Here is a 56,072-nt window from a genome sequence, read left to right on the forward strand (position 1 = left end):
GGCGTGTGGTCGCGGCACCTGGTGGACATCTACAAGGCGGTGGCCGACGGCCTGCCGCGCAACGTCGACGAGATGCGCCTGGCGCTCAACGACGAAGACTCATGGAAGCAGGAGTTCGAGCTGGGCTGGCTCGACGAGGCCAGCGCCTGGATCTCCTACGACCTCATCGATGGCGTGGAGCACGACCAGGCCGGCCGGCCCGAGGGCTACACCGGCGGGCCGTGCTTCGTGGGCGTGGACATCGCCACCCGCAACGACCTGTTCGTGATCTGGGTGGTCGAGATGGTGGGCGACGTGGCCTGGACGCGGGAGATCATCGCCAGGAAGCGGATCAGCTTTGCCGAGCAGGATGCGCTGCTTGACGACGTGTTCCAGCGCTACCTGGTGCTGCGCTGCTGCATGGACCAGACCGGCATGGGCGAAAAGCCCGTGGAGGACGCCAAGCGCCGCTACGGGCAGTTGCGCGTCGAGGGCGTGCTGTTCACCTCGGTGAATAAGCTGACCCTGGCCACCCAGGGCAAGGAGGCGTTCGAGGATCGCAAGCTGCGTATCCCCCTGGGCGACCGGGAGCTGCGCAGCGATCTGCACAAGCTGCAAAAGGTGTCGAGCCCGACCGGGGCCCCGCGCTTCGTGGCTGAGTCGGACAGCACCGGCCACGCCGACCGCGCCTGGGCCTGCTTCCTGGCTCTCAACGCATCGAGCGGCGGCGCGGCCCCTTCCGCCGGCGCCACCGTCGAATCCCCCAAGGACACCTACGACCCCCAATCCTTCGCCGACCGTCAGCGCCGGGGGCTTTTGCAGAATCGGGCCTACAGGCCGTTTTTCCGGCGCGGGTAGCTGCCAGCGGTGCCGGGCGTTCCGTTGCCCGGTTTATAAACCCCTATAAACCGGTTTCTGCCGACATTCAGAGCCAAGACTCGGAGCCAAGATGAAGTTGCCAAACTGGATTACCCGGATGTTGCCGGGGCTCGGCGCCACGGACCCCGCACCCGAGACGATGCGCGAGGCCGCCGGCGCCAACGTCGATCCCGACGACGAGAACTGGCGAAAGCTCACCGGCGACGCCGACCGCGACCTCTCGCCGATGACCCAGGCGCGCATGCAGCAGATGGCGGCCTACCTGTGGGAATCGAACCTGATGGCCAACCGCCTGGTGGAGCTGGGCGTGGCCTACCTGCTGGCCGAGGGCGTCAAGCTGACCTGCAAGGACGCCGAGGCGCAGAAGGTGCTCAAGCGCTTCTGGCGCGACCCCATCAACAACATGCCCCTCAAGCTCGCCGAGAAGGTGCGCGAGCTGGCGCTGTTTGGCGAGCAGTGCTACCCGGTGTTCGTGAACGAGCTCTCCGGCCACGTGCGCCTGGGCTACCTCGACCCGAGCCTGATCGGCCGCGTGGTGATGGACCCGGACAACGGCAGCCAGCCCATCGGCGTGATCACCCGGCGCGACGCGGCGGGCAACTGCCTGCGCTACAAGGTGATCATCAACGGGCCGGAAGAGGTTTTCACGGCGCGGACGCGCAAGATCCGCGAGAGCTACGCCGACGGCGAGTGCTTCTACGTCCGGGTGAACAACATGGCCGCCGGCGGCCGCGGGCGCTCCGACCTGCTCGCCCAGGCCGACTGGCTGGATGCCTACGACGAGTTCCTGTTCGGCGAGCTGGACCGGGCCAAGTTTCTGAGGGCCTTCTTCTGGGACGTGACCATCACCGGCGGCACGCCCGAGGACGTGAAGCGCCGCGCCGCCGAGATCTCCGCCCCGGCACCTGGAGCCGTGCGCGTGCACAACGACGCCGAGCAGTGGAAGACCGAGACGCCCGACCTCAAGGCCGCCGACAGCAGCGAGCATGCCCGCCTGTTCCGCAACCACGTGCTGGGCGGCGCCACGATCCCGGAGCACTGGTTCGGGGGCGGCGGCGACGTGAACCGCTCCACCGCCGGAGAGATGGGCGAGCCGACCTTCAAGGTGTTCTCCATGCGCCAGGGCCTGTGGAAGATCGTCCTCGAGGACATGGGCCGCTACGCGCTGCGCCGCGCCTCCCTGGCCACCACCGGCGCCGAGCCCGACTTCGAGGACGAAGCCTACGAGGTGGAGGCCGTCTTCCCCGAACTCACCGCCCGCGACACCACCAAGTGGGCGGCCGCGCTGCAGCAGGTGGCCACCGCCATGCTGGTGATGGTGAACGCCAAGCTCATCAGCCGCGCCACCGCCGTGAAGATGCTCGCCACCGTGGCCGGCCGCCTGGGCGTGGAGATCGACGCCGAGGACGAGCTGGCCAACGCCGAGCAGGACGCCGCCACCAAGGCGGCTAACGACGCCTTCAACGGGCTCACGCCCGCCAAGGACGCGGCCGCGGCATGACCGCGGTCCAGGGCCAGAGGGGGATGAAATGCCTTGCTACGTGATGTACGACGAGCAGCGCAAGCCAGTCGGCCACATCTGCGGTGATCTCGGCCCGCACTGCACCGACTGTGGCGATGCCGGCGCTAACCTTTGTGACTACCCCGTCGGGTCCGGAAAGACGTGTGATCGCTCGATCTGTGAATACCATTCGCACGAGGTCGCCCCGAACATGCATTACTGCGGTCAGCACCATGCCGAGTGGCGAGCGTTCCGCGAGTCGGGCGGGGTGAAAGCGGAGCTTGAGAAAGTGGTGCCTTACCGTGGGGCGTGACATCACATGACCGACCTCGCCAAGGCCATCGAGGCCGAGCTGAAGGCGGTGCTCGAGGAGCGTGACCGCTTCCTGGCCACGAGCGGCGAGACCATCGCCAGGCTGCTCAAGATCGCCGAGGCGCGGCTGGTGGCGCTGCTGGCCGACCAACCGAGTGACGCGGCCCAGTGGAGCCTCTCCCAGGTGCAGGCCCAGGTGCGCCAGGCGCTGGCCGAGTTTGGCGACCGGGCCGCGGCCGAGCTGGCCAGCCAGGCCGGCACGGCGTGGGAGGCCGGCCAGGCGTCCGTCGACGCGCCCCTGGCCGCCGGCCGCCTGGTGGTGATGGGGGCGGCGCCGGTGCTCGACACGCGCCTGCTCACGGCGATGCGGGCCTTCATGACCGACCGCATCAAGGACGTGGGCAGCGAGGCGATCAGCAAGATCAACACCCAGCTGGGCCTCACGGTGCTGGGCGCCCAGCCGCCGGCCGAGACGGTCTCGGCGATCAAGGACATCCTGGGCGAGAGCTCCCGCCGGCGGGCGCTCACCATCGTGCGCACCGAGAACTCGCGGGTGTATTCCACCGCCGCCTATGAAAGGCTCTTGCAGCAGGCGCAAATGGTGGAAGGCCTGCAGAAGCAGTGGCGGGCCAGCGGCAAGCCCCACCCGCGCATCAACCACCTGGCGGCCGACGGCCAGGTGCAGGACGTGACGAAACCCTTCAAGCTCGGCGGCGCCGAGCTGATGTACCCCCACGACCCGGCGGCGCCGGCTTCCGAAACCATCCTGTGCGGCTGTACGATGGTGCCCTGGCACGCCGACTGGGCCGGCGCCATGAAGAACCCCGCCCGCAAGTACGCCCAGGACGAAGCCGGCCAGCCCGTGCGCGAGCTGCTCGCCCGCTAGTTTCCCCTCCCGCAGTACCCTCCAGTCCGAAGCCTTTCGCCTCCCGGAAGTCGCGCGCGCGCCGGCAGGATGGCAGCGCAATCCGCAGCCATCCAACCGGGAGACCTCCATGGCCGAACTCGACGCCGTTGCCGCGGCGAAATACTTCAAGGACGCGAAGATCCTTGTCCAGATGCCCAAGCTGGACAAGGACGGCAACCCCGTTCGCAACCCCGAGACCAAGCGCATCGTCACCGTCGATGAAGACCTGGAGCCCCGCCACATCGTGGGCGTGCGCGACCTGGGCAGCACGGTGTCGATCACCGTGGCCGACGGCCGCAAGTACGCGGCCACCAAGTCGGGCGCCGGCAAGTAACCATGCCCACGCCTACGACCAAGCCTATTCCCCCCACGGGCATCGTTGGCGAGGCCGCCCTGCGTGAGGCCGCTGCCAGCGAGTTCGGGCAGATCGCGGCGCTGGTACGCCGGGCGCTGGAGCTGGCCATCGCGGGCCCCAACGGCAACACCTACGTGAGCGTCGAGGCACTGTTCGCCGACCGCGTGGTGGTGGCCCAGGACGGCCGCTACTGGGCCTACCCCTACACCCTCGGCGAGGACAACCAGGTGCAGCTCGGCCCGCGCGCCGAGGTGATCGAGAGCTACGTGCCCGTCACCACGCCCCTGCGCGAGGCGGCCGACACGCCCGAAGGCCACTTCGTGGAAGCCCGCGACGACGGCAAGGGCCTGGTGTGGGACGCGGTGCTGATCCGCGCCGGCGCCTCCGCCAACGGCCGTTACTACCCAGACGCCGTGCTGCGCGAGGCCGCCAGCCGTTTCGACGGCCGCCCGGTGTTTGCCAAGGGCGACCAGGAGCACCTGCGCGGCGAGGGCAAGGACGTGCGCAACATCGTCGGCTACGTGTCGGGCACCCACTTCGTCGAGGGCGCCGCGCCCGACACCGGCCACCTGGCCGCCACCGTCACCTTTCTGTCGGCCGCCTCGACCCTGCCCGAGACCATCCGCGAGGCCTGGGACCGGGGCAAGAAAGACCTGGTCGGGCTCTCCATCGACGCCACCGGCACTGCGCGCAACCAGCGCGTGGCGGGCAAGAACATCAAGGTGGCCGCATCCATCACGCGCGTGGATTCGGTCGATCTCATCGTGGATCCGGGCGCCGGCGGCGGTCTGGTCCGGATGCGCGAAGCCGCCGACCCCACTCACCAACAGGAGGACTCCGCTATGGGTCTGAAGGAACGCATGCTCGAGGCCATCCGGGCCAAGAACCCGGACAAGGCCGCCACCATCGACCTGGCCACCGTCACCGACGAAGCGCTGGAAACCGCCTACCGCGAGGCCGTGGCCACGCCCCCGGCTGCCGCAGCCGCGGCGCCTGGCGCCGGTGCTGGCTTCGTCACCCTGGAAGACCTGCGCATGGTCGAAGCCCGGGCCAACGCCCGCGTCACCATCGCCGCCAGCACGCTGCCCCAGCCGGCCAAGGACAAGCTGCTGGCCGACTTTGCCGCCCGCGAGCGCTTCACCGAGGCCGACGTGAGCGGCGCCATCGCCAACGAGCGCACCTACCTGGCGCGCTTTGCCGAATCCGGCCAGGTGCGCATGCCGGCCTTCGACGTGGCGATCACCGAGCCGCGCCACGTGAAGGTGGCCCAGATGCTCGACGCCTTCTTCGACCCGGGCCACAGGGATCACGGCGCCGTGCAGAGCTTCCGCGAGGCCTACGGCGACATCACCGGCGACCGCCGCGTGACCGGCCGCCTCGATAACTGCGACCCGGTACGCCTGCGCGAGGCGATGGGCGATACGGTATTCCGCGAGTCGCTGGATTCCACCAGCTTCGCCAGCGTGCTGGGCAACGCCATCACCCGCCGCATGGTGGCCGACTACCGCGACATGGGGCAGTACGACGTGTGGCGCAACCTGGCCGACGTGGTGCCGCTCTCCGACTTCCGCACCAACGAGCGCACCCGCTACGGCGGCTACGGCGACCTGCCGGTGGTGCCCGAGGGCGACCCCTACCAGGCGATGGGCAGCCCGACGGACGAGAAGGCCACCTACAAGCCCGAGAAGCGCGGCGGCACCGAGGACGTGACCCTCGAGATGATCCGCAACGACGACGCCGGTGCGATCCGCCGCATCCCGACCAAGCTCAGCCGGTCGGCCAAGCGCACGCTGGCCAAGTTCGTGCTGGACTTCATCCGCGCCAACCCGACCATCTACGACGGCCTGGCGCTGTTCCATGCCACCCACGGCAACCTGGGCGCGGTGGCCCTCGACGCCGCCGGCGTGTCGGCCGGCCGGCTGGCCATGCTCAAGCAGACCGAGCTCAACACCGCCGACCGCATCGGCATCGGCCCGGCCCACATCTGGGTGCCGGCCGACCTGCAGGAGACCGCCACCAACCTGTTCAGCCGCAGCACCAACAACGACAAGACCTTCCTGCAGAACCTCAACCTGCAGGTGAACCCGGTCTGGTACTGGACCGACACCAACGACTGGGCGCTCTCGGCCGACAAGATGGACGTGGCCAGCGTGGAGATCGGCTTCCTCGACGGCAACCAGGAGCCCGAGCTGTTCATCCAGGACAACCCCACCGTCGGCTCGATGTTCAGCCACGACAAGCTGACCTACAAGATCCGGCACGTCTATGGCGGCAACGTCCTGGACTTCCGCGGCCTCTGGAAGTCGGTGCTGTAAGGCATTCCTCCCCCCGAGCGGTCTTCCCCAGCCGGACAAGCGGTATCCGGCCGGGTGGGCCCCAAACCGAAAGGACTTTTCATGTTCAACAAACCCTTTGCCTTCACCCGCAGCCTGCTGCTCGCCCTGGCGGTGGCCTTCGCGTCCTTCTTTGCGCCGGCGGTGCTGGCCGACACCCCGAACTTCCCCATCAGCACCCAGGTGCAGATGGTGCCCCTGGTCATCAGCGGCCAATACACGGCCACCACCACCGGCGTGGTGCAGGTCAAGCTGCCCTTCAAGGCCAAGCTGGTGGGTGTGTCGGCCTCGGCCCGCGCCTCGGGCGGCACCAGCCCCACGCTCACGGTGAACGTCAAGCAAGGCGCCAGCTCGGTGCTGTCGGCGCCGATCAGCGTCACCGCCGGCAGCGTGGCCGAGGGCAGCATCGCCAGCGCCCAGCTGGCCGACGAAAGCACGCTGACAGTGGATCTCGCCATCGGCGGCACGTCGCCCACCTGGAACGACATCACCGTGCTGCTCACCCTGGCACGGAACTGAGCCATGTTGTCGGACTACCAGGGGCTGGTGGATCGGCTGGTCCGCGACGACGCGGGCAAGCTGACAGCCGCCGACCGCGACGAAGCCATCGGCCTGGCGCTGATCCGCTACGGCCAGGCCCGGCCGCGCCAGGGCGTGGCCGACGTGGTGCCCACCGGCGACACGTTGCCGCTGCCGGCGGGCTGGGTGGTGGGCAGCTCGACCCTGGCCGGGCTCGAGTACCCCATCGGCCAGCTGCCGCCGGCGTCGATCCCCGGCGAACTCTACCTGGGGCCCGACGGCCTGGTGGTGATGCTGGCCACCCGGCCCGCCGGCCCGGTGCGGGTGCGCTACACGCTGCAGCACGCGCTGAGCGCCACCGAGGACACCATCCCCGTGGCCGACCGCGAGGCGGTGGCCAAGTACGCCGCCGCGCTGCTGTGCGAGCAGCTCGCCAGCTTCTACGCGTCCGACACCGACTCGACCATCAGCGCCGACCGCAGCTTCGGCCAGACCCGCAGCCAGGCCTTTGCCGCCCGGGCGCGGGAATACCGCAAGCAGTTTCTGGCGGCGCTGGGCATCGACGAGAAGACCGCCGCGCCGGCCGGCGCCGTGGTGCAGTTGAGCACAACAGACAGCCGCGGCCGCAGCCGCATGTTTCACGGGAGATCCTGATGACGGGAGTGATTGCAGGGCTGGACCGGAGCGATCCGACCAAGCCCAGGGCGCGGGAGCTGGCTGTCGATAGCCAGGGCCGGCTGGTGGTGGTGATGTCGGGCGAAGGCGCCGCCGGCGCCGGTGCACCGGTGGATGGCTCCGGCACCATCGCGGTGGGCGGCACCGCCCAGGTACTTTTTGGCGGCGTGGTGCCGGATGCCGGCTACGCCATCTACAACGCCGACCCCGACAACGACCTGTGGATCAACGACACCGGCGCCGCGGCCGCACCAAACGCCGCCGGCACGATCCGCCTGGCGGCCGGAGGCGGCGGCTACGAAACGCCCCGGGGCGTAGGCGCCGCCGCGGCCGTGTCGATCTACGGCGCCGTCACCGGCATGGCCTTCACCGCCCGCCGCTGGACCCGCGACACCCCGGCCCTTACACCCATCGACGGCTCCGGCACGATCGCCGTGGGCGGCACGGCACAACCGCTTTTCAACGGCGCGATCCCGGCCACGGGCTTCGCGATCTACAACCCCGATCCCGACAACGATCTGTGGATCAACGACGGCGGCGGCAACGCCGCCATCGCCGGCGCGGGCTCCATCCGCATTCCGGCGGGCGGCGGCGGCTACGAGACCCCCGCCGACATGGTGCCCTGGGCGAGCGTGTCCATCGTTGGGGCAGTGACGGGGCAAAAATTTACGGCCAGGAGGTGGTGAGATGCCGGTTTATTTTCCGAGTGCAAGTGGGAACCGGCATCACATCCGGCCGAATGGCTTTGCGTGGCCTGAAAGCGCACCCAAGATCACAGCACGTAGCTATGGGGGGCGCGTTGAATGCTCCCATGCCCCTGAAGATCTGATCGACTTGAGCATCTTTGTTCAAACTTATTACGTTGATGCGGCAGGGGGCAACGATGCGAACTCCGGGTTGAGTTGGGCGCTGCGTAAAAAGACCATTGGCAACGCAAGGCGTGCAGCAATCGCCTCCGGTCTGCCGAGTCGTATCCTGGTCTACGCCAAGGGGGGCGAAACGTGGTACCCCCGCAATCGGTCTTTTGCCGACGATAACGCGCACGTGGTTTCCACCGTGCCGATGTTGATCGAGGCAATTGAAGGACGGGTCAGAACCGGCCCATACGATGATCTCGTGTGGTCGAAGACTGCGGGCTACACCAATGTTTATCAGGCGAACCGAACCGCTACCGTCCGGGTTATGAACCCATCCGTTGCAGATGCTGCGCACGGTGGCCATGAACTGGAATACACCTGGATCACCGGTGCTGACCTTGCGGCCAAGCTGGCAACCTTGGATGCCACTGAAGGCGCTTGGGCTACGGATGGTGGTGTCGTTTATACCCACTGCCATGGCCATGAACCTGCCACGAACCGCAACGTGCGGGTGGTCATCCAGTCGCTGTCGTTGAGCTGGAACTGCAACCAGGATCTGTTTGTCAGGGGGTTCGACTTTTATGGTGGCACCCAGGGCAACATCTATATCCGAGGCGGCTCGACAAACCGAGTGGTTTTCGATGACTGCCTTTTCCGATTTGCTGGAAACACCAACACCTATGAATCGGGCACCGTCGGGCCAGATGCCGCCCAGGTTCTCGGGTGCGGCCTGTTTGCCGCTTACAACAGCCGTTTTGACCTTGCAGCCAAGGATGGGGCGAACTTTCACGCCGAAGGGGCTGTGATCCCGGCCGCACTGCTGGTGGGCTGCAAGGGCTATCGCAACGGCCTGGCGCCGTCGGTTTCCAACAACGGCTTCACCGCACACGATGGAGTTAAGGCAATATCAATCGGCTGCGATTGGACGGGGTCTCGCGGTACCAACAGCGTGCATGTTGGCGCGGGCACTCAGGTATGGAGTGTTGCGGATCAAGCCGGCTCATCGGCCGGTGATCTACCAACAGGAGGAACGAATACGAACGCAGGATTTGCCGCGCATGACGGCGCTGAGATCTGGCTGGATTCGTGTTGCGACGTGGGTGCGCAGATGGGAGTTTTTGCCAACAATGGCGGCAAAGCCTACCTGCGCAACCACCGTGGGTCGGGGCAGATTGGAGGCGACGTCCTTAGGTACTGAGCAGGATAGAGGCGCGCATGGAGTGTGCCGTTCAACCTAAAAAGAAACCGAATCCGCCGACTTTTGACAGCTCTGGGTGGTGCGCTGGGTTCACCAAGGCCCAGCCTCCGTGCGAGTTGCTAACTGCTTTAGATCCCATTGAAAACGAGCGCTCTTTGGACTCCATCACACCCACTAAAACTTCCCCAATGACGACAAATCCATCCAGAGTCGAATTCGGCGTTGGCAACAAGAAGCAACCTTGATGTACGTGCAAGAAGCGGTTACTGAGATCAATGTCTATGAGGATCTCACGTAACTTTCGGCGTACCTGCAACCGTGTCCCCTCATAGCTGTAGTCCCAAACGGAGCTGGATAAGGTCACTTCGCCGCGAATGACCTGCAACAGAACTCTCCCCGACTCGTCAGTGACGGCGAACGAAACAGAGATCCAGCCGTCCTCGCAGTGCAGGGTCAGCATGTCGTAACCATTAACCCACAACACTCGATAGACACTGCTCCCGGGGCTAAAGGACGCTTCTGCTGTATTGCTGCCAACCATGAGATCGAAAGTTCTATTGGGCTCCAGCCTGTAAGCGCTAGTAGTGAGACGGGTAGCGTTGAACGGGTTCATTCGTGCCTCGATGACTCGCTCCACCGACATTTTTCCAGTCGTTTTTGCTCGATGATGTTGTTCGCACAGAAGCGCTAGATTACTGGCTGTGTGCTCCTTCACCTTCGAGAATTCAACAATGTGATCGTACTCAAAAACGGGGCAGCCACAGATCACGCAACCGAAGTAGCACTCCTGTCTTACTTGTCTTTTAATGGGCTCAGGGATGTCGCGGGAGACGTCGTTCATGATGGCTGTTTTCCTTAGTGGCTATGCGAGGAGCTCTACTTCAGTGCAGAGGAGGCGGCTTTCACCAGGTCGACCGCCTTACCCGCCGAAAGGGTGTTCGAGTCTGCCGAGTCCAGATAGCCGCTCGCGGTCAGGGAGAAGATGGAACGCGAGGCTTCGGTCAGGACGCCATCCCGAACGGCAGGGTCATCTGTTGCGTTCACAAAGGTCTGGAAGGATCGCAGCGCGTTGGCCCGGTGCCAGTTGATAGCAGCTTGATGTTTGGTGGCCTTGAAGATCCGGCCGCACCAGAGGGTGGCAGAGACCAGCAAGGCAAGAACAAGGGCCTTGGTGGTGAGTACGTTGATCACCTCGGGCAGCCCCGGTTGGGCGCTGAGTGGCAGCAAACAATAAAACGCGAGGGCCGCGAGGATGGATGAGCAGGCGAGCGTTACCGTGGCGATCAGCCACCACTTGGCCTCTTTCTCGAGCAGTCTCGCTTGAATCTTGAATCTTGCAGCGAAGTGCCCAATACCGATTGTCGCGCTGGCAGCTTGAGCCGCTGAGACTATACGAGTGATTTTCTGATAAAGCCGTTCGCTATCACCGACTCGTTTCTCAAGCTGTTCAACCGCTTTGGAAGCCTGGCCCGTTTTGGAGTGGCTATACCCATAGTAGGCGATCCAAGGCGCGGCGAGGTTGAAGAGAGACTCGAAAGCCCCTTGGATTTCCGAACATGCATTCTCAGCCTTCACCATGAAATCCTCCAGGCTGTCACCTTCGTGCTGCTCTGGAAGAGGAAGGGCAATCCGAACTTTGCGCAATGCAGAGACGATCATTTCTGCCGCACTGCTCGGAATGATTGTCAGATCTCCGTTCTCATATGTCTCGCAAAGATCGATCGCACATTCGATTTCCGAATCGGCCGGCAAGTTTTGGAAATATCGATTTCTCTCCCATTGTTTGTGATTGAGCTTGAACTTTATGAGGTCTGATAACGCGATTTTGACATCCGAAGCAAGTCCGCTGATTTCACTTCTCTCAACAATCGTACTCATAGCGATAGATACAAAGTAACCTTGATGCTGCATATTGTACGACTTTGGCATCGAACGGTTCCTCTCTGTAGCGCTTAACTCCATGAACCTCGAGCTCACCCCCACCCCCCGCCCGGACCTGGCCTCCGCCCCCCCGGCCATCCTCCAGGCCGAACTCCACCGCGCCCTCCTGGAGGCCACCGCGCTCCTCGAGCGCGAGGTCAAGGACGCCACGCCCACCGCTACCGGCCTGACCCGGGCCAGCATCGGCAGCTTCATCACCGAGATCCCCGACGGCCTCCTGGGCGTGGTGGGCAGCGCCCAGCCGCACGTGGAGTACGTCGAGCTGGGCACGCTGCCGCACTTTCCGCCGCTGGAGCCGATCCAGGACTGGGTGCGGGTGAAGTTCGGGATCTCGGAGCAGTCCGAGATAGAGGCGGCGGCGCTGGCCATCGCCCGCAAGATCGCCGCCCGGGGCACCCTCGGGGTCGGCATGTTCCACCGCACCTGGGCGCGCCTCGAGCCCCAGGTGCAGGCCATCTTCTCCCGCGCCGCGGATCGCATCGTGGCGCGCATGGCGGGCGGGTCGGCGTAGTTCCGGCCTGGCTGCACCTCTCTTTCCTCCTCTCTCCGCTGCAGTTCCCTCCGCCGTCGTTCCGTCCGAAACCCTTCGCCTCCTGGCGGCTTCGCGCGCGCGCGTAGTCTGCCGGGCATGACGCACGTTGCCCTTGTCCGTTCCGCTCTCTTCGATTTGATCGCCTCCGTGCCCGAGGTGGGCCGGGTGCATGCGTACCAGCGCTTTGCCTCTCGCGAGGCGGAGATGAAGGCGCTGTACGTGGCCAACATCGGCGGTGCCGACCAGCTGCGCGGGTGGTTCATCACCCGCACGGCCACCCGGGAACGGGCCTTCACCCTCGGCACCACGGTGCAGCGGGCGAGCTGGGCCATCGTCGGTTACATGGCGCTCTCCGACGCCGACGCCTCCGAGCTGGCCTTCGACGGGCTGGTGGAGGCGATCCGCGCTGCCTGGCGGGCCAACCCGACCCTGGGCGGCCTGGTGGCGCCGGTGGCGAACGACGACGAGGCCGGCATCCAGGTGGATGAGCTGGCGACGGTGCTGTTCTGCGGCGTGCTGTGCCACCAGGCGCGCCTTTCCCTCAAGACCGAGTTCGAGATCTAGGAGCCCTCCATGGCCAAGACACCAACCCCCGCGCCGGAGCAGCCGGCCGAGCCCATCGATCAGGATCCGCCCGCCGGCGGCCGCTGGGTCCGCCAGCCCGACGGCAGCCTCACGCCGCACCCCGATGACCTTCCGCCGGCCGAGCTGGCGCACCAGGAGTAAGCCATGTCCCGCTATTCCCGCAACGCCCTGATCCTGGCCAAGGTGGAGACTACCGCCGGCGTCGATGCCGCGCCCACCGGCGCCGCCAACGCGGTGCTGGTGGCCAACCTGACGATCAACCCGCTCAAGGCCAACAACGTGAGCCGCGACCTGGTGCGGCCGTTCTTCGGCGGTTCGGAGCAGCTGGTGGGCACGGCCACCGTGGAGGTGTCCTTCGACGTGGAGCTGGCCGCCAGCGGCACCGCCGGCACGGCGCCGGCCTGGGGCCCGCTGCTGCTGGGCTGCGCGTTTGCCGAGGCCACCTCCGCCGGCAGCCGGGTGGATTACACCCCGGTCACCACCGGCCTCAAGACGCTCACGCTCTATTACTACGACGACGGTGTGCTGCATAAGGTGCTGGGTGCCATGGGTGACGTGGAGATCAAGGCTGGCATCGGCGAGCGGCCGCTGCTGGGCTTCAAGTTCGAGGGCATCGACGGCGGCGTGAGCGCGGCCACCGCCACCGGCACCTACACGCCCTGGAAGAAGCCGCTGGTGGTGACCGACCCCAACACCGGCGACATCCTGATCGGCTGCACCTACAGCGCCGGCGCGCTGTCGGGCGGCACCAGCTACCCCAGCCGGGGCTTCAACGCCAAGATGGGCAACAGCGTGGTCTACACGCCGCTGCTCGGCGGAGACTCCATCGACATCACCAACCGCGACGTGACGGGCAGCATCCAGCTCGACCTGACGCCCGCGCAAGAGGTGGCCATGTTCGCCTCGGTGAAGGCCAACACCACCCAGGGCGTGGGCTTTACCCACGGCATCACGGCCGGCAGCCAGGTGATGGTGTTCGCCCCCAACGTGCAGCTCATCAACCCCAGCAAGCAGGACGTGAGCGGCCGCCGGCTGATCGGCTTCGACCTGCGCATGACGCCCAGCGCCGGCAACGACGATGTGCGCATCGTGTGCCTGTAAGCGAAAAGGACTTCCGCCCCATGAAAACTCCCATCCCCTTCGTGATCGACCCGGAACCCAAGGTGTGGTGGCCGGTGCGGGTGAGCGTTCCCGTCGATGCCGGCTTTGCCGAGTTTGCCTTCGAGGCCCAGCTGCGCGTGTACTCCGAAGAGGACTACGCCCGCCTGCTGCCCGAGGCGGCGCCCGATGCCGACCTGCGCGATCTGCGCACGGTGCTGGCCGACAACGCCCGGCTGATGCCTGCCTTCGTGACCGACTGGCGCGGCGTGACCGACCCGGCCGGCCAGCCGATGCCGATCTCGGCGCTGCCTGCGGCGCTGACCGGCCCCTACGGCAAGGCCTTCTCGGTGGGCTTCAACCGGGCGATCGCCGAGCTGCGCTATGGCGTGGCCCCCGATGGGGAGTCGGCCAGCCGGGGAAACTCCGCGCCGCCGCCCGCCGCTGGATCAACTGCGGGCGAGGTGGCGGTGGAGGAACCGACGATCTAGCCGCCCAGTTTGCGGCCTTCGGTCTGGCGCCCGCCGAGGGGAGCCTGCCGGAGGCCGACCGGCCGCTGCAGATCTACCCCTGGCATGCCGAAACCGTGCGCACCTGGTGCGTGACCTGGCGGCAGTGGCGCTGGCTGGTGGGTATCAACGGTGCGGTGCGCCAGGGGCTGGACTGGCAGCAGGTGGAGTCGGCCCTGCGGCTGATGGGCATCAAGCGCAAGCGCTGGCCCGACATCTTTGCCGGGCTGCGGGTGATGCAGGACGAGGCGCTGGACGCGCTGCAACAGATCAACGACGGAGCACACTGAAACATGGCTGACCGGGGCGTCGAATACGGGATTCGGATCACCGCCGACGGTAAGGTGGCGATCGCCGAGTCCGCGAAGGTCGAGAAGGCCCTGGACGGCGTGGCCCAGGCGCTGGACCACGTGGAGGCCAGCGCCACCCAGGCCCAGCCGGCCATTGGCGCGACGATGAAGCAGTTTGCGCCGCAGCCCGCCGTGGATACGGCCAAGGCGCTGGGCAACGCCGCCGGCAAGTTCGACCAGGTGCAGATGTCGGCAGCGCAGACCTCGGCGGCGCTGCGGCAGCTGCCGATGCAATTCACCGACATCTTCACCTCGCTCGCCGCAGGCATGCCGCCGATGCAGGTGGCCCTGCAGCAGGGTGGCCAGCTGAAGGACGCCTTCGGTGGTATCGGCCCGGCCGCCAAGGCGATGGGCGGCTATCTGCTGGGGCTGGTGAACCCGCTCACCGTTGCGGCCGCAGGCGCCGGCGTGCTGGCAATGGCCTTTCTGAAAGGCCGTGACGAAGGCGAGGAATACCGCAAGACCTTGGTCCTGACCGGCAACGTCGCCGGCGTGACGGCCGACCAGCTGGCACAGATGGCGGCCCGCCTTGATGTGGTGTCGGGCACCCAGGCCAGCAACGCCAACATCCTGACCCGGCTTGCTTCCACCGGCCAGGTGGCCAAGGGCCAGATCGAAGGCGTGGCGGGCGCGATCTCGGCGATGACCGAGGCCGGCATCTCGGATGCCGACGCGCTGGTGAAGGCGTTTGCGGACATCGGCAAGGATCCGGTCAAGGCGATCCTGAAGGTGAACGAGGCCTACAACTTTCTCACCCCCACGATCTACGGGCAGATCAAGGCCCTGCAGGACCAAGGCAAGCAGGAAGAGGCAGTCGCCCTGGCCCAGGACACCGCCGCCAGGGCCATGAAGGAGCGCGCCCGGGAGGTCGTCGACCAGACCGGCTCGCTGGAACGCGCCTGGAAGAGCGTGACCACCTCGGCCCGCGAAGCCTGGGACGCGATGCTCGCCATCGGCCGCGAGAAGACCCTGCAGCAGAAGATCGCCGACCAGAAGAAGGTGATCGAAGACATCCGCGACGGCCTGACCCCCGGCCGGATCGACATGGCCCAGGACTACCTGGCGCAGCTCGAGGCCCAGGCCGGTGCCCAGCAGAAAGCCGCCCAGGCTGGCGCCGACGGCGCGAAGAACATGCGCGAGTACCTGGACGTGGAGAGCAAGGTCGCGCCCATCCAGAAGAAAGGCGCCGAGCAGACCCGCAGCCTGGCCGAGGCGCTGAAGGAATACCGGGAGAACCTGGCCCGGGTGAAGGCACTCGACCCGAACAGCGCGCTGCTCGACCCGGCCAAGGTGGCCGCCGGCGAAGCGGCGCTTCGCGAGCAGTACAAGCCGCGCAGCACCCGGAGCAGCCGCAAGGACCAGCCCGACGACGCCCGCGTGCTGGCCGACTGGGAGCGCCGCGTGGCGCTGCTGGATGCCCAGGCCGCCGGCACCGACAAGCTGAGCGACACCGAGCGGGCCTATGTGCGCGTGCTGTCCGACATCAGCTCGGGGCAGCTCAAGGTGACCGTGGCCGGCCGGCAGCGCCTGGCCGTCGATGCCGCCCGCGCCCTGGCCCAGGACGAAGCCAACCGCCAGGCGGCCGAACAGGCCAAGTGGTCTGAGGCGCTGGCCAAGGACACCACCCGCGAGACCGCCCAGCTCGAGGAGCAGCTGAAGCGCGAGCGTGACCAGGTGGCGGCGATCGGCCTGACCAAGGAGGCCGTGGAGCGCCTGGCTGTCGAGCGCCTGCGCAACGAAGCGGCCGCGAAGGCCGAATACGCCGCCAACCTGGAGCTGGCCGCCCAGTACGCGGGCCCGATGGCCGACAGCTACCGCGCCGCCGCCGAGGAGGCCCGCAAGCAGGCGGACTTGCTGAACAAGCGGGCCGAGAACCGGGTAGATGGTGCGAACCGCGAAGCGGCCGCGGCGACGAAGGCGCGCTGGGACAAGGCGGGCGATGACATCGAGCGCAGCCTGACCGATAGCCTTTACCGCAGCTTCGAGAGCGGAAAGGGCTTTGGCGAATCCTTCGTGGATGCGATCCAGAACACTCTGAAGACGACGGTGCTGAAGATGGTGATCCAGGCCTACGTGGAGCCCGTAACCCAGGCAGCGAGGAGCTTCCTGGGGGCGTTTCTGGAGGGCGCCGCGAAGTCGTTTGCCGGGGCCTACTTCGGCGGGGCTGCAGCAGGCTCGTCGTCGCAGTACTCACTTTCGAGCGGTACCAATCTGGATTCAATGGGCGGTGGCCAGGGTTTGACGTTCGGCGGAGGTCTGGCGGTGGGTGGCACGGCGGCGCCGGGGATGTTCTACGAGGTGAATGAAACCGGGCCGGAATTGCTGACCACCGGCGGGCGGACCTTTCTGATGATGGGCTCGAGTGCTGGTGTGGTGACGCCGGCGTCGGCGGCGGGATCGGGCTCTGCCGTTGCACCGGCGCAGCAGACCTTTCGCGTTGAGATCCACAACGACGGTACGCCCCAGGAGGTGACCGGCGCGACGCCGACCTTCGACGCGACCGGCACCGTTGTGCAGATCTTCACCCGTGACCTGCAGCGCAACGGCCCCATGGCCCAGGCGCTGACCGCGTTCAAGGGGCGCCGCTGATGCCGGCTTTTCCGACCTACGCCCGCGTCCTGCTCGACGGCTATGCCGTGCAGCAGGCGAGCGCCCTCAAGCGCACCGAGATGGACGCCGGCCCGCCCAAGCAGCGCCTCGAGCGCAGCCGCCAGATGACCGAACGGCAGGTGACGGTGCAGCTGCGCAGCCGGGCCGACTACACGGCTTTCATGGCCTGGTTCCGCGACACGATCCACCGCGGCGCCGACTGGTTCGACTGGACCGACCCCGAGACCCTGGCCACCGTGCAGGCCCGCATCAAGGCCGGCGAGCTGCAGCGCCAGCCGATGAACCCGGCGCTGACCCTGTGGCATGTGTCCTTCACCCTGGAGAGCTGGGATGCCTAGCGAGCGTTACAAGCGGGCCCTCGGGGCCGTTTCTTCATCGGATGTGGCGGTGGTGCTGCTGGAGATCAGCCACCCGGACATGCCCAGCCCGGCGCGGGTGGTGCGGGACACGCAGGACTTGGTGAGCGGCGGCAACGTGTTTGTGGCCACCGGGTTCGACTTCACGTTTCCGGACGATGGCAGCTCGGCGCCGCGGGCGTCGCTGGTGGTGGACAACGTGGGCCGCGAGCTGATGAGCTGGATCGATGCGAGCCGGGGCGGCCGCGGCGCCGAGGTGCGCTTGATGGTGGTGCTGCGGGCGACGCCGGATGTGATCGAGGCGGATTTCCGGCTGGGCCTGGAGCGCATCGTGGTCGACCAGTGGAAGGTGAGCGGCGAGCTGGGCTACGGCAACCTGCTGGATCTGCCCGCGGTGGCCGTGCGCTACGACCCGAGCACGGCGCCGGGGCTGTTCTGATGGCGCACTGGACGGACGCTTACATCGGGCTGCCCTACATCTTGGGCGAGCAGGACTGCGCGGCGGTGGTGGCCCGGGTGCAGCGCGAGGTGTTCGGGCGCGCCGTGACCGTGCCGGCCGAGCGGGCGGACGGCCCCTTCGGCAAGTCGGCGCAGATTGCGCAGGGTGCGCAGGATCTGGCTGACCCAGTGGCGGAGCCCACCGAGGGCGACGTGGTGCTGATGCAGGTGCGCGGGCTGTGGCACGTGGGGGTGTGGTTCCACCAGGGCGAGCCGTGGGTGCTGCACGCACTGCGGAGCAGCGGCCAGGTGGTGAGCCATCGCCTGCGGGATCTGGCGGGGCTGGGAATCCGGGTGGAAGGCTTTTACAGGATGCGTTGCGATGGTTGATGTGGTGTTGCGGCCCCGGCCGCCGAACGTGGTGTTTTGCCCGCATCCGCTGATGCCGGCGCGGGATCGGAGGATGATCTTTGAGCCGCCGCGCACCGGTGAGCGGCTGGATGCTTATCTGGCGCGTGTGATCGGCGATCTGCCCGACCCGTGCGTTGTGACCATCGGCGATTGCAGCGTGCCGCGGGCCTGGTGGGGCCGCGTGAGGGTGAAGCCCGGCGCCGTGATCGGCGTGGCGGCCGCTGTCGCTGGCGGCGACGGGGGGTCGGATGTGGGGCGGATCGTGCTGACGATTGCTGTGATCGTGGCCGCCGTCTATACCGGCGGCGCTGCGGCCGGCGCCATGGGTTGGTCGGGTGCTGGTGCAATGACCCTTGGCCAGACGGCGGCTTACGTTGCCGCCTCTGCCGCGGTGATGACGGTGGGAATGATGGCGGTGAATGCGCTGCTGCCACTGCCGACGAACGATCTATCCGGTCTCGGTGGGGGTGAGACATCTCCGACCTACAGCCTGGCCGGCGGGTCGAACCGCGTGCGCCGCTACGAGCCGTTGCCTCTGGTGATCGGCACCCACCGGATGTTTCCGGACCAGGCGTGCGCGGGGTACACGCTGTACGTCAATGGCAATGACCAGTACCTGTTTATTGCCTACAACTTTGGTTTTGGAGATCTGGAAATAACCGATCTGCGCATCGGCGATACCCCTTTGACGGACTACAAGGACGTGACGGTGCAGTGGGCCACCGGCAGCATGCCCAGCCTGATCGCCGGCAACGTGGACACCCAAGGGGGCACGGTGCTGACGGCCACCGATGGACCGATCGTGCGGACCACCTCGGTGGATACCACCGAGATCCACATCGATGTGCAGTACGTGATGTTTCATGCCGGCAATGGTGGGCTGGAAGGGTACTCGGCAACGGTCATGTTTGAGTGGCGTGAGGCGGGAAGCCCCACCTGGTTGCCGTTCAGCAGCGCAGATGGAAGTGCGGCCTGGTTTGGCACGACAGAGAGCTCGCCCTTTCTGCCCTTTGGAAGCACCGACGGAACTGTGGTGCTGAGCAGCGGCACCCGCGACGTTTGGCGCAACACCCTGCGCAAGACGGTGGCCAAGGGGCAGTACGAGGTAAGGGTCACCAAAATTACCGCGGACGTCAGCGACGCGCAGACCACCTGCGAGATCTCCATTCCGGCCATCCGCAGCCTACAGCCCGACAGTGGCGACTACGCCGGGCAGCGCATCCTGGGCCTCAAGATTCGGGCGAGCGGGCAGCTCAACGGCACGGTGAACCAGCTCTCGGGCTTGGTGAGCCACCGGCTGAATGGGGTGGCCACGAGCAACCCGGCGAAGTGGTTCAAGGCCTTTGCCATCGGCGCCTTCATTGGCGGGCGCCGGATCTGGGGGGCCGGGCTGTCGGCATCCCGGATTGACCTGGCTGCCCTGGACGCCTGGGCGGCGTGGTGCGACGCGCAGGGGCTGAGCTGCAACATGGTGCTGGACCAGGCCCTCTCGGCCAGCACGGTGCTCGACCGCATCGCCCGCTGCGGCCGCGGCTCCAAGACCTGGGCGCCGGGGCTACTGTCGGCCGTGTGGGACGCGGCGGGCATGCCGGCGGTGGCGATGTTCTCGCCGGTGAACATCCGCAAGGGCACGTTCAACATCTCCTACCCCTCGGAGGAGATGGCCGACGAGCTCGAGGTGAGCTACATCAACCCGGACAACGCCTGGCAGCGCGACACGGTTCGCGTCCCGCCCAATGCAACGAACGTGCGCCGCACGGCCAGCGTGGAGCTGCTGGGCTGCACCAGCACGGCGCTGGCCGGCAAGGAAGCCAACCTGATGTACGCGCAGAACCTGTACCGGTTCCGCAGCATCTCGTGGGAGACCGACGCCGAGGGCCTGACCGTGCGCAAGGGCGACGTGGTGACACTGTCCCACGACCTGACCTCGTGGGGCGAGGCCGGCCGCCTGGTGGCCGTGGCCAGCGCGACCCAGCTCAGCCTGGACCGCGCCATCACGCTGAAGCCAGCGGGCTGCTGGATGGCCGTGTGCCGGCCGTCGGGTGAAATCACCTATCACCGGGTGCAGGTTGGGGCCACCGAGGCCCAGGCCGACGAGGTGACGCTGCTCGACCCGCTGCCCACCACGCCTGCCACCGACGGCAGCCCTGCGGTGGATTGGCGCTACCTGGCCGATGCGAAGGCCACACCGGGGTGGCGGGTGAAGATCACCGACGTGTCACCGCTGCCCGGCATGGATGGCGTGCGCATCACGGCCCAGGATGATCCGGCGGAGTACTACGCGGCCGAGGGAGGCGACTTCTCGCATGTGGCCACGCCAGCGGCAAACAACCATCCCGTGCTGTCTGGGCTGCAGGTGTCGGAAGAGCTGATTCGGGCGGGCACGGGATACGCGGTGCAGCTCAATCTCACCTGGTCGGCCCAGGGAGACGTGGCTACCACCCGGGTGCGCTACAAGATCGACGGCGGCCCCTGGCAGGAGGCGGGCTTTGCGGCGGGAACCCGGCATTCGATCCTTGTCCCTGAGACGGGATCGGCCTATGTGGAGGTGACGGGCTTCAACGGCATGGGGCAGAGCAACCTCCGCAGCCGCCTGGCCGGCAGCTACGCCATTCGGGGGCAGGACGTGCCGCCGCCGGCTGCGGCTGGCTTTGCGGTAACGACCAGCGCTGACGGCACGCGGGTGTTCACGTGGGCGGTGGCCGTTGTGCCGCCGGATGTGACCTACCTGGAGATCCGCCATGCAGCCAGCGCGGGCACGGCGTGGGAGGCAATGTCGCCGCTGGGCCGGGTGCCTTACGGTGCGGCGCGGGCGGAGAGCATCGCGCCGGCAGCGGGTAACTGGACGTTCGAAGCGCGGATGCTCGACGCCAGCGGCAACTACAGCGCGACCGGGGCGCGGGTGTCGGTGACGCTGGGGCCTGCGCCGGCGGCGGGCAGCGCTGGGGGTGGAAACCTGCTGCCGTCCACCGACTGGAGCAGCGGAAGCTTTGCGCCCATCGTGCTGGGGTGGAACCCCGGCGAGCGGTCGCCGCTATCGCTCCGAGCAGATGATGAGTGGCGGCCCGCCGGTGGGCAGGCGCTGGAGCTCTTCAAGCAAGGGCGAAACGGCAATCAGTACAACGTCGGCGCGGATGTTTATCTGACCGGCGGATATGGCAGCCGCGCCTACGGCATCCCGGTGATTGCCGGTGAGCGGTATGAGCTTTCGGGAAAGCTTGCATCGCACCGGTGTGACTCGATGCTCGTGATCGGCTTTTTCGATGCGGATAACGCCTATCTTCCTGGAGCTGGAACGGGGTGGGTTACTCGCTCGAGCGGTGGCCGGGCGCTCTCCCAATGGACGCATGCGGCAGCGTTTGCAACGGCGCCGGCCGGCGCTGCCTACGCCAGCGTGTTCTGGCGCTGCAGCGATACCGACGTGGGGGAGACAACGTCCTATGCCTGGCTGACGGAGCCCGTGTTCAAGGTGGCCGCTTTGGGCCAGACGGCACCGAGCCCATATGTTCCGGGCTCGTCTTACGCGCTATCGCTGGCGATTGCCCGGGCGAACCTCGCGGAGATCCAGGCTAAGGCGTACGCGGACGGACTGGTGGACGCAGAAGAGGCACGGGCTATCGAGGATGCGACCACCAAAGCCAATGCCGCCGCTCAAACCGCGCTGTGGACGGGGGTGAGTGGAGCCGGAAAGCCGATCGACAACGCTGGCCGCGTGATCGACCTGGGCGATGGCGGCGGCGCTGGCCAACGCCAGGCAAACGACGGCCCGGGCTGGTATCCGGTGGGGACCCTGCAGCAGTTCAAATGGAGCTCTTCAGTTGGGCTTGGGTTTGGTGAGTGGGGCGTGCTGAGGACTGAGCGGGCATGGCCAGACGATTCGGCCGCAGTAGTGCAGACCTGGAAGAGCGCCGCTGGGGAATGGAAGCGCACCGGGTGGGTGGCCAGCGGCTGGGGCGGCTGGACCCGTCGGATTGATCAGGTGATCAACTCGAGCAACGTGACGCAGTTTGTCGACCCCGCTGCGATCAAGACCGACCAGCTCAACTCGACCGCGGCAACGGAGAACTGGGTGTTCTTCGACGCGGCGGGCTGGGGCATTGGAAACGTAGGCTGAGGAGAATCGAATGGCGCTACCTTCCGGCAGTATTTCCAGCCTGCACGCGGGATTGCTCAGGGTTTCACTCTCGGCAAAGATCGCCTGGAACAATGCGACCTACCCGCCCAGCGGAGGCGGTGACATGGCGCTCCGGGCGTGGATCAATGACGGCTCGCAGATCCAGTACCTCCCGATCATCAACCGCACGGCGCCCAGTTCATCCATGGTCTTCAGCTATCCGGGCGGCGGCGTCACCTGGACCATGGGTGTCGAGGTGACTTACTACGCCTTTGGCAGCGGCGGCGGGTTCATCATGGCGACCAACATCCAACTGGCTGCGGAGTTGAAGAAGCGATGAAGACCTTCAGCGTGTATGAGATCGAGAGCGGACGGCTGACCGGCGCGAGGGTCGGGGCGACTGGCGATGTCGATCCTGACTGGATTCCGGCCGGCTGCAGCGTGGTGTTTGGCGAATGGGACCACGAGCGGTGGCGGGTGGATCATGAAACCGGCGCCCTCGAGGCCATCGAGCCACCGGAACCGGACTGGCGGATCAAGAAGTTTGCGTCGGCGGATAGCGTGATGGCGGAGATCACCGCGGCGGAGGCTGAGCAGGCCAGGCCGATGAGGGAGATCGTGGAGGCGATGCTTGCAGGAACTAGTCCGCCGGCCGAAGCGACGGCACGCTTCAACGCGATCAAGCAACGCATCGAAGCCGCCCGAAACCGTCTAAGCGCCATCAACGCGACAACCACACAGACCGAACTCGAAGCCATCGAGCTTCAGCCCGCGTAATTTCCTTTCACTCCGCTAAAGCGACCACGAGGCGAGTTATCTAGCAACTCAGGCCCAAGTTATCGCGGCGCGCTTCAGCGTGGGCCCCCGTCATGATGCCGCGTCCGCCGGTTTACCAGGTGTAGCGGGCGTTCACCCCGACCATGCCGTTGCGGCCGGGGGCGGGCTCGTAGTAACGGCCGTTGCCGTCGCCGACGATCACCGAGCCGATGTAGTTGCGGTCGAACAGGTTGTCGACCCGGGCGAACTCGGTGAAGCGCCACGGGCCGGTCTTCTGCTCGGCGGTGAGGCGCAGGTTGGCGATGGCGTAGGACGGCGCCGGGGTGTCGCTGTTGGCGTCGTTCACGTAGGTGCGGCTGCGGTAGATGCCCTCGACGGCGGCGGTGACGCCGGGCAGCGGCTTCCAGGCGAGGTCGCCGAAGGCCGAGGTGCGCGGGATGCCCGGCATGGTGTTGCCGGCATCGACCGGGGTGGTGCTGGCAAAGCCTTCGTCGTAGATGGCCCGCAGCAGGGTGAAGGCGAAACGGCTGGTCAGGTCGCGACGCCAGGCGGTGTCGAAGGCGAGCTCGATGCCCTGGCGCAGGGTCTTGCCGGCGTTCTGGTAGCTGGTGCGGCCGCCGCTGGAGGCGAGCACGACGAGCTCGTCGTCGGTCTTGACCTGGAAGAGGGCGAGGTTCACGCGGCTGCTGTTGCCGACCAGCGCCTTCACGCCGGTTTCGAGGTGCAGGCTCTTGGCCGGGTTGAGGCCGAAGTTGAAGCCCGAGCCTGCCGTCGCACCGCTGCCGGAATAGAACATTTCATTCAGCGTCGGCGTCTCGAAGCCCCGGGCGGCGCTGGCGTAGAGGTTGATCGCCGGGTCGAGCTTGTAGACCACGCCCAGCACCGGTGTGGTCTTGCTGTAGTTGCGTCCGCCGCCGTCGTTGCCGTTCTGCAGGTACTGGTCGGTGATGTCGAACTTGACGGTGCTGTAGCGCAGGCCGCCGCTCACGCTCCAGTCGCCGCGCTGCCATTCGCTCTGCACATAGGCGCCGAGGCTCTCGACGTTATCGACCTCCTTGCGGCGCTGGGTGCTCTTCACGCCGAGGTTGTTGTCGTAGCCGGTCCGGTTGTCCTTGCTCACGTCGTAGTCGGCGCCGACGGTGGTGGTGAGGCGACCGCCGCCGGCGGAGCGGACGGCGATCCAGCGGCCGCCGAAGCCGTAGAAGTCGCGGTCGAAGTCGACGATGCCGCCCGAGTTCTTGGGGTTCGCGGAAATCGGGATCGCCTGGTACTGGATCACGCTGCGCTGGCCACTGTAGGCGGAGAGCTGCAGGGTGTCGGCGCCGATGCGGCGTTCGTAGGCCACGCCGCCCTGCAGGTGGTCGATGCTCTTGCGGGTGTCGTAGGTGAGGGCGTTCGGCACCACGCCGCGCGGGTTGGACTTGTAGCTCGCCCAGTCCAGCCCCAGCGGATCGTCCGCGCGCTGCCAGAAGCCATTGACGACGAAGGTGAGCTTGCTCACGTCGTCGGGTTTGGTGGTGATCTTGGCGAAGGCCTGCTCGCGGGTGGCGGCGCTGTGGTCGCGGTAGCCGTCGGTCTTGAAGCGGGTGGCGTCGATCACGTAGCCGAGGCCGTCCAGCTGGCCCTGGGCGCCGAGCTCGGCCTTGGTGGTGCCGTAGCTGCCGGCGGCAAAGCCGCCTTCGACGCTGGGGCGGCCGGCCGGCTTGCGGGTGAACAGCTGGATCACGCCGCCGGAGTGGTTGCCGTAGATCGCCGAGTAGGGGCCGCGCAGCACTTCCATGCGCTCGGCCACGTCGAGGTTGAAGGTGGCGGCCTGGCCCTGGCCGTCGGGCATGGAGGCGGGGATGCCGTCGGCGATCAGCTTCACGCCGCGCACGCCGAAGGCCGAGCGGGCGCCGAAGCCGCGGGTGGAGATCTGCAGATCCTGGGCGTAGTTCTGGCGGTTGTTGGCCACCACGCCGGGCACCGCGACGAGGGCTTCGGAGGCGTTGATGCGGGGCTGGCCGGCGGTGATCTGGTCGCGGTCGAGCACGTCGATGGAGGCTGGCATGTCGAAGCTGGCGGCCTCGGCGCGGCTGCCGGTGACGACCACCGGGTTGAGGGTCAGCGGCGTGCCGGCGGTGTCGGCGGCGAGGGCCGGCGCCTGGGCAACGAGGGCGGCCAGGGCGGCGGCGAGGGGCGTGGGATGGAAGCGGGGCGGCATGGGCGGTGTCTCCGGATGTTCTTGTGCGCGGCGGCTGCCGCGAGGCCGGCGCCAACCTTAGCCGAAGGCGTGGCCGGCGCGCATCAAGAAAATCGTGATTCCCGCCCCGTCGCCGGGCGCAATTCGCTGTACGGACACTCACCGCCGCGGGCGGCGCTGGTTATACTTCGCGCTATTCACGAGGAATAGTCCCGCATGCCGACGATCCACCGGCTCTCCGTCCCTGCCTGCTTCAGGTTTGCGCTTGGCGTTGCCGTGGGGCTGTGGCTGTGGTTGCCGCCACCGCTGGCCGCGGCCACGGCGGTGACGCTGCAATTGCGCTGGCAGCATGCCTTCCAGTTCGCGGGCTACTACGCGGCGCAGCAGCTCGGCTACTACCGGGAGGCCGGACTCGAGGTGAAGATCGTCGAGGCGCGGCCGGGGCTGGACGTGGTTGCCGAGGTGGTCGACGGCCGGGCCGACTTCGGCGTCGGTTCCAACGGGCTGCTGATCGACCGGTTCGCCGGCAAGCCGGTGGTGGTGCTGGCGGCGGTCTTCCAGCATTCGCCGCTGGTCTTCATCGCCCGCCGCGACGCGGGCATCGACACGCTGCGCGACCTGGTCGGCAAGCGGGTGATGCTCGAGCCCGGCGCCGACGAGCTGCTGGCCTACCTGCGCAAGGAGCACGTCGCCGTCGAGCGCCTGCGCTTGATCCAGCACAGCTACTCGCCGGCGTCGCTCGTCGAGGGCCGCGTCGATGCGATGAGCGCCTACGCCTCCAACGAGCCGTACTTCGTCGACGCGGCCGGCATCGATTACCAGCTGTTCTCGCCGCGCACCGCCGGCATCGATTTCTACGGCGACAACCTGTTCACCACCGAGCACCTGATTCGCGACAACCCGGTGCTGGTGCGTGCGTTCCGCGAGGCCAGCCTGCGTGGCTGGCGCTACGCGCTGGCCCATCCGGACGAGATCGCGGCGCTGATCCACGCGCAGTATTCGCCCGCCAAGCCGCTGGATTTCTTCGTGTTCGAGGCGCGCCGCACGATCCCGCTGATCCGCCCCGATCTGCTCGAAGTGGGCTACATGAGCGTCGACCGCTGGCGCCGTATCGCCGACGCGTATGCCGAGATGGGCATGCTGCCTCCGCGTTTCGATTTTCGCGGTTTCCTGTACGAGCCCGCGCGGGACGATCTGGACGGTCTTCGCAACTGGCTCGGTGCGGCGCTGGTGCTGATCGCCGCGGTGAGCGTGCTGGCGGCCTACATCCACCGCATCAACCTGCGCCTGCAGCGCAGCGTGGCGGCGGCGCAGCAGGCGGCCGAGCGCTTGCAGGCCAGCGAGGAGAAATACCGCCTGCTCGCCGAGACGATGAAGGACGTGGTGTGGACCGTCGATACCGACACCTTGCGCTTCACCTACGTGAGCCCGTCCATCGAGCGGATGCGCGGTTACACGCCGGCCGAGATCGCCGCCCTCAGTTTCGACGCCACCTTCCAGCCCGGCGACGCCGAGCGCATCCGCGGCCTGGTGCGCCAGCGTGTCCAGGCCTTCCTCGCCGATCCGACCGGCAAGCCGCACTTCTACACCGACGAGATGGAAAAGCCGCGCAAGGGAGGCGGCAGCGTGTGGGTCGAGGTGGTGTCCACCTATTGCCGCAATCCGCGCAGCGGCAAGGTCGAGCTGCACGGGGTCAGCCGCGACATCTCGGAGCGCCGCGCCAGTCAGGCTCGCATCGCCTACCTGGCCGAGCACGACATGCTCACCGACCTGCCCAACCGCAATCTCGTCACCGACCGCCTGCGTCAGGCCCTCGCCGCCGCGCGCCGGAACCGCCATCGGGTGGCCTTGTTGTACATCGACCTCGACCGCTTCAAGCCGGTGAACGACGCCTACGGCCATGCGGTGGGCGACGCGCTGCTGCGCGAGGCGGCGGTGCGGATGCGCGCCTGCGTGCGCGAGTCCGACACGGTGGGGCGCTTCGGGGGCGACGAGTTCGTGGTGCTGTTGCCCAACGTCGAGGCCGTGCCGGACGCCCAGCGGGTCGCCGAGAAGATCCGCGTGGCCCTGGGTGAGCCCTTCGTCATCGCCGGGGTGCGTCTCGAGGTGTCGTCGAGCGTCGGCATCGCCCTCTATCCCGAGCACGGGGGCGACGACGTCGCGCTGCTGCTCCACGCCGACAGTGCGATGTACGACGCCAAGCACGGCGGGCGCAACCGCGTCGCGGTGTTCGGCGGCGCCTGAACGCGGCGCCGGCCGACGCAAACGCTTACAGTTGCTTACCGCTCGCCAGCCGGGCGACGCCTACATTTCCCGTCTTCCAAACGTGCCGTCCTGCGCGGCGGCCTGCGTCCGTCGGTGTTAGTTTCGGCGGACCATCACATGAACGGGGAAGGACGGCATTCCAATGAAAAAAATCTTTTGTGCGGCGCTGCTCGGCGCCCTGGCTCAAGGGGCAATGGCGGCCGACGTGGGCGTCTCGATCAGCATCGGCGACCCCAATTTCTACGGTCGGCTCGACATCGGCAGCTTTCCGCGGCCGGTGCTGATGTACCCGCAGCCAGTGGTGATCCAGCCGGCGCCCTACGGCGTGGCCCGTGCGCCGCTGTACCTGCGCGTGCCGCCCGGCCACGCCCGCGACTGGCGGCGCTACTGAGGCCGCTACGACGCCTGTGGCGCGCCGGTGTATTTCGTGCAGGACACCTGGTATCGCAATGTTTACGCGCCGCGCTACCGGGCCGATCACGGCTACCCGGGCGACCGCTACGACGAGCGCCGGGATCGCCGCGAGGATCGCTTCGACGACCGGCGCGACCGCCGCGAAGCGCGTTTCGACGACCGTCGGGAACGGCGTGACGAGCGTTTCGACGGGCGCGGCTGGCAGGGCGGCGAGCACGGTCATGGCCACGGCCACGGTCGCCACGACTGATCCGCGTCGGGACGGCGGCCTGTTCCCGATCAAGGCCGGGGCGGACGCCGCGGCGTAGGCTCGGGTCTGCGTCGGCCGCCGGTCGGCGGATCGAACCCCAGCCTATTGCGGAGCCGTCATGAAAATCGCTGCCCAGCCCCTGTGGCTCGTCGGCTTTCGTCCTTTCTTCCTGCTCGCCTGCGTGGCCGGTGCCGGCCTGCCGGTGCTGTGGGCGCTGATGTTCTCCGGCCATCTGCCGGCGCCGGTCGGGCGTTTCACACCTGTGCAGTGGCACGCCCACGAGATGTTCTTCGGCTTCGGCTGGGCGGTGCTGGGTGGCTTTCTGCTCACCGCCACCAAGAACTGGGTGCAGGTGCGCGGCTACCACGGTGCGGCGCTGGTCGCGCTGGTGGCGGCTTGGGTGTTCGAGCGTGTGGGCATGGCCTTCGGCGGCGGTTGGCCGGACGGGTTGTTCTGGCTGTCGAACCTCGGGTTCATCGGCGCCATCGTGGCGATGCTGCTGGTCACCCTGCTGCGACACCGGGCGAACGACAGCTTCCGCGACAATTATTTCTTTCTGGTGGTGCTGCCGGCCTTCGTCGCGGCCAAGCTGCTGATTCTGGATGCCGATCACTTCCTGGCCGGCGCCACGATGGCCATCGGACTGTTCCGCATGGCCTTTTTGGTAATGCTCGAACGCACCCTGACCCAGTTCATGAAGGGCGTCTTCCAGGTCGACATCCTGCGCGATCCGCGTCTCGACGCGGCGATCAAGTTTTCGGCGCTGCTCCTGGTGCTGCAGCCCTGGCTGCCGGGCTGGCTCGTCGGGGCACTGCAGCTCGTCTGCGCGGTGTTGCTGCTGGCGCGTTTCGCCCGCTGGAGGCCGGGTCTGGCGATGACGCGCATCGAGCTGGCGGTGATGTACGTGGGCTACCTGGCGATCGCCGCCCAGCTCCTCGTCGATCTCGTCGGGCGTGCGATGGCGCTGCAGTGGGTCGGCAGCGTGTCGGTGCATCTGTTCACCCTCGGCGTGATGGGCCTGATCATCCCGCCAATGCTGGTGCGCATCTCCAAGGGGCACACCGGCCGCAAGGTGGCCTTCGACGCCGGCGACAAGGCGTTGATCTGGATCATGCTGGCGGCGTTGGTGGCGCGGGTGGGGCTGCCGCAGCTCGCGCCGGGCCTTTACGTAGGCTGGGTGCATCTGGCCGCCTGCGGCTGGTTGCTGTGCTTCGGCGTTCTCGGCGTGCGGATGTTCCCGCGCCTGGTAGCGCCACGCATCGACGGCAAGGAACATTGAACGCCAGGGTTTGGGCGTCGCGGCCTATCGCCGATCAAGGCGTCGGCGCGGCGGCGGCCCTAGCCTGAACGCCAGTCCCGCGATCTGTCTGGAGCCCTCATGCACTACCCGGAGTTCTTCGATCTCGTCCCCCGCCTGCGCCTCGTCGATCCGCTGGCCGAGTTTCTCGGCGCCTGCGAGGGCGGGGTCATCGAATACGGCTACGTCGACGCCGTGAAGCTGGCCGGCCATTCGTGCCCGACGGTGGCGAGCGCCTACTGGCTCACCCGCCAGGCGCTCGTCGCGCTGTACGGCGACGCGTTGCCCGAGCGCGGTGGCGTGCGGGCGAGCTTTCGCGACAGCCGGGTGAACGGCGTCACCGGCGTCATCGCCAACGTGGTGTCGATGCTCACCGGCGCCACCGCCGACACCGGCTTCAAGGGCCTTGCCGGGCGCTTCGACCGCCGCAACCTGCTCGCCTTCGATGCCGAGCAAGCCCTCGATCTGCGCTTCTGTCGCGTCGATACCGGCGCCGCCGTCGATGCCGCGGCGCATCTGCGCCACGTTCCGGCCGACCCGCAGATGGCGCCCCTGATGCAGCGCTGTCTCGCTGGCGCGGCCGATCCGGCCGAGGCCGCACAGTTTGCGGCCTTGTGGCAGGCGCGGGTGCGGCGGGTGTTGCTGACGCACGGCGACGATCCCGAGGTGTTCGTGATCCGCCGGGCAGGCTGAAGGGAGGCCGAGATGAAAGAGTCGCGCATTCCGCCTGCCGCCGAGCCCGCCGATGGGGCCGACGTGGCGCCCGGGCTGTCGTCGCCGCCGTGTTACGCCGCCGAGTTTCCGGGGTACTTCGGCGAGGGCGCGGGTGGCCCCGAGGCGCCCGATCCGTTGCTGATCGAGCGCCTCAACGCGCTGCTCGAGGCCGAGCGAGCCGGTGCCCGCGTGCTGGCGGTGCTGCGCGACAGCCTCGACGGCCGTTCGGCGGCGCGCAGCCTGCTCGAACGCCTGCAGAAGGACGAAGGCGCCAACGCCGTGCTGCTGTACAAGACGATCCAGCGCCTGGGGGGCGTGGCGTCCCACGAAACCGGCGCCTTCGTCCAGAAGACGCTCGCCGTCGAGGGGCTCGCCGCGCGCCTGCGCTTCGTCAATCGGGGCCAGGACTGGGTCGTGCGCAAGATTGTCGAACTGCTGCCGACGGTGTCCGACCCGGTCGCGCGGACGATGCTGGAGGACATGCGCCGCGCCCACGAGGACAACATCGCCGCCTGCGAGGCGCTGCTCGCCACCGGCCACGCCGGCTGAACCCGCCCCGGGCTAGCCGGGACACACCTTCCAGAGCAGTTCGCGCAGCCAGCTTACCGCCGGGTCCACGTGATTGCGCGGATGCCAGGCCAGGCGCAGGCCAAAGCCGCGATCGCTGAACGGTAGCTCGAACATGTCGAGCACGTCGGTGAAGCGGCTCATCAGCATCGACGGCAGCGTGCACACGTAGTCCGAGTTGCGCAGGATCTCCGGCACCAGCATGAATTTTTCCACCGAGAGCACCACGCTGCGCGTCCGCCCCAGCGCCGCCAGGGTTTCGTCCACGTAGCCGCTCATGCTGCCGCCGATCTCGGTGACCAGCACGTGCTGCTGGGTGCAGTACGCGTCCAGGTCGAGGGGGCCGCTGCCGCGCGGATGGCCCTTGCGCTGGGCCATCACGAAACGCCCGTAGAGCAGCGGACGGGTCTTCATCGCCGTCGGCACCATGCGCTCCGACGCCAGCAGCAGATCGACCTCGCCGCGTTCGAGCTGCGCACCGATCATCGCCACGTCGGGGCTGCGAAAGGCGATGCGCACGCCCGGCCCGGCGTGGGCGGAGAGCTTTTCGATCAACGGCAGTCCCAGCACCACCATCGCGGTGTCGTTCACCGCGAGCTGAAAGGTCCGCGCATCGGCGAAGGGGTCGAAGCTCGGGCGGTGCTGCACCACCGATTCCAGATCCTTCAGCGCCGAATGCAGCGCCGGGCCCAGGGCCAGCGCGCGGGCGGTGGGGGTCATGCCGCGGCCGGTCTCGGCGGGCAGCAGCAGCGGATCGTCGAACAACTGGCGCAGTCGGGCGAGCTGGGCCGATAACGCCGGCTGGCTGACGTGCAGGCGCCGCGCGGCGCGGGTCACGTTGCATTCGGCGAGCAGCGCATCAAGGGACACGAGCAGGTTGAGGTCGATCTGGCGCAGGTCCATGGGTGGCTATCCGCCAAGGTTATGGGTCAAATACCAATAATCGATTTCTAATATATGTGGGGATTCCCTAAACTGCAATCGTCACCTGCCCGTCAGCGTCTTCCGGCTTTTCGGAGGATGGCGGGGCGACAGCGAAAGGAGTGCAAATGGACATCGTCGAAAGCCTGCGTGCGGATGCCGGACACAACGAGATGAACGAGCAGGCCGCCCACGAGATCGAGCGCCTGCGCCTCGAGAACGAAATTCTGCGCAGCGCCATGCAATGCGCCAACGTCGCAATGGCCGGCGCGCCGATCTGGCATACCCAGCACCGGATCGTCAGCGAGGTGCTGGTGTCGCTGCAGAAGGCCCTCGCCGAGGCCGAGCAGGCCGAAGCCGAATACGTCGAAACCCACCCGCTGCGCGCCGCCTGACTGCCGCGCCGCAGCATGGACCGGGCCGCAGCGATGGACCAGAATCGGCCCGGCTCCCCAACCGGATAAAGGAAGACCCATGCGCTACCCCGACACCCAGCTGCTGATCGACGGCCACTGGCAGGACGCCGCCGACGGCCGCACGCTCGCCGTGCATAACCCCGCCAGCGGCACCGAGATCGGCCGCGTCGCCCACGCCGGCATCACCGACCTGGACCGCGCCCTCGCCGCTGCCCAGAAGGGCTTTCTGACCTGGCGCGACGTGCCCGCCATCGAACGCCAGAAGACGATGCGCCGTGCCGCCGCGCTGCTGCGTGAGCGCGCCGACGGTATCGCCGCGATCCTGACCCAGGAAAACGGCAAGCCGCTGGCCGAGGCGAAGATCGAAACGATGGCCGCCGCCGACATCATCGAGTGGTTCGCCGACGAAGGGATGCGCATCTACGGCCGGGTTGTGCCGGCGCGCAACCCGGCGGTGCGTCAGCTGGTGGTGAAGGACCCGGTCGGCCCGGTGGCGGCGTTCACGCCGTGGAACTTCCCGATCAACCAGGCCGTGCGCAAGGTGTCGGCGGCGCTTGCCAGCGGCTGCTCGATCCTCGTCAAGGCCGCCGAAGAAACCCCGGCGGCGCCCGCCGCGCTGATCCGCGCCTTCGTCGATGCCGGCGTGCCGGCCGGCGTCGTCGGGCTGGTGTATGGCAACCCGGCCGAGATTTCCGGCTACCTGATTCCCCATCCGGTGATCCGCAAGATCAGCTTCACCGGCTCCACGGTGGTCGGCAAGCAGCTCGCCGCGCTGGCCGGCCAGCACATGAAGCGGGTCACGATGGAGCTCGGCGGCCACGCGCCGGTGATCGTCGCCGAGGACGCCGACCTCGATCTGGCGATCCGCGTCGCCGGCGCCGCCAAGTTCCGCAACGCCGGTCAGGTGTGCATCTCGCCGACCCGTTTTCTGGTGCATGAGCAGATCCGCGCCGAGTTCACCGCCGCGCTGGCCGCCCACGCCCAGGGCCTGAAGGTGGGCGACGGCCTCGTCGAGGGCACCCAGATGGGGCCGCTCGCCAACCCGCGCCGGGTCGCCGCGATGAACGACATCATTGCCGATGCCGTGGCCCGTGGCGTGACCGTCGCCGCCGGCGGCGCACGGATCGGCGAGACCGGCAACTTCTTCGCCCCGACCGTGCTCGCCGACGTGCCCCTCGACGCCCGGGTGTTCAACGACGAGCCCTTCGGCCCGGTGGCCGCGGTGCGCGGCTTCGAGCGCATCGAGGACGCCATCGCCGAGGCCAACCGGCTGCCCTACGGCCTCGCGGGCTACGCCTTCACCCGCTCGCTCAAGCACGCCCACCTGCTTGCCCAGCGGGTCGAGGTCGGCATGTTGTGGATCAACCAGCCGGCCGCGCCGTGGCCCGAGATGCCCTTTGGCGGGCTCAAGGATTCCGGCTACGGTTCGGAGGGCGCGCCGGAAGCGCTCGAGCCCTATCTCAACACCCGCGCGGTGTCGATCTTCAACGCCTGACCTGAACGGAAATCCGAGCCATGGACGCCAACACGACCCCCGCAACGCCCCAGCCGGGCCAGGTGACCCGCATCGCCCGCCGCCGCGCGCAGCCCGGCAAGGAAGCCTCGTACGAAGCCCTGGTGCGCGAGATGTTCCAGCACATGCGCGCCAACCGCGGCTTTCTCGGCGCCGAGCTGCTGCCGCCCCACGAAGCCGGCGGCGACTACCAGGTGGTGGTGCATTTCGCCTCCGAGGCCGATCTGGCCGCCTGGGACGCCTGCCCGGCCCGCGCCGACCTGCACCGACGGATGCGCGAAGTGGCCGAGGCCGAGCCCGACTACCGTCGCCTGTCGGGCCTCGAGGCATGGTTCGCGGCGGCCGTCGTGCCCGCCTCGATGCATCCACCGCGGGCGCGCATGGCGCTGGTGACCTGGCTCGGCATTTTCCCGACGGTGTCGTTCTTCCTGTGGTTCGTCGCGCCGCATCTCAACGCGCTGCCGTTCCTGCCGCGGGTCGGGTTGCTCACCGGGCTGATCGTGATGACCATGACCTGGGTGGTGATGCCACGCCTCACCAAGCTGCTGCGCGGTTTCCTCAACCCGCACCTCCGGTCGTAAGCGGGCGGCGCGGCCAGGGCGCCCAGTCGCCGACGGACGTCTTAGCGCAGCGCCGTTCGACGATGGTGCGCCTTGATCGGGCGCAAGTGAAAAATAAAAACTGCGTCCGTTGGAATAGTGCAAAACTGTACCGTTCCGGTGCCGTATCAAGGGCTTAGAGTGGCCCCGGATCACTTTCGGAGCGAGCGATGGAACTGGCGATGACGGCGACCGGCGCCCGTCCGGTGCTGGCCGGCAAGGTCCCGGGCAACCGGGGAATCTGGGTGGGCATCCTGTGTGAGCTGACCGAGTTCGCGCTGATGTTTCTCGCCTACGCGTGGTTCCGCTTCGCCCACCCGGACGATTTCCACCATGGCCCGGCCATGCTCCTGGCCGGCGCCGGCGTCGCCAACACCGTGGTGATGCTCACCAGCGGTTACTGCGCGGTGCGGGCGCTACTGGCGATCCGGCGCGGCGCCCCGCGCACCGCGCGCAACTGGCTCGTTGCCACGCTCTTCGGCGGCATCGCCTTCCTGCTCGTCAAGGCCTGGGAATTCAACTGGAACGTCGCCCACGGCGTGGTTGGCACCGGCAACAGTTTCGTGGCGATGTACTACTACCTCACCTTCAATCACCTGGTGCACGTGGTGTGGGGCTGCCTCGGCCTGATCTGGGCGATCCTGCGCACCCATTTTGGCGCCTACAGCCCCGAGGACCACGAAGGTCTGGAGGCCGCCACGCTGTACTGGCACGCCACCGATCTGGCGTGGATCGTGATCTTTCCGCTGCTCTACGTGCTCAAGTGAGGTGACGCCATGACGCCTTCGACCAACGAAAGCCGGGTGACCCGGGTGTGGCTCGGACTGGTGACGCTGACCCTCGGCAGCGCATGGCTCGGCGAGGTCGGCGGTTCGCCCGCACTGACCGCGTTGGCGGTGGCGCTGATCGTCGCCGTCAAGGGCTTCCTGGTGATCCGCCACTACATGGGCCTGACCGAGCCGGGCTCGCGCCTGCGTCAGGTGATGCGGCTGTATTTCGTAGTGGTGCCGGCGCTGATCCTGCTTGCCGGCGGACTCGCCACAGCCAGCTCGTGACACGAGATCAAAGTATCGTTGCGGCATGTACAAAACATTCGACGTCCGCGATATGCCTTGCTATTGTGTGAATTAGCGACCACCTCCCGGCCGCCTTTCTTTGATTGGAGCGCGTCAATTGGGTACCAAGCTTTATGTAGGGAACCTGCCCTACAGCGTCGACAAGAGCAGCCTCGAGGATATTTTCTCCGCTTACGGCAACGTGACCTCCGCCCAGGTGATCATGGACCGTGAAACCGGCCGCTCGAAGGGTTTCGGCTTCGTCGAGATGGGGTCTGACCAGGAGGCGCAGGGCGCCATTTCCGGTCTCAACGGCAAGAATATCGAAGGTCGCAACCTGACCGTCAATGAAGCGCGTCCGCAGGAGCCCCGCAGCGGCGGCTTCGGTGGCGGCGGTGGCCGTCGCGGCCCCGGTGGTGGTGGGGGCGGCGGTGGCTTCGGTGGCGGTCGGCGTGGCGCCGGTGGCGGTCGCGGCGAATATTGATTCATCTCCGGCCTGGCCGAGTCGGGCGCCGCGTTAGAAGACGCGGCGCGCATTGGGTCAGTGCCTGTCGTGGCGGGTCCGGCGCCTGACCGGACAGCGTGACGGCCCCAGCCGCCAGTAGGCTGGTCGTGCCCCGCCGCGCCCACGACGTGGGTTGCCGAGCGATTTGCCCGGATTCCTTGCCGCACACTTTTCGAGCCGTGCAGGCAGGCTTGGGCGTCCGGGTGTCACGTCGAAGGGCGGGCCAATCTCCACGGCTTCCGGGTTCTTGCCGGGCGCTTCTTGCCGATCGCCGCGTTTTTCGTACGCCGGAATCGGGGCCGTCGTTTTCGTTTTTCCTGCGATTCAGGGTGCACCGAGAGTGGCACATGCGGGGCGACCGATGCCCGCAGGACGTCAGCGGGTCTTCCGACACGCCGCCTTGGTCGTTTTCCTGAACTCAACACGCCATGTGCTCGCCGCGTGCGTGGTGTTGCCGAATCCCCTTCAAGCCTTCAAGCAATGGATGTTTTGACTTTCCGCGAGGCCCGGCTCGCCGATCTCGACCGCATCATGGCCCTTGAGCAGGCCGGCTTTGCGCGAGGCAATCGCGAGGCGAGGGCGGTGTATGCCCGTCGTATCGAGGTGTTCGCGGCGGGTTCGCTGCTGGCCTGCATCGGGCCGCAGGTGGTCGGCTGCCTGTTCTCGGAGATCTGGCAGGCGACGGACGTGCCGGAGGCGGCGCATTTCGCGCTCGGGCACGACATCCTGGATCGCCACGACCCGCAGGCGGGCACCGAGCTGTACGTGACCTCGATGACCGTCGATCCGGCGCGCCGCGGTCAGCGCCTGGGCGCGCGGGTGTTCGCCGGCGGGGTGGCGCAGCTGGGGGACGCGTTCCCGCATCTGGCGTCGGTGTTGTTGCTGGTCAATCAGAACTGGCTGCCCGCGCGGCGCATCTACGCGGCGGCGGGTTTCGACGAGATTGCCTGCCTGCCGGGTTTTTTCAGCCCGGCGCCGGGCTGCCGCGAGGACGGCATCGTGATGCGGCGGGCACTGCGCCCGGGCTGAGGCGCCCGGGCGGCGGGTCAGGGCTGGGCGGCTTCGAAGTGTTCCAGCATCAGCTGGATGCTGGACACGCCGTTGTATTCGTTCACGGCCAGCCGGAAGGCGGCGTGGATGGACGGCGTGGCCGGGTCGGCGTGGTTGAACTGGATGGCTTCGAGCCGGGTATTGCCTTTCCGCAGCTGTAGCTTGAGGTGCTTTTCCTTGAGGATGCGCTGGTTTTCGACCCGGAAGGTGTCGTCGAAGACCGGCGCGGCGAAGCCCTGGCCCCAGATCTCGCGTTCGAGCAGACGGGCGGTTTCGAGGTTGTAGAGGCTGTCTTCCAGCGCCCCGTCGGTTTCGAGGCGGCGGGTGAGGTCGGCCGGGTCGATGAGGCTGGTCACCACGTTTTCAAACAGGGATTCGAACCGTGCCAGATCGTCCTCGCGAATGGTGAGGCCGGCCGCCATCGCGTGGCCGCCGAAGCGCAGCACCAGCCCGGGGGCCTGCTTGGTGACGAGATCGAGGGCGTCGCGCAGGTGCAGGCCGGGGATCGAGCGACCGGAGCCCTTGATCTCGCCGTCGTTGCCGCGGGCGAAGGCGATCGTCGGGCGGTGGAATTTTTCCTTGATGCGTCCGGCGAGGATGCCGATCACGCCCTGGTGCCATTCGGGCTCGAACAGCACGAGGCTGGCGCGGCTGCCGGGGTCGATGGTGTCGAGATTGGCCATCGCGGCTTCCTGCATGTCGGCTTCGATGGCGCGGCGCTCGCGGTTGAGCTTGTCGAGCTCCTGGGCGATGTTGAGCGCCCGGCCCATATCGTCGGTGATCAGGCATTCGATGCCCAGCGACATGTCGGCCAGGCGGCCGGCGGCGTTGAGGCGCGGGCCGAGGGCGAAGCCCATGTCGAAGGTGGTGGCGCGGCTGGCGTCGCGCCCGGCGGCGGCGAACAGGGCACGGATGCCCGGCTGCATGCGGTCGGCGCGGATGCGCTGAAGGCCCTGGGCAACCAGGATGCGGTTGTTGTGGTCGAGCTTGACCACGTCGGCGACGGTGCCCAGCGCCACCAGATCGAGGAGGTCGGCCAGGTTGGGCTCGGCCTTGCCTTCGAAGGCGCCCCGGCTGCGCAGCTCGGCCCGCAGGGCGAGCATGGTGTAGAACATGACGCCGACGCCGGCGAGGTTCTTGCTCGGAAAATCGCAGCCCGGCTGGTTGGGATTGACGATGACGTCGGCCTCGGGGAGCGCGTCGCCGGGCAGGTGATGGTCGGTGATGACGGTGGCGATGCCGTGTTCGCGGGCCGCGGCGACGCCTTCGACGCTGGCGATGCCGTTATCGACGGTGATCAGCACGTCTGGCGCCATCGGCGCGGCGAGTTCGACGATGGCCGGGGTGAGGCCATAGCCGTACTCGAAGCGGTTGGGCACCAGATAGCCGACCTCGGCGCCGAACATGCGCAATGCCCGGATGCCGACGGCGCAGGCGGTGGCGCCGTCGCAGTCGTAGTCAGCGACGATCAGCAGGCGGGCGTCGGCCTCGATGGCGTCGGCGAGCAGTTCGGCGGCCTCGTGCACGCCCTTGAGCTGGGCCGGCGGCAGCATCGCCTTGAGGCTGTAATCGAGCTGTTCGGTACTTTCGATGCCGCGGGCGGCGTAGATGCGGGCCAGCAGCGGGTGGGTGCCGGACTCGATCAGGCGGGTGACGGCGCGGGCCGGGGCCGGGCGGGACAGGATGCGGGTCATGGCGAGGTGGCGGCGGGTTGCGGGGCGGTGGCGAGCAGTGCGGCGAGGGGCTGGGGTTTGCGCCAGAACTTCCAGAGGCCGGATGCGGCGATCTCCAGGTGCAGGCAGTGCTTGTCGCTGGGGGCGCTGATCGTCAGCTGGCTGAGCTGGCGGGCTTTGAGGGCGGCCAGCAGCGGAGCGAACCAGTCGCGCTCGAGCTGTTGCAGGGCGGCCTGCCAGGCGGCCGCGTCCAGGTGCAGGGCGGGCTGGCGCAGGCTGTCCACCACGGCGAAGCCGGTGCCCGGAGTGTAGCGGTCGGCGGGTTGGGGTTCGATGCCGGCGCGGCGGGCGAGCCCGCGGGCGAAGGGTGCGTCGGCCTGGATCTGCGCCGCCGGGGCGCTGAAGCGGGTGTCCCGGGGGCCCGCGCCCCACAGCCAGACGCCGTTGATCACGCGCTGGCCGGCGGCCTCGCGGGCGGCGTTGACCGGGTGGTTGTACAGCCACACCTCGATTTCGTTGGACAGGCGCGCCCAGCGGGCGATTTCGTCGCCTTCGGGCATGAACAGCTGGACCGGTCGGCCATTGACGTCGGCGAGCGGGTGGAAGAACGGGCGCGGGGCATCGGCGAGGGCAACGTACCAGCGGTCGGGCGAGGGGGCATCGAAGCGCCCGATGTCGGGGAACGTGTCGTTGAGGCCGGCGATCAGGGTGGCGGCTTCGTCGGCGCCGATGGCGAGGCTGGAGGCGTCGGCCAGCAGCAGCTTGTCGCGGGAGAAATGCAGGTGCACCGGGTCACAGCTCAGCCAGTGGGCGTCGTCGTCCGGCGGGGTGGCCTCGCCGGCGCGGCGCACGGCGGCGAGGGGCAGGCGGGTGTCGGTGGCACCGAAGCGTGCGGCCAGCCAGGTCTCGAGGGCCACGGTGGGTTGCCAGGCGTGACGGGCGTGGCCGAGCAGGCTGGCGAGGGCGGGCAGCGCGGGTACGCTGGCGCCGCCCTGGGGCCAGGCGAGGCCGGGCAGGACGAGGTGGAACTGCATCGGATGACGGTGGCGGTGCCCCGGCGGCCGGCCGGGTGCGAAATGCAAATTTGGGTGGCGAGTCTAGCACGGCCATCCGGCCGCTCAGGGGGTGATCGTGAGCTCGGCGAGGGCGGCGCCGAAGGCGGTGTTGCACTGGCGGGCCTGGACTTCGCCGAGGTTGCGGGTTTCGGCGCGCAGGCAGGTGGGGCTGGTGTCGCCGCCGAGGATTTCGAGGGGCAGGTCGCGCAGGCTGCGGGTGTCGGCCGGGGCGCTGGCGAAGCGGCCGGCGCCGCCGAAACCGGCGCGCTGGAAATTGCGCGGGCTGTCGGTGACGAGGGCGAGCAGGCGCAGGGGCCCGGTGCCGATGTCGCGGGCGGACAGGGCGAAGCGCTGGCTGCCACCGAAGCGTTCGGCCGGCGCGGCGGGGGAGGGGTGGAGGAGGATCAACCCGTCGTCGCGGGCGGCGATCAGGTAGAGCTGTCCGCCGGCGGGGCCGCGCACGCTGAATTGGAGGGTGTCGGTGACGCGGTAGCTGCCGCGCAGGCCGCCGACGGTGACCTCGCGTCGCTCGCTGCGCTGGGCGTGGAGGGTCTGGAGGAGCCGGCGTGGCGTGACCGGTGCGCCGCTGGCGAGCCCCGGCGCGGGGGCCAGCGCCGGATTGCCGGCGACGGCGATGCGGCCCGGCCTGGTGCGCTGGCGCTCGAGCTGGGCCTGGGCGCAGTGGCGCCAGTCGTCGCCGTTGGCGAGGCCGCCGGCCGCCGGTAGCGGCGCTCGGCCGTCGAGGCAGGCGAGCAGGGCGGCCGCGGTGCCGTCGGGGCCGGCGAGGGCGAGAACGTTGGCGCTCGCGGGGACGGAGGGCGCGCAGTGTTCGCCGCCTTCCGTCAGCACCACCAGCTTGTCGGCCTTGCGGGCGAGGGTGCGCAGGTAGGCGCTTAATTCCCCGGCCGGCAGGGCGCAGACGGCAGACTGCCCGGAGAGCTCGATGAAGGCGCGGTCGTCGGCGCCGAGCCGGGCATCGAGGGCGGCGAGGGCGCGGCGCAGGCCGTCCGCGTCGAGTCGGTCGGGGGCGGGTTGCTGGATGTTGGCGTCGGGCACGCCCATCAGCCGCGCGAGGGCGGTAGCGGTGTCGCCGTCGGGGCGGGCGCGGGCGGGGTCGAGGCCGAGGATCAGGGCGTGGTTGGAGGCGCGGGCGGCGCTGCGGGGGATCAGGCGCGGGTCCGGGCCGCCGGCGGTGGGGCCGGTAGCCGGGGGGGCCGTGGCCGCTGCGGGGTCGCCGTCCCGTTGCAGGCTCTGGCGCGGCAGCCAGCCGCTGCGCCCGCCGTCGGCTTCGACCTGGTACCAGTCGCGACGCTCGTCCACGATGCGCACGGTGGCGAGGCGATGGACGACGGTGACGACGGAGGCGAAGGCGCTGGGCTCGCTGCGCAGTTTTTCGGGGGCGGTGAGGGTGGCGGTATCGGCGGCGGCGAGCGCCATCGAGGCAAGGCCCAGACTCAGGGCGAGGATGGCGTGGCGCAGGCGCATGATATTGGCGGAGCGGGAGAAAAATGACGCTGGCGGGAGCTTACGGCAGGCCGGGACGGCTTGGCAAAGCGGCGGCGTGACCCACGCCACGGGCGGGCCGCGACGATGCCCGATGACGGCGCGCAGGGAACGCCCCCTCGTTCAAATCGGTCAACTGCGGCACAATGCGCCCCTGCGCCGGAACCCGGCGCTTTCTGCCCGATTCTCCGATGTCCTATGAATTCCTCGTCGGCCTGCGCTACACCCGCTCCAAGCGGCGGGCGCAGGGCCGCAACCGCTTCATCTCATTCATCTCGCTGGTGTCGATGCTGGGTATCGCGCTCGGCGTGGCGGCGCTGATCGTCGTGCTGTCGGTGATGAATGGTTTCCAGCGCGAGCTGCGCACGCGCATCCTCGGCGTCGCCTCCCATGTCCAGGTCAGTGGCTTCGACGGCGAGCTGGCCAACTGGCAGCGGGTGGCCGACGAGGCGTCCAAGCATCCGCGCGTGAAGGCGGCGGCGCCTTTCGTGCAGGCCCAGGGGATGCTCTCCTTCGATCAGACGGTGCGCGGCACCTTGATCCGTGGCGTGCTGCCCGACGCCGAGGACCGGGTGGCCGATTTCGCCAGCCACATGCGCGTGGGGCGCCTCGACGATCTGCAGGCCGGCGGGTTCGGGATCGTGCTCGGTGCCGATCTGGCGCGGGCCCTGCATGTCTCGGAGGGTGACAAGGTGACCCTGATCGCGCCCCAGGGGCTGGTGACGCCGGCGGCGATCCTGCCGCGGGTGAAGCAGTTCCGGGTGGTGGGCATCTTCGAGGTGGGGATGTACGAATACGATTCGAGCCTCGCGCTGGTCCATCTGCAGGACGCCCAGGCGCTATACCGCATGGAAGACCGGGTGAGCGGGGTGCGCCTCAAGCTCGACGACTTGTTCGAGGCGCCGCGGGTGGCCCGCGAGCTGATGAAATATCTCGACGCCGACACCTTGGTGTCGGACTGGACCCGGAGCCACGCCAATTTCTTCCGGGCGGTGCAGATCGAGAAGAACGTGATGTTCATCATCCTGCTGCTGATCGTCGCGGTGGCGGCGTTCAACATCGTGTCGACGCTGGTGATGGCGGTGCAGGACAAGCAGGCCGACATCGCCATCCTGCGCACGCTGGGGGCGAGCCCGGGGTCGATCATGGGCATCTTCGTGATCCAGGGGGCGCTGATCGGCTTCATCGGCCTGGCGATCGGCGTGGCCGGCGGGGTGCTGCTGGCGCTCAACATCGACGTGGTGGTGCCGGCCATCGAGCGCCTGTTCGGGGTGCAGTTCCTGGCCAAGGACGTCTATTACATTTCCGACCTGCCCTCCGAGCTGCTGTGGTCGGACGTGATCGCGATCACCGCGGTGTCCTTCGTGCTCACGCTCGTGGCGACGTTGTACCCCAGCTGGCGCGCGTCGCGGCTCAACCCTGCGGAGGCCCTGCGCTATGAATGACGACGCCGTGATCGAATGCAGTGGGCTGTCGAAGTCCTTCCGCGAGGGCGCGGATGCCGTCGAGGTGTTGCGCGACGTGAGCCTGTCGGTGGCGCCGGGCGAGCGGGTGGCGGTGGTGGGCTCGTCGGGTTCGGGCAAGAGCACCTTGCTGCATCTGCTGGGCGGGCTCGATGTGCCTTCCGCCGGCGAGGTGAAGCTGCTCGGGCGTAATTTCTCGACGATCTCCGACGCCGAGCGGGGCCGCCTGCGCAACGAGTCGCTGGGCTTCATCTACCAGTTTCACCACCTGCTCGCTGAATTCTCGGCGGTCGAGAACGTGGCCATGCCGCTGTTCGTGCGGCGCATGCCCAGGGACGAGGCGCTCGCCCGTGCCGCCGAGACGCTGCGCGCCGTGGGCCTCGGCCACCGGCTCGATCACACCCCGAGCGAATTGTCGGGCGGCGAGCGCCAGCGTGCGGCCATCGCCCGGGCGCTGGTCACCCGGCCGGCCTGCGTGCTGGCCGACGAACCCACCGGCAACCTCGACCGCCAGACCGCCGAGAAGGTGTTCGCGCTGATGCTCGAACTGGCCGAGCTGCAGGGCACCGGCTTCGTCATCGTGACCCACGATCCGCAGCTCGCGGCGCGGGCGACGCGGGTCTTGCGCCTGCAGGACGGGGTGCTGGCCGAGGGCGACTGAGGCGGATTGCGGATTTCCCGTATTTTCCTTGGGGGCATCTCAAGTTTGCCGGCGGGCGGGTCGATAAGGGGCTAATCGGGTCAACGGCGACCCACGCCTTTCCGGAGACATCATGAAAGCCCTTTTCGCGCCCGCGGTTGCCATGCTCAATCGCATGCGTTACCCGAAGAAGTTCGCCTTGCTGGGCGTGATTGCCCTGCTAGTGATCGGCTCATTGCTGGTTCAGCTGGCGAGCACCCTGAGCGAGAGCATCGTCGTCGCCGAGAAGGAGCGCGACTCCCTCGGCCGGGTGCCTCATCTGCTCAAGGTGATCCAGCTCACCCAGCAGCATCGTGGCCTCTCGTCCGGCGTATTGAACGGCAACGAATCGATGCGCCCGGCCCTGCAGAAGAAGACCGAGGAACTGGCCGCCGCGGTGCGCACCGCCGAACAGAATCTCGCCAGTTCGGTGTCGCCGATGGCGGTCAGGCGCTGGGACGAGGTCAAGCGCGCCTGGCAGGCGCTGGAATCCGGCGGATTGCAGATGAAGCCCCGCGACAACCTGCAGGCCCACTCGGCGCTGATCCGCAACGAGGTGCTGACGCTCCATGACCTGGGCGACCAGGGCAATCTGACCCTCGACCCGTCGGCCGACAGCTACTACCTCATCGACAACATCATCCACCGCGTGCCGGATGTTTCCGAGCGCCTCGGGCGCCTGCGCGCGCTGGGCACCGGCGCCCTGTCGGCCAAGGCGGTGGACGATCAGCGCCGCTTCGACATCAGCTCGCAGCTGGGCGAGCTGAACATGACGCTGGCCGACTTCAACGAGAACCTGCAACGCGCGGGCGAGGCCAATCCCGCCTTAAAGCCGTCGCTCGACAAGCTCTCGCAAGAGTTCAACGCAGTCACCACCAAGGTCATCGACGTGCTGCAGCAACACATCCTGAAGGGCGATTTCGAGATGGCGCCGGCGGCCTACTTCGAGTTGACCACCGGGGCCATCGACATGACCTTCGCCAAGACTTTCGGCGAACTGATCCCCGAAACCGACAGCCTGTTGGCCAAGCGCGCGGCTGCCGATCGCCACGCCTTCCTCGTCCATGCCTCGATGTCCGGCGTCGCCGTGCTGGTGCTGATCTACCTGGCCATCGCGTTCTGCATGGCGGTGATGCAGTCGGTGCATGAACTGCGCGCCGGCGCCCGTCAGCTGGCGGAATGCAACCTGCAGGCCCGCACCGAGTTCTCGGCCCACGACGAGCTGCGCCTGGTGGCCGATCAGTTCAACGAGATGGCTCAGTCCTTCGCGCACGTGATCGGCAAGCTGCAGCGGGGCGCCACCGACGTGGCCGGTGCGGCCGAGTCCCTCGCCCAGTCGGCGTCGCGGGTGTCCTTCGGCTCCGAGCAGCAAAGCTCGGCGGCGTCCAGCATGGCGGCGGCGGTCGAGGAGATGACCGTCGGCATCGAGGAAATCGCCACCAGCGCGTCGGCCGCCGAAGGCATTTCGTCCACCTCCGGGCGGCTGTCGGCGGAGGGCGGCGTGGTGGTCGAGAAGACGGTGGCGGAGATGGAGCGCATCGCCGGTTCGGTGCGCGATTCGGCGACGGTGATTCAGGAACTGGGCGACCAGTCGGCGCAGATTTCCACCATCGTCAATTCGATCAAGGAGATCGCCGATCAGACCAACCTGCTGGCCCTCAACGCGGCGATCGAAGCGGCGCGGGCCGGCGAGAGCGGACGCGGTTTCGCGGTGGTGGCCGACGAGGTGCGCAAGCTGGCCGAGCGCACCGCCAAGGCTACCGGCGAGATCACCGGTATGGTCACGTCGATCCAGAACGGCACGGCCAAGGCGGTCGATACCATGCAGGACGGCGTCGCGCGGGTGCAGGAAGGCGTGGTGCTGGCCGAGCAGGCGGGCACGTCGATGAGGGAAATCCACGCCGGCGCGACCCAGGTGGTGGGCGCGGTCACCGACATTTCGGCGGCGCTGCGCGAGCAGGGTGCGGCCAGCACCGAGATCGCCCGCAACGTCGAGCGCATCGCCCAGATGGCCGAGCAGAACAGCGCGGCCGTGCGCGATACCGCCGACACCGCGCGGCGCCTGGAAGAACTGGCGCGTCAGCTACGTGAGGAAGTGGCGCACTTCCAGATCTGAACCCCCGCGGCTGCGGCCCGACTCCGACGCCCCGCTGCGCCATCGTGCGCACCGGGGCGTCGGCTTATGGATGCGCCGTGCGTGGGGGAGGGCGGTCGCCGCGTCGCGGCCTGGCCTGCCCTGCGACTAGTCGGGCAGCAGGGCGCTTTCGAGCTCCTGGCGGCCCTGGGGCGAGGCCATCGCGATGACCAGCTGACCGGGTTCGAGCATGAAATCCTTGGCCGGATTGAAGATCACTTCCTCATGCCGGCGCACGGCCAGCAGCACGTAGTTGGGGCTGCGCAGGCGCAGGGTATCGAGGGCGCGCGGGGTGAAGTTGTCGGGCACGCGCACCTCCTCGAGGCGCAGCTTGAGTTCCGAGCGCAGCATCTCGTCGAGGAAGGACACCACGTGGGGCCGGATCATGCTGGAGGCGATCCGCATGCCGCCGGTGAAGTCCGGCGAGATCACGCTGTCGGCGCCGGCCTTGCGGAGCTTCTCGGCGTTGCGCACCTCGTGGCAGCGGGCCACCACGCGGATCGTCGGGTTGAGCTGGCGGGCGGTGAACACGATCATCAGGTTGCGGCTGTCGTCGCCCGTGACGGCGAACACGCCCTGGGCGTCCATGATGCCGGCCGACAGCAGCAGGTCGTCGTCGCTGGCGTCGCCGCCCAGGTAGACCAGCCCCGGCAGGCGCTCGCGCTGGGATTCGAGCGCCACCTCGTCGGCGTCGATGGCGACGAAGTGGCGGTGGGTGGTGGTCAGCTCGTTGGCGACGTTGCGCCCGACCCGGCCGAAGCCGCAGATGATGTAATGGCCATGGAGCTTGCGAATCTGCTTTTCCATGCGTCGTCTCCGCAGGGTGTAATCGAGGTCGCTTTCGAGGAAGAAAACGGTCAGGCTGGTGAAGAGGAAGGTCACCGCGCCGAAGCCCGCGAGGGCGATCAGGCCGGCGAACAGGCGCTCGCCGAAGCCGTCGATCTGCACGACTTCGCCGTAGCCCACGGTGGTGACCGTGATGATGGTCATGTAGAACGCGTCGGACAGGTTGGCCGAATCGCCGCCGGCGATGTAGAAGCCGGCCGTGCCGACGACCATCAGCGCCACCAGGAATCCGGCGGCGAAGTAGATGCGCAGCAGGATGCGCGGCAGCTGGCTGTGGCGCTTGGCCGGCACCGCGGCGGATTTCTTGCGTTTGCGCAGGTGGAACAGGCGGCGCAGGAGGGCGAGGACGTAGCTGATCTTCAAGGGTTGCGCTTTCGGCGCTGGTGCCAGTGGTGGATGAGGTAGCTCCGCCAGGCGAGGCGGGTGAGCAGGTAACCGGCCACCGAGAGCCCCGACGCCAGCACGATGAGGCCGAGCATCAACGGCTGGCCCAGCCCGGCCATCCAGCTGGCGAGCGCCTGGAGCCAGTCGCCCAGGCCCGTGCCGCCCCATTCGGGCGGGGCGGTGAAGTCGCCGCCGTCCTTGCCGAGAATCCACTCGCCGATGGCGAACGCCGCCACGTAGAGCGGCAGGATCGTGAGCGGGTTGGTGTACAGCGTGGTGAACAGCGCCAGGGGCAGATTGACCCGGAAGGCCAGGCAGCACATTGCTGCGCCCAGCATCTGGAAGGGGCCGGGGATGAGGCCGCAGAACAGCCCCACCGCCACCGCGCCGGCCGCGGAGTGGCGGTTGAGGTGCCACAGGCGGGGATGGAACAGGGTTGTGCCGAAAGGGGCGAGCCAGCGGTTGGCGGCGAGCGCCTCGTGATCCGGCAGGTAGCGCTTGAGCAGTCGTCGCATGGTGTGGTGATGGGTGCCGGCGGGCGATACCCGTGTCTTCTGGAGGGATTCTAACCGAGTCGTCGCGACTTGGTGTTTGCCGCACGGAACGGCCGTTTTCGGCTAGATTGCGGGTCATGCGGATTATCGTGATGGCATTTGCGGCGGGCATTCTGGCCTGCCAGCTGGGGGCGACGCTGGCGTCGTCGGAGGCGCGTCTGGTGGCCCTGGGTGTGGCGCTGGTCAGCGGCGTGCTGGCCGGCTGGTTGCGGCGGCGGACCTGGGTCCGGTGCGCGCTGCTGGCCGTGACGGCGGCGGCGCTGGGCTGGAGCTGGGCCGGCTGGCGAGCCGAGCTGCGTCTGGCGGACGCCCTGCCGGCCGAGTGGGAAGGGCGCGACGTGGTGCTGACCGGCGTGGTCGCGTCACTGCCGCAGGATTTCGAGCGCGGCCTGCGCTTCGTCTTCGAGGTGGAGGAGGCCGCCGCGCCGGTGCCGCGCCGGCTGTCGCTGGCTTGGTACGCGGGGCTGCGAGACGACGAGACGCACACCGTGCCCGCGCTCCATGCGGGCGAGCGCTGGCGGCTCACGGTGCGGCTCAAGCGCCCGCACGGCAACGTCAATCCCCACGGCTTCGACTACGAGGGCTGGCTGCTCCAGCAGGATCTGCGCGCCACCGGCTACGTGCGCCCGGCGGACGCCAATCTGCGCCTCGATGCCTTCGTGCCAGGGCTGATGAACGGCGTCGAGCGTTTGCGCGAAGACGTGCGCGCGCGCTTTCGCCAGGCCTTGCCCGACGCGCCCTACACCGGCGTGCTGGTGGCCCTGGCGGTGGGCGACCAGCGGGCGATTGCGCCCGAGCTGTGGCGCACCTTCGCGGCCACGGGCATTTCGCATCTGGTGGCGATCAGCGGCCTGCACGTCACGATGATGGCGGCGCTGTGCGCGGCGGCGGTCGGCTGGGCGTGGCGTCGCGTGCCCCGCCTGGCACTGCGCTGGCCGGCGCAACAGGCGGCGGTGGTGGCCGGTTTCGTCACGGCGCTGGCGTACTGCCTGCTGGCCGGCTGGGGCGTGCCGGCCCGGCGCACCCTGTTCATGCTCGGCTGCGTGGCGCTGGCGATCGCCGCGCGACGGGAGACGGCGCCGAGCCGCGTGCTGGCGGTGGCCCTCGGGCTGGTCCTGGTGCTCGATCCGTGGGCGGTGCTGGCGGCAGGGTTCTGGCTGTCGTTCGGGGCGGTGGCGCTGCTGCTCTTCGTCGGCAGCGGACGCCTTGCCCGTGACGGACGCTGGCGCGAGGCGCTGCGCGCCCAGGGGGCGATCACCGTCGGGCTGGTGCCTGCGCTGTTGGTGCTGTTCCAGCAGTTCTCGGTGGTGTCGCCGATCGCCAACGCGTTTGCGATTCCGCTGGTGAGCTTCGTCGTCACGCCGCTGGCCATCGCCTACGCGCTGGTGCCGCTGCAGATGCTGGCCGATCTGGCCCACGCCGCCTTCGCGCTGACGATGCTGCCGGTGCGCGCGCTGGCGGAGCTGCCGTGGGCGGCGTGGCAGCAGGCCGCACCGCCGCCGGCCCTGGCGCTGGCGGCGACCCTGGGCTGCCTGTGGGCGCTGCTGCCCCGGGGGACGCCGGCACGCTGGGTCGGGCTGGTGCCGCTGGTGCCGCTCCTGCTGTGGACGCCGCCACGCCCGGCGCCCGGCGAGGCGCAGGTGGCGGTGCTCGACGTGGGCCAGGGCCTGGCGGTGCATGTCCAGACCGCCGCCCACGATCTCGTGTTCGATACCGGCCCGGCGTTCTCGGCCGACGCCAACAGCGGCGAGCGCATCCTGCTGCCGTACTTGCGGGCGGCCGGGGTGCGACGGCTCGACACGCTGGTGGTCACCCACCAGGACAACGACCACGCGGGTGGTGCCGAAGCGCTGCTCGCCGGCATTCCGGTGGCGACGGTGCGCAGCTCGCTGCCGCCCAACCATCCGGTGCGCCTGATCGCCGGCCGCCGTGATCTGCCCTGCGCCGCCGGGCAGGCCTGGGACTGGGATGGGGTGCGCTTCACCGTGCTCCACCCGGCCCAGGCCAGCGATGCGGTGCCGCGACGGACCAACGACATCGCCTGCGTGCTGCGCGTCGAAGCGGGGGGACGGCGTCTGCTGCTTACCTCCGACATCGAGGCGGGCGCGGAGGCCGAGTTGATCGCCCGCGATGCCGTCGGGCTCGCCAGCGACGTGGTGGTGGTGCCGCACCATGGCAGCCGCACCTCGTCGACGCCGGCTTTCATCGCCGCCACCCGGCCGCGATGGGTGATCTACCCGGTGGGCTATCGCAACCGCTTCCGCCACCCCAACGCGGCGGTGGCCCAGCGCTGGGCGGACGCCGGCGCCGGGGTGCGCCGCACCGACGCCGGCGGGGCGATCGTGTTCCGCCTCGGCGCCGCGCCGCCCCGGCTCGAGGCCGCGCGCGATCTGGCGCCGCGCTACTGGCACGGGCGCTGAAACCGGGCGCTCGCCGTCCGGTGCTATGCTTGGCGTCTCCGCCTCCGGGCCACTCGAACCGCCATTGCCATGAACCTCGTCTCGACCCTTCGCCAGTTGCTTGCCGCGTCGTCGTCCTGTTCCGTCGTGCCGTCGGGCTGCGGGGAGGCGGCACCGCGCGAGCGCAGCGTGCAGTGCGCCAACCCCCACGGCCTGCATCGCATCGCCTACACCGAGTGGGGCGACCCCGACAATCCACGGGTGCTGCTCTGCGTGCACGGCCTGACCCGCAACGGGCGCGATTTCGACGACCTCGCCCGCGCGCTGTCCGGCCACTACCGGGTGGTCTGCCCGGACGTGGTCGGCCGTGGCCGCAGCGGCTGGCTGCCGGTCAAGGACGACTACCAGCTGCCCACCTACGTGGCCGACATGGTCACGCTGATTGCCCGGCTCGACGTGGCGTCCGTGCATTGGGTGGGCACCTCGATGGGCGGGCTGATCGGGATGTTGCTAGCCTGCCTGCCGGACAACCCGATCCGCCGCTTGGTGCTCAACGACGTGGGGCCGGTGATCACCGCGGCGTCGATCCAGCGCATCGGCCAGTACGTCGGGCGGGCGCCGCTGTTCCCGCGTTTCGAGGACGCCGAGGCCTACATCCGGGCGGTGAGCACGCCTTTCGGGGCGCTCACCGACGCCCAGTGGCGGCACCTTACCGCCACCTCGGTGAAGGAGGTCGAAGGCGGCTGGGCGATGCGCTACGACCCGGGCATCGGCGAGCCCTTCCGCAAGTCGCCGACGGTGGAGGACGTCAGCCTGTGGGCCGTCTATGACGCGATCCGCTGTCCGACGCTGGTGATGCGCGGCGCCGAGTCCGATCTGCTGCTGCGCGAGACGGCGCTGGAGATGGGGCAGCGCGGGCCGCGGGCGACGCTGGTCGAAGTGCCGGCCGTCGGCCACGCGCCGACCCTGATGGACCCGGCGCAGATCGCGCCGATCCGTGATTTCCTGCTGGCGGAGGACTGATGTCGGGTTCCTGGTTCAATGCCTTCAGCGTGGCCGACTGGGTTGCGCTGGGGTGGTTCCTGGCCTGCTGGGCGGGCTACGGCTGGGTGGTGGAGCACGGCCCGCTGGGCGGGCGCCACGGGCTGCTCGCGGCGAGTCACCATTTTCGTCTGGAATGGGGCCGGCAGATGCTGCGCCGGGAGGTGCGGGTGGCCGATTCGTCGCTGGTCGGCAATCTGATCCAGAGCGTCTCGTTCTACGCCAACACCACGATCTACGTGATCGCGGGCCTGCTGGCGCTGCTGGGCACGATGGACAAGCTGATCGACGCCGCCGCCGACCTGCCCTTTGCCCGTCACGTCTCGCGGGACGTGTGGGAGGTGAAGCTGCTCCTGCTGCTGGTGATCTTCATCGTGGCGTACTTCAAGTTCACCTGGTCGCTGCGCCAGTTCAACATGCTGTCGATCCTGATCGGCGCCGCGCCGCCGCCGGGCGAGGGCAGCGAGGCGTTCGCCCAGCGTTTCGCGAAGATCAACTCGCTGTCGGGCGACGAGTTCAACCGAGGCATCCGGGCGTATTACTTCGGGCTGGCGGCGGTGTCGTGGTTCGTGCAGCCGTGGCTGTTCTTCATGGCGACGACGGCGATCGTGCTGGTGCTGTACCGACGGGATTTCCGCTCGCAGACGCTGGAGGCGATGCGCAGCTGAGCTTCATGCAAAAACAGCAACAATCCGGGTTGGATTGTTGCTGTTCTGGCAAGAACGAACGGGCCGGGGATGCGCGACGCGCACCCCGGTTTTTCATTCCTGCTTGAGCTTCACGGATACCGAATTGATGCAGTAGCGCAGGCCGGTGGGGGCGGGACCGTCCTCGAAGACGTGGCCCAGGTGGGCGCCGCATTCCTTGCACAGGACTTCGGTGCGGACCATGAAATGGCTGCGGTCCTCGGCTTCCTCGATGTTGTCGGGTTGGGCCGGGGCGTAGAAGCTGGGCCAGCCGCAGCCCGAGTCGAACTTGTGCTCGGACGAGAAGAGCGGGGCGCCGCAGCAGGTGCACGCGTACTGGCCGGCCTCGTGGCAATCCCAGTAGCGGCCGGTGAAGGCGCGCTCGGTGCCTTTCTGGCGGGTGACGTGGTATTCCTCGGGCGAGAGCTGGGCGCGCCATTCGGCGTCGGTTTTTTCGATCTTGCGGGTCATGGTGATCTCCGGGTCGGGGTTCCGGATGGAGCGGGCGGCGGGCGGGAAGGTTCCCGCCCGCGGGGGTGCCGGGAGGACGTCAGTGCAGGTGCTTGGGCATCTGCTCGGCGTCTTCTTCGGGCAGTTCGGCATGAACTGCCTCGCCGTCGGGCGAGGGGTACATCGGCGCGCCGCAGTCGTCGCAGTATTCCATCGGAAACTCGTTGTCGAGGATCAGGATGTCGGCGATGCCGCAGGCGCGCAGGGTGGTTTCGATCTCGGCGAGGGTCTCGCTGCTTTCGTCCTCGGCGCCCAGCAGCGGCCATACGACGCCGTGTACCACTTCGTTCTGGCCGCGGCGGGTGAATCCGATGCGGTATTCCTCCACCTGACGGTCGAAGAAGGGCGCGACGACGGCGCGCAGGCCGGCGGCAGGCGCGTCGAGGGTGGTGGACAGGAAGGCCGCGGAGGCCTGGATCGAGTAGGGCCGCGAGGCTTTGTCGGCTTCGCGGCTGGCGGCGAAGTAGGCGTTGGGCAGCACCACCTCGAAAGCGCAGCCGGTGAGCAGCGGGGCGATGCAGGCACCGCCCTGGGCGCGCCACTGCTCGAGGGCCTGCTCGCGGGTGCAGTCTTCTTCCTGCCAGCGGAAGATCGGCGCACCCTTGGGCACCACGACGGCACCCAGCAGGTAGCGGGTGTCGGAGAGGAACTGGGCGGTCTCGGGCAGGTTGTCGGTCTTGATGTGCAGGTCGGTGTCGTTGCCGGCGGCCTTGCCCAGGTGGGTGGCGAAGTCGGCGGTGGCACAGTAGCCCTGCGGGAGCTGGTCGGGGCTGAACAGGAAGTCGGCGAGGGCCAGCCGAACCTCGGAGGCGAGCACGTGGGCCTTGAGGTGCACGCGCAGGTTCGCCATCACCGCGGCGGCGATCGGCGCGGCGGGAATGCGGTAGCGCGACCAGGCCATCACCGGCGCGGCGATCAGCAGCACGTCGTGCTGGTCGTCGGACTTGAGGGCGCCTTCGGCCCGCGACTCGATCATGTCCGCGAGTTCGTCGTAGGCGTGCGGGCTGGCGGTGGAAAGGTGGTCGAGGGCGGTGTTGAGGGCGTCCTCGTCCTCGGCGTGGAGCAGGTTGTCCACGGCGTCGGCCAGGCGCTGGTCCCAGAAGTGGTCTTCGGCACGGCTGCTGGAGTCGGCAAGGCCGTTGGCGAGCCACAGGAGCTGTTCGGCGTCGCGCGGCAGTCCGCCGCGGCGCCCGAGTCGGTTACGTTTCATCGGGGCTCTCCTTGTTGATGGGAATTGGACAGGAAGCGGCGCCGCACGATCCCCACCCGTGAGGGCAGGGGGAGGTGCTGCGCCGATCGGCGGTCAGTACGACTGCGGGTCGAGGCGGACTTCCTGAAGAATGATGGTGGAGATTTCTTCGATGGATTTGGCGGTGGAGTCGAGCCACTTGATGCCTTCGCGCTTCATCATGCGCTGGGCGGCTTCGATCTCGTGCAGGCAGTTCTCGATGGAGGCGTAGCGGCTGTTGGGGCGGCGTTCCTGGCGGATCTGCGAGAGGCGGTCGGGGCCGATGGTGAGACCGAACAGCTTGCCGCGGTGGCGGCCGAGCTCCTCGGGCAGGCGGTTGCGCTCGAAATCCTCGGGAATCAGCGGGTAGTTGGCGGCCTTGATGCCGAACTGCATCGCCAGGTAGAGGCTGGTGGGCGTCTTGCCGGAGCGGGAGACGCCCACCAGGATCACGTCGGCCTCGGCGAGATCGGCATGGGAGACGCCGTCGTCGTGGGCGAGGGTGAAGTTGATCGCTTCGATGCGCTTCTTGTAATCCTGACTGTCGGCGATGCCGTGGAAGCGACCGGCGGCGTGGGTGGAACGCTGGCCCAGTTCGTTCTCGAGGGGTTCGATGAACTTCTCGAACAGGTCGAGAAACAGGGCGTCGGCCTCGCGCAGGGCGGCCACGGCGACCGGATCGACGAGGGTGTTGAAGACGATGGGGCGCATCCCGCTCTCGACCGCCGCGTCGCGGATGCGCTGGGCGCAGTCGCGGGCCTTGTCGGGGGAATCGACGAAGGGCAGGCGATGGTTGCGGAAGCGGGTTTCGGGAAACTGGGCGAGGAGACTGTGGCCGAGGGTCTCGGCGGTGATGCCGGTGCCGTCGGAGACGAAGAAAACGGGGCGGGTCTGGCTCATGGCTATGGCAGCGGATAAGGAGCGGCGGATAAGGACAGGTTCGCGTGACCGGCTCGCGCCGGGCAATGGAGCATCTTATCCCATTCCGCCCGCTCCGCGCCCGTGGCGCGCGTCCCGACGCGGCGTGGCAGGCTGCACGCATTAGGATAAACCCCCAATGTCGCAGAGCAGCAAACCTCTTACAATGCGGCCCAGAAAAACATTCCATATTGTTTTCAATTTCTCCCAGGAAAATTTTTCATGGCACGTAACGTCATTCCGTTCCAAGAACTCCGCATGACCGATGTCGAGCAGGTTGGCGGCAAGAACGCCTCCCTCGGCGAGATGATCAGCCAGCTGCCTGCCAGCGTGCGCGTGCCCGGTGGCTTCGCCACCACCGCCGACGCCTACCGCAAGTTCCTGTCCCACCAGGGCCTGGCCGAGCGCATCAGCGCCGCCCTTGCCACCCTGGACGTGGATGACGTCGTGGCCCTCGCCAAGAACGGCGCCCAGATCCGCCAGTGGATCGTCGATACCCCCTTCCCGCCGGAACTCGAAGCCGAGATCAAGGCCGCCTACGAGCAGCTGACCGCTGAAGGCGAAGGCAGCTTCGCGGTGCGCTCGTCCGCCACCGCCGAGGATCTGCCCGACGCCTCCTTCGCCGGCCAGCAGGAATCCTTCCTGAACATCCACGGCTACGAGAACATCCTGCACGCCATCAAGGAAGTGTTCGCGTCGCTGTACAACGACCGCGCCATCGCCTACCGCGTGCACAAGGGCTTCACCCATGCCGAGGTCGCCCTGTCGGCCGGCGTGCAGCGCATGGTCCGCTCCGACATCGGCGCCTCCGGCGTGATGTTCACGATGGACACCGAATCCGGCTTCGACGGCGTGGTGTTCATCACCGCCTCCTACGGCCTCGGCGAAACCGTCGTGCAGGGCGCGGTCAATCCGGACGAGTTCTACGTTCACAAGGCCACCCTGGCCGAAGGCAAGCCGGCGGTGATCCGCCGCAACCTGGGCTCCAAGCTCATCAAGATGGTGTTTGCCGAGAAGAAGGAAGCCGGCAAGTCCACCCGCACCGTCGACGTGCCTGAAGCCGACCGCAACGTGTACTCCCTGACCGACGCCGACGTGCTCGAGCTGGGCCGCTACGCGATGATCATCGAGAAGCACTACGGCCGCCCGATGGACATCGAGTGGGGCAAGAGCGGCGACGACGGCAAGCTCTACATCCTCCAGGCCCGCCCGGAAACCGTGAAGAGCCAGCAGTCCGGCCACGTGATGGAGAAGTACCGCCTCAAGCAGTACGGCAAGTCCCTCACCCACGGTCGCGCCATCGGCCAGAAGATCGGCGCCGGCCAGGTCCGCATCGTCAAGGACGCTTCCGAGATGAACCGCGTGCAGGCTGGCGACGTGCTCGTCACCGACATGACCGACCCGAACTGGGAGCCGGTGATGAAGCGCGCCTCCGCCATCGTCACCAACCGCGGCGGCCGTACCTGCCACGCGGCGATCATCGCCCGTGAGCTCGGCATTCCGGCCATCGTCGGCTGCGGCAACGCCACCGAAGTGCTGGACGAGAACGACGAAGTCACGGTCTCGTGCGCCGAAGGCGACACCGGTTACGTATATCGCGGCAAGCTGGATTTCGAAGTGGTCACCACCGACACCGGCAACCTGCCCGAGATCCCCGTCAAGATCATGATGAACGTCGGCAACCCGGAGCTGGCCTTCGAGTTCGCCCAGATCCCGAACGGCGGCGTGGGCCTGGCCCGCCTCGAGTTCGTCATCAACAACATGATCGGCATCCACCCGAAGGCGATCCTCGAGATCAACCAGGTGCCGGCCAGCCTGCGCAGCGAGATCCTGCGTCGCTCCCGCGGCTACGCCACGCCCAAGCAGTTCTTCATCGAGAAGCTGGTCGAAGGCGTCGCCACCATCGCCGCCGCCTTCTATCCGAAGCCCGTCATCGTCCGCCTGTCCGACTTCAAGTCGAACGAATACCGCAAGCTGCTCGGCGGCGAGATCTACGAGCCGGAAGAAGAAAACCC

Annotated in this window: 54 protein-coding genes (2 of these 54 running past the window's edge); 42 read left to right on the top strand and 12 right to left on the bottom strand. The window is 68.1% G+C overall.

Translation table 11 applies throughout. From position 1 onward, the window contains the following. The 9 genes from ACE3P2_RS09235 to ACE3P2_RS09275 all read left to right on the top strand — a co-directional run. On the top strand, positions 1-837 hold the 3' portion of the coding sequence (locus ACE3P2_RS09235) for a terminase large subunit domain-containing protein (protein WP_374263686.1). Its footprint begins 546 nt before the window's first position; 837 of the gene's 1,383 nt are visible here — the last part of the coding sequence; its start codon lies off the left edge, out of view; its stop codon occupies positions 835-837. Positions 838-928: 91 nt separating this feature from the next. Beyond that, positions 929-2,359 (top strand): hypothetical protein, encoded by a 1,431-nt coding sequence (locus ACE3P2_RS09240; protein WP_374263688.1) that lies wholly within the window; start codon positions 929-931, stop codon positions 2,357-2,359. Between the two features lie 319 nt (positions 2,360-2,678). Continuing rightward, positions 2,679-3,557, top strand: coding sequence for a phage minor head protein (locus ACE3P2_RS09245; protein ID WP_374263690.1), 879 nt, complete (start codon positions 2,679-2,681; stop codon positions 3,555-3,557). Between the two features lie 109 nt (positions 3,558-3,666). Beyond that, positions 3,667-3,912, top strand: a complete 246-nt coding sequence (locus ACE3P2_RS09250) for a hypothetical protein (protein WP_374263692.1) — start codon at positions 3,667-3,669, stop codon at positions 3,910-3,912. Between the two features lie 2 nt (positions 3,913-3,914). Further along, positions 3,915-6,248 (top strand): hypothetical protein, encoded by a 2,334-nt coding sequence (locus tag ACE3P2_RS09255; protein ID WP_374263694.1) that lies wholly within the window; start codon positions 3,915-3,917, stop codon positions 6,246-6,248. An 81-nt stretch (positions 6,249-6,329) separates the two neighbouring features. Beyond that, complete coding sequence (locus ACE3P2_RS09260) at positions 6,330-6,785, top strand: hypothetical protein (RefSeq protein ID WP_374263696.1); 456 nt, start codon at positions 6,330-6,332, stop codon at positions 6,783-6,785. A gap of 3 nt (positions 6,786-6,788) precedes the next feature. Continuing rightward, the gene (locus tag ACE3P2_RS09265) at positions 6,789-7,439 is read left to right on the top strand and encodes a hypothetical protein (protein WP_374263698.1); all 651 of its coding nucleotides are present in this window, start codon (positions 6,789-6,791) and stop codon (positions 7,437-7,439) included. Beyond that, positions 7,439-8,146 carry a hypothetical protein gene (locus tag ACE3P2_RS09270; RefSeq protein WP_374263700.1) on the top strand — a complete coding sequence of 236 codons (708 nt, stop codon included), beginning with the start codon at positions 7,439-7,441 and terminating at the stop codon, positions 8,144-8,146. The genes ACE3P2_RS09265 and ACE3P2_RS09270 overlap by 1 nt, the downstream gene beginning before the upstream one ends. A 148-nt stretch (positions 8,147-8,294) precedes the next feature. Next, positions 8,295-9,515, top strand: coding sequence for a hypothetical protein (locus tag ACE3P2_RS09275; protein WP_374263702.1), 1,221 nt, complete (start codon positions 8,295-8,297; stop codon positions 9,513-9,515). Positions 9,516-9,546: 31 nt separating this feature from the next. On the opposite strand, the gene ACE3P2_RS09280 is transcribed toward ACE3P2_RS09275, so the two are convergent. Further along, positions 9,547-10,356 (bottom strand): HNH endonuclease, encoded by an 810-nt coding sequence (locus tag ACE3P2_RS09280; protein ID WP_374263704.1) that lies wholly within the window; start codon positions 10,354-10,356, stop codon positions 9,547-9,549. Positions 10,357-10,391: 35 nt separating this feature from the next. Continuing rightward, positions 10,392-11,444, bottom strand: coding sequence for a hypothetical protein (locus ACE3P2_RS09285; protein ID WP_374263706.1), 1,053 nt, complete (start codon positions 11,442-11,444; stop codon positions 10,392-10,394). A 31-nt stretch (positions 11,445-11,475) separates the two neighbouring features. Between ACE3P2_RS09285 and ACE3P2_RS09290 the strand changes: the two genes are divergently transcribed. The 13 genes from ACE3P2_RS09290 (at position 11,476) to ACE3P2_RS09350 (ending at position 23,236) form a co-directional block, all read left to right on the top strand. Then, the gene (locus tag ACE3P2_RS09290) at positions 11,476-11,967 is read left to right on the top strand and encodes a hypothetical protein (protein ID WP_374263708.1); all 492 of its coding nucleotides are present in this window, start codon (positions 11,476-11,478) and stop codon (positions 11,965-11,967) included. Positions 11,968-12,084: 117 nt separating this feature from the next. Continuing rightward, the gene (locus ACE3P2_RS09295) at positions 12,085-12,552 is read left to right on the top strand and encodes a hypothetical protein (RefSeq protein ID WP_374263710.1); all 468 of its coding nucleotides are present in this window, start codon (positions 12,085-12,087) and stop codon (positions 12,550-12,552) included. A gap of 9 nt (positions 12,553-12,561) precedes the next feature. Beyond that, a complete protein-coding gene (locus tag ACE3P2_RS09300; protein WP_374263712.1) occupies positions 12,562-12,714 on the top strand; it encodes a hypothetical protein in 153 nt (50 codons plus the stop codon). Positions 12,715-12,717: 3 nt separating this feature from the next. After that, positions 12,718-13,674: a phage tail tube protein gene (locus ACE3P2_RS09305; RefSeq protein WP_374263714.1), complete on the top strand. Its 957-nt coding sequence runs from the start codon at positions 12,718-12,720 to the stop codon at positions 13,672-13,674. A 20-nt stretch (positions 13,675-13,694) separates the two neighbouring features. After that, positions 13,695-14,162, top strand: a complete 468-nt coding sequence (locus tag ACE3P2_RS09310; protein ID WP_374263795.1) for a hypothetical protein — start codon at positions 13,695-13,697, stop codon at positions 14,160-14,162. A 65-nt stretch (positions 14,163-14,227) separates the two neighbouring features. Further along, positions 14,228-14,470, top strand: a complete 243-nt coding sequence (locus ACE3P2_RS09315) for a DUF1799 domain-containing protein (protein ID WP_374263791.1) — start codon at positions 14,228-14,230, stop codon at positions 14,468-14,470. Between the two features lie 3 nt (positions 14,471-14,473). Continuing rightward, a complete protein-coding gene (locus ACE3P2_RS09320) occupies positions 14,474-17,119 on the top strand; it encodes a phage tail length tape measure family protein (protein WP_374263716.1) in 2,646 nt (881 codons plus the stop codon). Continuing rightward, entirely contained in the window at positions 17,119-17,478 is a 360-nt protein-coding gene (locus ACE3P2_RS09325) for a hypothetical protein (protein WP_374263718.1), read from the top strand. The genes ACE3P2_RS09320 and ACE3P2_RS09325 overlap by 1 nt, the downstream gene beginning before the upstream one ends. Beyond that, positions 17,471-17,935 carry a DUF1833 family protein gene (locus tag ACE3P2_RS09330; protein WP_374263719.1) on the top strand — a complete coding sequence of 155 codons (465 nt, stop codon included), beginning with the start codon at positions 17,471-17,473 and terminating at the stop codon, positions 17,933-17,935. The genes ACE3P2_RS09325 and ACE3P2_RS09330 overlap by 8 nt, the downstream gene beginning before the upstream one ends. Continuing rightward, positions 17,935-18,324, top strand: coding sequence for a hypothetical protein (locus ACE3P2_RS09335; RefSeq protein ID WP_300160587.1), 390 nt, complete (start codon positions 17,935-17,937; stop codon positions 18,322-18,324). Before ACE3P2_RS09330 ends, ACE3P2_RS09335 begins: the two co-directional genes overlap by 1 nt. After that, entirely contained in the window at positions 18,317-22,459 is a 4,143-nt protein-coding gene (locus ACE3P2_RS09340) for a host specificity factor TipJ family phage tail protein (RefSeq protein WP_374263720.1), read from the top strand. Before ACE3P2_RS09335 ends, ACE3P2_RS09340 begins: the two co-directional genes overlap by 8 nt. A gap of 10 nt (positions 22,460-22,469) precedes the next feature. After that, on the top strand, positions 22,470-22,799 hold the full coding sequence (locus tag ACE3P2_RS09345; protein WP_299910211.1) for a hypothetical protein: 330 nt from the start codon (positions 22,470-22,472) through the stop codon (positions 22,797-22,799). Further along, entirely contained in the window at positions 22,796-23,236 is a 441-nt protein-coding gene (locus ACE3P2_RS09350; protein WP_374263722.1) for a hypothetical protein, read from the top strand. Before ACE3P2_RS09345 ends, ACE3P2_RS09350 begins: the two co-directional genes overlap by 4 nt. Before the next feature lie 112 nt (positions 23,237-23,348). Here ACE3P2_RS09350 and ACE3P2_RS09355 read toward each other — a convergent pair whose 3' ends face one another. After that, positions 23,349-25,439, bottom strand: coding sequence for a TonB-dependent receptor family protein (locus ACE3P2_RS09355; protein WP_374263724.1), 2,091 nt, complete (start codon positions 25,437-25,439; stop codon positions 23,349-23,351). A 195-nt stretch (positions 25,440-25,634) separates the two neighbouring features. On the opposite strand from ACE3P2_RS09355, the gene ACE3P2_RS09360 reads away from it, so the two are divergent. The 6 genes from ACE3P2_RS09360 to ACE3P2_RS09385 all read left to right on the top strand — a co-directional run bounded on the left by ACE3P2_RS09360 (position 25,635) and on the right by ACE3P2_RS09385 (position 30,907). Beyond that, positions 25,635-27,662, top strand: coding sequence for an ABC transporter substrate-binding protein (locus ACE3P2_RS09360; RefSeq protein ID WP_374263726.1), 2,028 nt, complete (start codon positions 25,635-25,637; stop codon positions 27,660-27,662). A 163-nt stretch (positions 27,663-27,825) separates the two neighbouring features. Next, the gene (locus ACE3P2_RS09365; RefSeq protein WP_374263728.1) at positions 27,826-28,074 is read left to right on the top strand and encodes a hypothetical protein; all 249 of its coding nucleotides are present in this window, start codon (positions 27,826-27,828) and stop codon (positions 28,072-28,074) included. A 36-nt stretch (positions 28,075-28,110) separates the two neighbouring features. Then, a complete protein-coding gene (locus ACE3P2_RS09370; protein WP_374263730.1) occupies positions 28,111-28,347 on the top strand; it encodes a hypothetical protein in 237 nt (78 codons plus the stop codon). Positions 28,348-28,465: 118 nt separating this feature from the next. Then, on the top strand, positions 28,466-29,626 hold the full coding sequence (locus ACE3P2_RS09375) for an NnrS family protein (protein WP_374263732.1): 1,161 nt from the start codon (positions 28,466-28,468) through the stop codon (positions 29,624-29,626). 99 nt (positions 29,627-29,725) lie between these two features. Further along, entirely contained in the window at positions 29,726-30,337 is a 612-nt protein-coding gene (locus ACE3P2_RS09380; protein ID WP_374263734.1) for a hypothetical protein, read from the top strand. A 12-nt stretch (positions 30,338-30,349) separates the two neighbouring features. Next, positions 30,350-30,907 (top strand): DUF6306 domain-containing protein, encoded by a 558-nt coding sequence (locus ACE3P2_RS09385; RefSeq protein WP_374263736.1) that lies wholly within the window; start codon positions 30,350-30,352, stop codon positions 30,905-30,907. 12 nt (positions 30,908-30,919) lie between these two features. Here the strand turns inward: ACE3P2_RS09385 and ACE3P2_RS09390 are convergent, their stop codons facing one another. After that, positions 30,920-31,828: a LysR family transcriptional regulator gene (locus ACE3P2_RS09390; protein WP_374263738.1), complete on the bottom strand. Its 909-nt coding sequence runs from the start codon at positions 31,826-31,828 to the stop codon at positions 30,920-30,922. 146 nt (positions 31,829-31,974) lie between these two features. Here ACE3P2_RS09390 and ACE3P2_RS09395 point away from each other — a divergent pair, with 146 nt between their 5' ends. From ACE3P2_RS09395 to ACE3P2_RS09425, 7 genes are all read left to right on the top strand, one after another. Continuing rightward, positions 31,975-32,241, top strand: a complete 267-nt coding sequence (locus ACE3P2_RS09395) for a hypothetical protein (RefSeq protein ID WP_374263740.1) — start codon at positions 31,975-31,977, stop codon at positions 32,239-32,241. A 79-nt stretch (positions 32,242-32,320) separates the two neighbouring features. Next, a complete protein-coding gene (locus ACE3P2_RS09400; protein WP_374263742.1) occupies positions 32,321-33,757 on the top strand; it encodes an NAD-dependent succinate-semialdehyde dehydrogenase in 1,437 nt (478 codons plus the stop codon). Positions 33,758-33,777: 20 nt separating this feature from the next. Continuing rightward, on the top strand, positions 33,778-34,356 hold the full coding sequence (locus ACE3P2_RS09405) for an antibiotic biosynthesis monooxygenase (protein ID WP_374263743.1): 579 nt from the start codon (positions 33,778-33,780) through the stop codon (positions 34,354-34,356). Between the two features lie 188 nt (positions 34,357-34,544). Further along, positions 34,545-35,141: a cytochrome c oxidase subunit 3 family protein gene (locus tag ACE3P2_RS09410; RefSeq protein WP_374263745.1), complete on the top strand. Its 597-nt coding sequence runs from the start codon at positions 34,545-34,547 to the stop codon at positions 35,139-35,141. 9 nt (positions 35,142-35,150) lie between these two features. Next, positions 35,151-35,429: a cytochrome C oxidase subunit IV family protein gene (locus ACE3P2_RS09415; RefSeq protein ID WP_374263747.1), complete on the top strand. Its 279-nt coding sequence runs from the start codon at positions 35,151-35,153 to the stop codon at positions 35,427-35,429. Positions 35,430-35,547: 118 nt separating this feature from the next. Continuing rightward, positions 35,548-35,913, top strand: coding sequence for an RNA recognition motif domain-containing protein (locus tag ACE3P2_RS09420; RefSeq protein ID WP_374263749.1), 366 nt, complete (start codon positions 35,548-35,550; stop codon positions 35,911-35,913). 510 nt (positions 35,914-36,423) lie between these two features. Next, a complete protein-coding gene (locus ACE3P2_RS09425) occupies positions 36,424-36,963 on the top strand; it encodes a hypothetical protein (protein ID WP_374263751.1) in 540 nt (179 codons plus the stop codon). 17 nt (positions 36,964-36,980) lie between these two features. Here the strand turns inward: ACE3P2_RS09425 and recJ are convergent, their stop codons facing one another. The 3 genes from recJ to ACE3P2_RS09440 all read right to left on the bottom strand — a co-directional run bounded on the left by recJ (position 36,981) and on the right by ACE3P2_RS09440 (position 41,197). Further along, positions 36,981-38,678 (bottom strand): single-stranded-DNA-specific exonuclease RecJ, encoded by a 1,698-nt coding sequence (recJ, locus tag ACE3P2_RS09430; RefSeq protein ID WP_374263752.1) that lies wholly within the window; start codon positions 38,676-38,678, stop codon positions 36,981-36,983. Beyond that, entirely contained in the window at positions 38,675-39,691 is a 1,017-nt protein-coding gene (locus ACE3P2_RS09435) for a hypothetical protein (protein ID WP_374263754.1), read from the bottom strand. Before ACE3P2_RS09435 ends, recJ begins: the two co-directional genes overlap by 4 nt. 84 nt (positions 39,692-39,775) lie before the next feature. Further along, the gene (locus ACE3P2_RS09440; RefSeq protein ID WP_374263756.1) at positions 39,776-41,197 is read right to left on the bottom strand and encodes an SH3 domain-containing protein; all 1,422 of its coding nucleotides are present in this window, start codon (positions 41,195-41,197) and stop codon (positions 39,776-39,778) included. 209 nt (positions 41,198-41,406) lie between these two features. Between ACE3P2_RS09440 and ACE3P2_RS09445 the strand changes: the two genes are divergently transcribed. From ACE3P2_RS09445 to ACE3P2_RS09455, 3 genes are all read left to right on the top strand, one after another. Beyond that, a complete protein-coding gene (locus ACE3P2_RS09445; protein ID WP_374263758.1) occupies positions 41,407-42,660 on the top strand; it encodes a lipoprotein-releasing ABC transporter permease subunit in 1,254 nt (417 codons plus the stop codon). Continuing rightward, entirely contained in the window at positions 42,653-43,339 is a 687-nt protein-coding gene (gene lolD / locus ACE3P2_RS09450) for a lipoprotein-releasing ABC transporter ATP-binding protein LolD (protein ID WP_374263760.1), read from the top strand. The genes ACE3P2_RS09445 and lolD overlap by 8 nt, the downstream gene beginning before the upstream one ends. Positions 43,340-43,451: 112 nt before the next feature. Next, positions 43,452-45,473 (top strand): methyl-accepting chemotaxis protein, encoded by a 2,022-nt coding sequence (locus tag ACE3P2_RS09455; protein WP_374263762.1) that lies wholly within the window; start codon positions 43,452-43,454, stop codon positions 45,471-45,473. A gap of 126 nt (positions 45,474-45,599) precedes the next feature. On the opposite strand, the gene ACE3P2_RS09460 is transcribed toward ACE3P2_RS09455, so the two are convergent. Continuing rightward, positions 45,600-46,700: a TrkA family potassium uptake protein gene (locus ACE3P2_RS09460; protein WP_374263764.1), complete on the bottom strand. Its 1,101-nt coding sequence runs from the start codon at positions 46,698-46,700 to the stop codon at positions 45,600-45,602. Then, complete coding sequence (locus tag ACE3P2_RS09465) at positions 46,697-47,236, bottom strand: DUF2062 domain-containing protein (protein ID WP_374263765.1); 540 nt, start codon at positions 47,234-47,236, stop codon at positions 46,697-46,699. Before ACE3P2_RS09465 ends, ACE3P2_RS09460 begins: the two co-directional genes overlap by 4 nt. A 131-nt stretch (positions 47,237-47,367) precedes the next feature. On the opposite strand from ACE3P2_RS09465, the gene ACE3P2_RS09470 reads away from it, so the two are divergent. The 3 genes from ACE3P2_RS09470 to ACE3P2_RS09480 all read left to right on the top strand — a co-directional run bounded on the left by ACE3P2_RS09470 (position 47,368) and on the right by ACE3P2_RS09480 (position 51,383). Continuing rightward, a complete protein-coding gene (locus ACE3P2_RS09470) occupies positions 47,368-49,695 on the top strand; it encodes a DNA internalization-related competence protein ComEC/Rec2 (RefSeq protein WP_374263767.1) in 2,328 nt (775 codons plus the stop codon). Positions 49,696-49,764: 69 nt separating this feature from the next. Continuing rightward, positions 49,765-50,697, top strand: coding sequence for an alpha/beta fold hydrolase (locus ACE3P2_RS09475; protein ID WP_374263769.1), 933 nt, complete (start codon positions 49,765-49,767; stop codon positions 50,695-50,697). Continuing rightward, positions 50,697-51,383: a DUF599 domain-containing protein gene (locus tag ACE3P2_RS09480; RefSeq protein ID WP_374263771.1), complete on the top strand. Its 687-nt coding sequence runs from the start codon at positions 50,697-50,699 to the stop codon at positions 51,381-51,383. Before ACE3P2_RS09475 ends, ACE3P2_RS09480 begins: the two co-directional genes overlap by 1 nt. Positions 51,384-51,476: 93 nt before the next feature. Here ACE3P2_RS09480 and msrB read toward each other — a convergent pair whose 3' ends face one another. From msrB to ACE3P2_RS09495, 3 genes are all read right to left on the bottom strand, one after another. Next, the gene (gene msrB, locus ACE3P2_RS09485; protein WP_374263773.1) at positions 51,477-51,872 is read right to left on the bottom strand and encodes a peptide-methionine (R)-S-oxide reductase MsrB; all 396 of its coding nucleotides are present in this window, start codon (positions 51,870-51,872) and stop codon (positions 51,477-51,479) included. A 79-nt stretch (positions 51,873-51,951) separates the two neighbouring features. Then, positions 51,952-53,121, bottom strand: a complete 1,170-nt coding sequence (locus tag ACE3P2_RS09490) for a DUF2863 family protein (RefSeq protein ID WP_374263775.1) — start codon at positions 53,119-53,121, stop codon at positions 51,952-51,954. Positions 53,122-53,214: 93 nt separating this feature from the next. Further along, positions 53,215-54,039 (bottom strand): pyruvate, water dikinase regulatory protein, encoded by an 825-nt coding sequence (locus ACE3P2_RS09495; protein WP_374263777.1) that lies wholly within the window; start codon positions 54,037-54,039, stop codon positions 53,215-53,217. Positions 54,040-54,279: 240 nt separating this feature from the next. Here ACE3P2_RS09495 and ppsA point away from each other — a divergent pair, with 240 nt between their 5' ends. Then, positions 54,280-56,072, top strand: partial view of a phosphoenolpyruvate synthase gene (ppsA, locus tag ACE3P2_RS09500; RefSeq protein ID WP_374263779.1) — the 5' portion only. The gene runs 577 nt beyond the window's last position; 1,793 of the gene's 2,370 nt are visible here — the first part of the coding sequence; it begins with the start codon at positions 54,280-54,282; its stop codon lies off the right edge, out of view.

It is taken from the genome of Zoogloea sp., from assembly GCF_041911615.1.
Taxonomy (GTDB): domain Bacteria; phylum Pseudomonadota; class Gammaproteobacteria; order Burkholderiales; family Rhodocyclaceae; genus Zoogloea.

Excerpts from the sequence above, each read along its gene's own strand:
- ACE3P2_RS09330 (WP_374263719.1), top strand. The coding sequence starts at position 17,471 with ATGCCTAGCGAGCGTTACAAGCGGGCCCTCGGGGCCGTTTCTTCATCG.
- ACE3P2_RS09290 (WP_374263708.1), top strand. The coding sequence starts at position 11,476 with ATGAACCTCGAGCTCACCCCCACCCCCCGCCCGGACCTGGCCTCCGCC.
- ACE3P2_RS09365 (WP_374263728.1), top strand. The coding sequence starts at position 27,826 with ATGAAAAAAATCTTTTGTGCGGCGCTGCTCGGCGCCCTGGCTCAAGGG.
- ACE3P2_RS09305 (WP_374263714.1), top strand. The coding sequence starts at position 12,718 with ATGTCCCGCTATTCCCGCAACGCCCTGATCCTGGCCAAGGTGGAGACT.
- ACE3P2_RS09355 (WP_374263724.1), bottom strand. The coding sequence starts at position 25,439 with ATGCCGCCCCGCTTCCATCCCACGCCCCTCGCCGCCGCCCTGGCCGCC.
- ACE3P2_RS09465 (WP_374263765.1), bottom strand. The coding sequence starts at position 47,236 with ATGCGACGACTGCTCAAGCGCTACCTGCCGGATCACGAGGCGCTCGCC.
- msrB (WP_374263773.1), bottom strand. The coding sequence starts at position 51,872 with ATGACCCGCAAGATCGAAAAAACCGACGCCGAATGGCGCGCCCAGCTC.
- ACE3P2_RS09415 (WP_374263747.1), top strand. The coding sequence starts at position 35,151 with ATGACGCCTTCGACCAACGAAAGCCGGGTGACCCGGGTGTGGCTCGGA.
- ACE3P2_RS09295 (WP_374263710.1), top strand. The coding sequence starts at position 12,085 with ATGACGCACGTTGCCCTTGTCCGTTCCGCTCTCTTCGATTTGATCGCC.
- ACE3P2_RS09470 (WP_374263767.1), top strand. The coding sequence starts at position 47,368 with ATGGCATTTGCGGCGGGCATTCTGGCCTGCCAGCTGGGGGCGACGCTG.
- ACE3P2_RS09300 (WP_374263712.1), top strand. The coding sequence starts at position 12,562 with ATGGCCAAGACACCAACCCCCGCGCCGGAGCAGCCGGCCGAGCCCATC.
- ACE3P2_RS09385 (WP_374263736.1), top strand. The coding sequence starts at position 30,350 with ATGAAAGAGTCGCGCATTCCGCCTGCCGCCGAGCCCGCCGATGGGGCC.
- ACE3P2_RS09435 (WP_374263754.1), bottom strand. The coding sequence starts at position 39,691 with ATGCAGTTCCACCTCGTCCTGCCCGGCCTCGCCTGGCCCCAGGGCGGC.
- ACE3P2_RS09285 (WP_374263706.1), bottom strand. The coding sequence starts at position 11,444 with ATGCCAAAGTCGTACAATATGCAGCATCAAGGTTACTTTGTATCTATC.
- ACE3P2_RS09395 (WP_374263740.1), top strand. The coding sequence starts at position 31,975 with ATGGACATCGTCGAAAGCCTGCGTGCGGATGCCGGACACAACGAGATG.
- ACE3P2_RS09345 (WP_299910211.1), top strand. The coding sequence starts at position 22,470 with ATGGCGCTACCTTCCGGCAGTATTTCCAGCCTGCACGCGGGATTGCTC.
- ACE3P2_RS09400 (WP_374263742.1), top strand. The coding sequence starts at position 32,321 with ATGCGCTACCCCGACACCCAGCTGCTGATCGACGGCCACTGGCAGGAC.
- ACE3P2_RS09440 (WP_374263756.1), bottom strand. The coding sequence starts at position 41,197 with ATGCGCCTGCGCCACGCCATCCTCGCCCTGAGTCTGGGCCTTGCCTCG.
- ACE3P2_RS09280 (WP_374263704.1), bottom strand. The coding sequence starts at position 10,356 with ATGAACGACGTCTCCCGCGACATCCCTGAGCCCATTAAAAGACAAGTA.
- ACE3P2_RS09490 (WP_374263775.1), bottom strand. The coding sequence starts at position 53,121 with ATGAAACGTAACCGACTCGGGCGCCGCGGCGGACTGCCGCGCGACGCC.
- ACE3P2_RS09310 (WP_374263795.1), top strand. The coding sequence starts at position 13,695 with ATGAAAACTCCCATCCCCTTCGTGATCGACCCGGAACCCAAGGTGTGG.
- ACE3P2_RS09390 (WP_374263738.1), bottom strand. The coding sequence starts at position 31,828 with ATGGACCTGCGCCAGATCGACCTCAACCTGCTCGTGTCCCTTGATGCG.
- ACE3P2_RS09375 (WP_374263732.1), top strand. The coding sequence starts at position 28,466 with ATGAAAATCGCTGCCCAGCCCCTGTGGCTCGTCGGCTTTCGTCCTTTC.
- recJ (WP_374263752.1), bottom strand. The coding sequence starts at position 38,678 with ATGACCCGCATCCTGTCCCGCCCGGCCCCGGCCCGCGCCGTCACCCGC.
- ACE3P2_RS09350 (WP_374263722.1), top strand. The coding sequence starts at position 22,796 with ATGAAGACCTTCAGCGTGTATGAGATCGAGAGCGGACGGCTGACCGGC.
- ACE3P2_RS09260 (WP_374263696.1), top strand. The coding sequence starts at position 6,330 with ATGTTCAACAAACCCTTTGCCTTCACCCGCAGCCTGCTGCTCGCCCTG.
- ACE3P2_RS09380 (WP_374263734.1), top strand. The coding sequence starts at position 29,726 with ATGCACTACCCGGAGTTCTTCGATCTCGTCCCCCGCCTGCGCCTCGTC.
- ACE3P2_RS09360 (WP_374263726.1), top strand. The coding sequence starts at position 25,635 with ATGCCGACGATCCACCGGCTCTCCGTCCCTGCCTGCTTCAGGTTTGCG.
- ACE3P2_RS09240 (WP_374263688.1), top strand. The coding sequence starts at position 929 with ATGAAGTTGCCAAACTGGATTACCCGGATGTTGCCGGGGCTCGGCGCC.
- ACE3P2_RS09255 (WP_374263694.1), top strand. The coding sequence starts at position 3,915 with ATGCCCACGCCTACGACCAAGCCTATTCCCCCCACGGGCATCGTTGGC.
- ACE3P2_RS09335 (WP_300160587.1), top strand. The coding sequence starts at position 17,935 with ATGGCGCACTGGACGGACGCTTACATCGGGCTGCCCTACATCTTGGGC.
- ACE3P2_RS09250 (WP_374263692.1), top strand. The coding sequence starts at position 3,667 with ATGGCCGAACTCGACGCCGTTGCCGCGGCGAAATACTTCAAGGACGCG.
- lolD (WP_374263760.1), top strand. The coding sequence starts at position 42,653 with ATGAATGACGACGCCGTGATCGAATGCAGTGGGCTGTCGAAGTCCTTC.
- ACE3P2_RS09270 (WP_374263700.1), top strand. The coding sequence starts at position 7,439 with ATGACGGGAGTGATTGCAGGGCTGGACCGGAGCGATCCGACCAAGCCC.
- ACE3P2_RS09245 (WP_374263690.1), top strand. The coding sequence starts at position 2,679 with ATGACCGACCTCGCCAAGGCCATCGAGGCCGAGCTGAAGGCGGTGCTC.
- ACE3P2_RS09405 (WP_374263743.1), top strand. The coding sequence starts at position 33,778 with ATGGACGCCAACACGACCCCCGCAACGCCCCAGCCGGGCCAGGTGACC.
- ACE3P2_RS09455 (WP_374263762.1), top strand. The coding sequence starts at position 43,452 with ATGAAAGCCCTTTTCGCGCCCGCGGTTGCCATGCTCAATCGCATGCGT.
- ACE3P2_RS09445 (WP_374263758.1), top strand. The coding sequence starts at position 41,407 with ATGTCCTATGAATTCCTCGTCGGCCTGCGCTACACCCGCTCCAAGCGG.
- ACE3P2_RS09325 (WP_374263718.1), top strand. The coding sequence starts at position 17,119 with ATGCCGGCTTTTCCGACCTACGCCCGCGTCCTGCTCGACGGCTATGCC.
- ACE3P2_RS09410 (WP_374263745.1), top strand. The coding sequence starts at position 34,545 with ATGGAACTGGCGATGACGGCGACCGGCGCCCGTCCGGTGCTGGCCGGC.
- ACE3P2_RS09265 (WP_374263698.1), top strand. The coding sequence starts at position 6,789 with ATGTTGTCGGACTACCAGGGGCTGGTGGATCGGCTGGTCCGCGACGAC.
- ACE3P2_RS09320 (WP_374263716.1), top strand. The coding sequence starts at position 14,474 with ATGGCTGACCGGGGCGTCGAATACGGGATTCGGATCACCGCCGACGGT.
- ACE3P2_RS09480 (WP_374263771.1), top strand. The coding sequence starts at position 50,697 with ATGTCGGGTTCCTGGTTCAATGCCTTCAGCGTGGCCGACTGGGTTGCG.
- ACE3P2_RS09495 (WP_374263777.1), bottom strand. The coding sequence starts at position 54,039 with ATGAGCCAGACCCGCCCCGTTTTCTTCGTCTCCGACGGCACCGGCATC.
- ACE3P2_RS09475 (WP_374263769.1), top strand. The coding sequence starts at position 49,765 with ATGAACCTCGTCTCGACCCTTCGCCAGTTGCTTGCCGCGTCGTCGTCC.
- ACE3P2_RS09340 (WP_374263720.1), top strand. The coding sequence starts at position 18,317 with ATGGTTGATGTGGTGTTGCGGCCCCGGCCGCCGAACGTGGTGTTTTGC.